50 protein-coding genes, 1 tRNA gene and 1 pseudogene (1 of these 52 cut by a window edge) are annotated in these 47,705 nt (G+C 65.3%); 28 read left to right on the top strand and 24 right to left on the bottom strand.

What is annotated here, in order from left to right; genetic code table 11:
* A protein-coding gene (locus AC1VNY_RS05890) for a GGDEF domain-containing protein (protein ID WP_482404488.1) crosses the window boundary here: on the top strand, window positions 1-333 show its end. The gene continues 384 nt to the left of window position 1, outside the view; the window shows 333 of its 717 coding nt (coding positions 385-717); the start codon falls outside the window, past its left edge; the stop codon is at window positions 331-333.
* Window positions 334-347: 14 nt separating this feature from the next.
* Here AC1VNY_RS05890 and AC1VNY_RS05895 read toward each other — a convergent pair whose 3' ends face one another.
* From AC1VNY_RS05895 to AC1VNY_RS05905, 3 genes are all read right to left on the bottom strand, one after another.
* The gene (locus tag AC1VNY_RS05895; RefSeq protein WP_482404489.1) at window positions 348-599 is read right to left on the bottom strand and encodes a hypothetical protein; all 252 of its coding nucleotides are present in this window, start codon (window positions 597-599) and stop codon (window positions 348-350) included.
* Window positions 600-644: 45 nt separating this feature from the next.
* On the bottom strand, window positions 645-854 hold the full coding sequence (locus AC1VNY_RS05900; RefSeq protein WP_028336001.1) for a hypothetical protein: 210 nt from the start codon (window positions 852-854) through the stop codon (window positions 645-647).
* Window positions 855-1,049: 195 nt separating this feature from the next.
* The gene (locus tag AC1VNY_RS05905; RefSeq protein WP_016847372.1) at window positions 1,050-1,256 is read right to left on the bottom strand and encodes a YdcH family protein; all 207 of its coding nucleotides are present in this window, start codon (window positions 1,254-1,256) and stop codon (window positions 1,050-1,052) included.
* Between the two features lie 240 nt (window positions 1,257-1,496).
* Between AC1VNY_RS05905 and AC1VNY_RS05910 the strand changes: the two genes are divergently transcribed.
* Window positions 1,497-1,682 carry a YdcH family protein gene (locus AC1VNY_RS05910; RefSeq protein WP_016847370.1) on the top strand — a complete coding sequence of 62 codons (186 nt, stop codon included), beginning with the start codon at window positions 1,497-1,499 and terminating at the stop codon, window positions 1,680-1,682.
* Between the two features lie 96 nt (window positions 1,683-1,778).
* On the opposite strand, the gene AC1VNY_RS05915 is transcribed toward AC1VNY_RS05910, so the two are convergent.
* The gene (locus AC1VNY_RS05915; protein WP_482404513.1) at window positions 1,779-2,894 is read right to left on the bottom strand and encodes an NAD(P)/FAD-dependent oxidoreductase; all 1,116 of its coding nucleotides are present in this window, start codon (window positions 2,892-2,894) and stop codon (window positions 1,779-1,781) included.
* 262 nt (window positions 2,895-3,156) lie between these two features.
* Between AC1VNY_RS05915 and AC1VNY_RS05920 the strand changes: the two genes are divergently transcribed.
* The 3 genes from AC1VNY_RS05920 (at window position 3,157) to AC1VNY_RS05930 (ending at window position 9,253) form a co-directional block, all read left to right on the top strand.
* Window positions 3,157-5,844 (top strand): sensor domain-containing protein, encoded by a 2,688-nt coding sequence (locus AC1VNY_RS05920; RefSeq protein ID WP_482404490.1) that lies wholly within the window; start codon window positions 3,157-3,159, stop codon window positions 5,842-5,844.
* A 354-nt stretch (window positions 5,845-6,198) separates the two neighbouring features.
* Window positions 6,199-7,722, top strand: a complete 1,524-nt coding sequence (locus AC1VNY_RS05925) for an ABC-F family ATP-binding cassette domain-containing protein (protein WP_482404491.1) — start codon at window positions 6,199-6,201, stop codon at window positions 7,720-7,722.
* A 64-nt stretch (window positions 7,723-7,786) separates the two neighbouring features.
* A complete protein-coding gene (locus AC1VNY_RS05930) occupies window positions 7,787-9,253 on the top strand; it encodes a glycerol-3-phosphate dehydrogenase (protein WP_482404492.1) in 1,467 nt (488 codons plus the stop codon).
* A gap of 248 nt (window positions 9,254-9,501) precedes the next feature.
* Here the strand turns inward: AC1VNY_RS05930 and AC1VNY_RS05935 are convergent, their stop codons facing one another.
* Window positions 9,502-10,731, bottom strand: coding sequence for a tetratricopeptide repeat protein (locus AC1VNY_RS05935; protein ID WP_482404514.1), 1,230 nt, complete (start codon window positions 10,729-10,731; stop codon window positions 9,502-9,504).
* 223 nt (window positions 10,732-10,954) lie between these two features.
* Between AC1VNY_RS05935 and AC1VNY_RS05940 the strand changes: the two genes are divergently transcribed.
* From AC1VNY_RS05940 to AC1VNY_RS05950, 3 genes are read left to right on the top strand one after another with little or no spacing between them, the layout of a single operon-like run.
* A complete protein-coding gene (locus AC1VNY_RS05940) occupies window positions 10,955-12,127 on the top strand; it encodes an ABC transporter ATP-binding protein (protein ID WP_482404515.1) in 1,173 nt (390 codons plus the stop codon).
* Window positions 12,124-13,038, top strand: coding sequence for an ABC transporter permease (locus AC1VNY_RS05945; RefSeq protein WP_482404493.1), 915 nt, complete (start codon window positions 12,124-12,126; stop codon window positions 13,036-13,038). Before AC1VNY_RS05940 ends, AC1VNY_RS05945 begins: the two co-directional genes overlap by 4 nt.
* Window positions 13,038-13,853 carry an ABC transporter permease gene (locus AC1VNY_RS05950; RefSeq protein WP_482404494.1) on the top strand — a complete coding sequence of 272 codons (816 nt, stop codon included), beginning with the start codon at window positions 13,038-13,040 and terminating at the stop codon, window positions 13,851-13,853. Before AC1VNY_RS05945 ends, AC1VNY_RS05950 begins: the two co-directional genes overlap by 1 nt.
* 105 nt (window positions 13,854-13,958) lie before the next feature.
* On the opposite strand, the gene AC1VNY_RS05955 is transcribed toward AC1VNY_RS05950, so the two are convergent.
* The 4 genes from AC1VNY_RS05955 to AC1VNY_RS05970 form a co-directional block, all read right to left on the bottom strand.
* Window positions 13,959-14,810, bottom strand: a complete 852-nt coding sequence (locus AC1VNY_RS05955) for a carbohydrate ABC transporter permease (protein ID WP_482404495.1) — start codon at window positions 14,808-14,810, stop codon at window positions 13,959-13,961.
* The gene (locus tag AC1VNY_RS05960) at window positions 14,807-15,676 is read right to left on the bottom strand and encodes a carbohydrate ABC transporter permease (RefSeq protein WP_026191797.1); all 870 of its coding nucleotides are present in this window, start codon (window positions 15,674-15,676) and stop codon (window positions 14,807-14,809) included. Before AC1VNY_RS05960 ends, AC1VNY_RS05955 begins: the two co-directional genes overlap by 4 nt.
* A 185-nt stretch (window positions 15,677-15,861) precedes the next feature.
* Entirely contained in the window at window positions 15,862-17,247 is a 1,386-nt protein-coding gene (locus AC1VNY_RS05965; protein ID WP_028340607.1) for an ABC transporter substrate-binding protein, read from the bottom strand.
* Window positions 17,248-17,407: 160 nt separating this feature from the next.
* Window positions 17,408-19,372: an AsmA family protein gene (locus AC1VNY_RS05970; protein ID WP_069280107.1), complete on the bottom strand. Its 1,965-nt coding sequence runs from the start codon at window positions 19,370-19,372 to the stop codon at window positions 17,408-17,410.
* Window positions 19,373-19,617: 245 nt separating this feature from the next.
* Between AC1VNY_RS05970 and AC1VNY_RS05975 the strand changes: the two genes are divergently transcribed.
* The 6 genes from AC1VNY_RS05975 (at window position 19,618) to AC1VNY_RS06000 (ending at window position 24,627) form a co-directional block, all read left to right on the top strand.
* Window positions 19,618-20,325, top strand: a complete 708-nt coding sequence (locus AC1VNY_RS05975; RefSeq protein ID WP_028336014.1) for a CoA transferase subunit A — start codon at window positions 19,618-19,620, stop codon at window positions 20,323-20,325.
* Between the two features lie 24 nt (window positions 20,326-20,349).
* Window positions 20,350-21,000 (top strand): 3-oxoacid CoA-transferase subunit B, encoded by a 651-nt coding sequence (locus AC1VNY_RS05980; RefSeq protein WP_018268725.1) that lies wholly within the window; start codon window positions 20,350-20,352, stop codon window positions 20,998-21,000.
* A gap of 1 nt (window position 21,001) precedes the next feature.
* The gene (locus tag AC1VNY_RS05985) at window positions 21,002-21,646 is read left to right on the top strand and encodes an N-acetyltransferase (RefSeq protein ID WP_482404496.1); all 645 of its coding nucleotides are present in this window, start codon (window positions 21,002-21,004) and stop codon (window positions 21,644-21,646) included.
* Between the two features lie 347 nt (window positions 21,647-21,993).
* A complete protein-coding gene (locus tag AC1VNY_RS05990; RefSeq protein WP_482404497.1) occupies window positions 21,994-23,001 on the top strand; it encodes a GlxA family transcriptional regulator in 1,008 nt (335 codons plus the stop codon).
* 101 nt (window positions 23,002-23,102) lie between these two features.
* On the top strand, window positions 23,103-23,630 hold the full coding sequence (locus AC1VNY_RS05995) for a tautomerase family protein (protein WP_456792967.1): 528 nt from the start codon (window positions 23,103-23,105) through the stop codon (window positions 23,628-23,630).
* Window positions 23,631-23,643: 13 nt separating this feature from the next.
* A complete protein-coding gene (locus AC1VNY_RS06000; protein WP_482404498.1) occupies window positions 23,644-24,627 on the top strand; it encodes a carbon-nitrogen hydrolase family protein in 984 nt (327 codons plus the stop codon).
* 63 nt (window positions 24,628-24,690) lie between these two features.
* On the opposite strand, the gene AC1VNY_RS06005 is transcribed toward AC1VNY_RS06000, so the two are convergent.
* The 3 genes from AC1VNY_RS06005 to AC1VNY_RS06015 form a co-directional block, all read right to left on the bottom strand.
* On the bottom strand, window positions 24,691-26,058 hold the full coding sequence (locus AC1VNY_RS06005; protein ID WP_482404499.1) for an MFS transporter: 1,368 nt from the start codon (window positions 26,056-26,058) through the stop codon (window positions 24,691-24,693).
* A 74-nt stretch (window positions 26,059-26,132) separates the two neighbouring features.
* Entirely contained in the window at window positions 26,133-27,662 is a 1,530-nt protein-coding gene (locus tag AC1VNY_RS06010) for an aldehyde dehydrogenase (protein WP_016842317.1), read from the bottom strand.
* Entirely contained in the window at window positions 27,659-28,312 is a 654-nt protein-coding gene (locus tag AC1VNY_RS06015) for a GntR family transcriptional regulator (RefSeq protein ID WP_482404500.1), read from the bottom strand. Before AC1VNY_RS06015 ends, AC1VNY_RS06010 begins: the two co-directional genes overlap by 4 nt.
* Window positions 28,313-28,467: 155 nt before the next feature.
* Here AC1VNY_RS06015 and AC1VNY_RS06020 point away from each other — a divergent pair, with 155 nt between their 5' ends.
* Together AC1VNY_RS06020 and AC1VNY_RS06025 are read left to right on the top strand one after the other, a co-directional pair.
* Entirely contained in the window at window positions 28,468-29,262 is a 795-nt protein-coding gene (locus AC1VNY_RS06020) for an alpha/beta fold hydrolase (protein ID WP_482404501.1), read from the top strand.
* A gap of 123 nt (window positions 29,263-29,385) precedes the next feature.
* On the top strand, window positions 29,386-29,871 hold the full coding sequence (locus AC1VNY_RS06025) for a Crp/Fnr family transcriptional regulator (RefSeq protein WP_016842321.1): 486 nt from the start codon (window positions 29,386-29,388) through the stop codon (window positions 29,869-29,871).
* Here the strand turns inward: AC1VNY_RS06025 and AC1VNY_RS06030 are convergent.
* Window positions 29,810-30,637 carry a metallophosphoesterase family protein gene (locus AC1VNY_RS06030; protein ID WP_482404502.1) on the bottom strand — a complete coding sequence of 276 codons (828 nt, stop codon included), beginning with the start codon at window positions 30,635-30,637 and terminating at the stop codon, window positions 29,810-29,812. The genes AC1VNY_RS06025 and AC1VNY_RS06030 overlap by 62 nt on opposite strands.
* A 450-nt stretch (window positions 30,638-31,087) precedes the next feature.
* Entirely contained in the window at window positions 31,088-35,104 is a 4,017-nt protein-coding gene (locus AC1VNY_RS06035) for a PAS domain-containing protein (protein ID WP_482404503.1), read from the bottom strand.
* A gap of 355 nt (window positions 35,105-35,459) precedes the next feature.
* On the opposite strand from AC1VNY_RS06035, the gene AC1VNY_RS06040 reads away from it, so the two are divergent.
* The 5 genes from AC1VNY_RS06040 to AC1VNY_RS06060 all read left to right on the top strand — a co-directional run bounded on the left by AC1VNY_RS06040 (window position 35,460) and on the right by AC1VNY_RS06060 (window position 37,875).
* A complete protein-coding gene (locus tag AC1VNY_RS06040) occupies window positions 35,460-35,858 on the top strand; it encodes a phasin family protein (RefSeq protein ID WP_016846989.1) in 399 nt (132 codons plus the stop codon).
* Between the two features lie 271 nt (window positions 35,859-36,129).
* Window positions 36,130-36,564: a phasin gene (locus AC1VNY_RS06045; RefSeq protein ID WP_028336028.1), complete on the top strand. Its 435-nt coding sequence runs from the start codon at window positions 36,130-36,132 to the stop codon at window positions 36,562-36,564.
* A gap of 189 nt (window positions 36,565-36,753) precedes the next feature.
* Window positions 36,754-36,830, top strand: a tRNA-His gene (locus AC1VNY_RS06050).
* A 165-nt stretch (window positions 36,831-36,995) separates the two neighbouring features.
* Window positions 36,996-37,331, top strand: a complete 336-nt coding sequence (locus AC1VNY_RS06055; RefSeq protein WP_482404504.1) for a hypothetical protein — start codon at window positions 36,996-36,998, stop codon at window positions 37,329-37,331.
* Window positions 37,332-37,548: 217 nt separating this feature from the next.
* Window positions 37,549-37,875 (top strand): hypothetical protein, encoded by a 327-nt coding sequence (locus AC1VNY_RS06060; protein ID WP_018273595.1) that lies wholly within the window; start codon window positions 37,549-37,551, stop codon window positions 37,873-37,875.
* Between the two features lie 13 nt (window positions 37,876-37,888).
* Here AC1VNY_RS06060 and AC1VNY_RS06065 read toward each other — a convergent pair whose 3' ends face one another.
* A complete protein-coding gene (locus AC1VNY_RS06065; RefSeq protein ID WP_482404505.1) occupies window positions 37,889-38,023 on the bottom strand; it encodes a hypothetical protein in 135 nt (44 codons plus the stop codon).
* Window positions 38,024-38,057: 34 nt separating this feature from the next.
* On the opposite strand from AC1VNY_RS06065, the gene AC1VNY_RS06070 reads away from it, so the two are divergent.
* Window positions 38,058-38,738: a ParA family protein gene (locus tag AC1VNY_RS06070; RefSeq protein ID WP_028336032.1), complete on the top strand. Its 681-nt coding sequence runs from the start codon at window positions 38,058-38,060 to the stop codon at window positions 38,736-38,738.
* A gap of 119 nt (window positions 38,739-38,857) precedes the next feature.
* Here the strand turns inward: AC1VNY_RS06070 and AC1VNY_RS06075 are convergent, their stop codons facing one another.
* Both AC1VNY_RS06075 and AC1VNY_RS06080 read right to left on the bottom strand, forming a co-directional pair.
* On the bottom strand, window positions 38,858-39,004 hold the full coding sequence (locus AC1VNY_RS06075) for a hypothetical protein (RefSeq protein WP_016841361.1): 147 nt from the start codon (window positions 39,002-39,004) through the stop codon (window positions 38,858-38,860).
* Window positions 39,005-39,155: 151 nt separating this feature from the next.
* The gene (locus AC1VNY_RS06080; RefSeq protein ID WP_028340592.1) at window positions 39,156-39,452 is read right to left on the bottom strand and encodes a DUF4282 domain-containing protein; all 297 of its coding nucleotides are present in this window, start codon (window positions 39,450-39,452) and stop codon (window positions 39,156-39,158) included.
* Window positions 39,453-39,773: 321 nt separating this feature from the next.
* On the opposite strand from AC1VNY_RS06080, the gene AC1VNY_RS06085 reads away from it, so the two are divergent.
* The 3 genes from AC1VNY_RS06085 to AC1VNY_RS06095 all read left to right on the top strand — a co-directional run bounded on the left by AC1VNY_RS06085 (window position 39,774) and on the right by AC1VNY_RS06095 (window position 41,039).
* Window positions 39,774-40,232: a MaoC family dehydratase gene (locus AC1VNY_RS06085; RefSeq protein WP_028340591.1), complete on the top strand. Its 459-nt coding sequence runs from the start codon at window positions 39,774-39,776 to the stop codon at window positions 40,230-40,232.
* Window positions 40,233-40,240: 8 nt separating this feature from the next.
* Window positions 40,241-40,723, top strand: coding sequence for a MaoC family dehydratase (locus AC1VNY_RS06090; RefSeq protein WP_482404506.1), 483 nt, complete (start codon window positions 40,241-40,243; stop codon window positions 40,721-40,723).
* Window positions 40,724-40,895: 172 nt separating this feature from the next.
* Window positions 40,896-41,039 carry a hypothetical protein gene (locus AC1VNY_RS06095; protein ID WP_016841369.1) on the top strand — a complete coding sequence of 48 codons (144 nt, stop codon included), beginning with the start codon at window positions 40,896-40,898 and terminating at the stop codon, window positions 41,037-41,039.
* Between the two features lie 107 nt (window positions 41,040-41,146).
* Here AC1VNY_RS06095 and AC1VNY_RS06100 read toward each other — a convergent pair whose 3' ends face one another.
* The 6 genes from AC1VNY_RS06100 to AC1VNY_RS06125 form a co-directional block, all read right to left on the bottom strand.
* Entirely contained in the window at window positions 41,147-41,287 is a 141-nt protein-coding gene (locus tag AC1VNY_RS06100; protein ID WP_167350365.1) for a hypothetical protein, read from the bottom strand.
* A gap of 228 nt (window positions 41,288-41,515) precedes the next feature.
* Window positions 41,516-41,938 (bottom strand): hypothetical protein, encoded by a 423-nt coding sequence (locus AC1VNY_RS06105; protein ID WP_028340589.1) that lies wholly within the window; start codon window positions 41,936-41,938, stop codon window positions 41,516-41,518.
* Window positions 41,939-42,093: 155 nt separating this feature from the next.
* Complete coding sequence (locus tag AC1VNY_RS06110; protein WP_482404507.1) at window positions 42,094-43,035, bottom strand: hypothetical protein; 942 nt, start codon at window positions 43,033-43,035, stop codon at window positions 42,094-42,096.
* Between the two features lie 226 nt (window positions 43,036-43,261).
* On the bottom strand, window positions 43,262-43,696 hold the full coding sequence (locus tag AC1VNY_RS06115) for a nuclear transport factor 2 family protein (protein WP_482404508.1): 435 nt from the start codon (window positions 43,694-43,696) through the stop codon (window positions 43,262-43,264).
* Between the two features lie 295 nt (window positions 43,697-43,991).
* Window positions 43,992-44,252, bottom strand: a complete 261-nt coding sequence (locus AC1VNY_RS06120; protein ID WP_137479000.1) for a hypothetical protein — start codon at window positions 44,250-44,252, stop codon at window positions 43,992-43,994.
* A gap of 60 nt (window positions 44,253-44,312) precedes the next feature.
* Window positions 44,313-44,783 (bottom strand): nuclear transport factor 2 family protein, encoded by a 471-nt coding sequence (locus AC1VNY_RS06125; protein ID WP_482404516.1) that lies wholly within the window; start codon window positions 44,781-44,783, stop codon window positions 44,313-44,315.
* Between the two features lie 303 nt (window positions 44,784-45,086).
* Between AC1VNY_RS06125 and AC1VNY_RS06130 the strand changes: the two genes are divergently transcribed.
* The 3 genes from AC1VNY_RS06130 to AC1VNY_RS06140 all read left to right on the top strand — a co-directional run bounded on the left by AC1VNY_RS06130 (window position 45,087) and on the right by AC1VNY_RS06140 (window position 47,191).
* Window positions 45,087-46,205, top strand: coding sequence for an alpha/beta fold hydrolase (locus AC1VNY_RS06130; RefSeq protein ID WP_482404509.1), 1,119 nt, complete (start codon window positions 45,087-45,089; stop codon window positions 46,203-46,205).
* A gap of 416 nt (window positions 46,206-46,621) precedes the next feature.
* Window positions 46,622-46,861, top strand: a complete 240-nt coding sequence (locus AC1VNY_RS06135; RefSeq protein WP_028340585.1) for a hypothetical protein — start codon at window positions 46,622-46,624, stop codon at window positions 46,859-46,861.
* A 138-nt stretch (window positions 46,862-46,999) separates the two neighbouring features.
* Entirely contained in the window at window positions 47,000-47,191 is a 192-nt protein-coding gene (locus tag AC1VNY_RS06140; protein ID WP_229159122.1) for a hypothetical protein, read from the top strand.
* A gap of 308 nt (window positions 47,192-47,499) precedes the next feature.
* Here AC1VNY_RS06140 and AC1VNY_RS06145 read toward each other — a convergent pair.
* Window positions 47,500-47,705: pseudogene (locus tag AC1VNY_RS06145) on the bottom strand (IS110 family transposase); the annotation flags it as partial.

The following is a 47,705-nucleotide window of genomic DNA, read 5'->3' on the forward strand; positions in this document are numbered from 1 at the left end:
GCCTTCGGCCACGCGGCGGGTGACGAGGTGCTGAAGGCGATCGTTGCCGCGATATCGGATCAGGTGCGCGCTTCCGATGTGATCGGCCGTCTCGGCGGTGACGAGTTCGCCGTGCTGCTGTGGAATCTCAGCGAGATCGATGCCCGCGCCAAGGCGGCTGCACTGGAAGAGGCGATCGATCGGTTGACCTTCATGTTCCGTGACAGTCAGGTCACCGCGGGTGCCTCCGCGGGCGTTGCGATCCTCACCGCTCATTCGGACATCGATCGCGTTCTCGATGAGGCCGACCGTGCGATGTATGTGCGCAAGGCGCAGCGGCGCCACGAATCCTAGAGGATCCGGGCGGGTCAGAGCGCGCTCAGATCCTCCGGCACATTGCCGTAGGCCCGCAACAGCTTGGCATCGCCGAATTCGCCGATCGCGGGATCGCCGGTGCGGCTGAACGCGACGGCGCCGATGCTGCCGGGCATCCGCGACATGGTCTCCGCGCGGCGCAGCGCGACCGCCGAGCTCTGGCATTCCTCGGCATTGCCCGCGACCGGCGTGTCGTCATCATCCTGCATGAAGGGCAGTGCCACGTAATAGGTTACATCGGCCATCGCTGTGCTCCCTGAAGATCAGGCCAAGGATCAGGCCAAGAAGGATCAGGCGGCATCGCTCGCCGCCCGGGTCTGCGCCGGCACGCAACCGGCGGTGATCGCGGCCTGCAATTCCTCAAGCTCGGCTTCCAGGTATTCGTTGGCCATGATCAGCGCCTTGATGGTGCTGCGCAGGTTGCCGTCGCACATCGCGATCGCCTGATCGCAGGCCTTCTCGTAGCGGCTGTTGTCGGGCAGGGAAGGCGGTGCGGACATGGCGAAACTCCCTCTGATGGCTGGCGGCTGGATCGATATGTTCTCTTTTTGTTCATGTGGAGTCAAGCGCCGGGAAACCGCCTCGCGTCCGTTGCCGCGAACGTGAAGCCGGTGCGGCGCTGTGGATGACGGGGAAAACGGCTGCCCGATCTGAACCGGAAGCGCAAACCTGCGAAGGCCGCGCCGCGACGCGCGTCAGGCGATGATGTCGGGCGTGATCTGGTCTTCGATGAAGGCGATGCGATCGCGCAGTTGCAGCTTCCGCTTCTTCAAGCGTTGCAGCATCAAGAGATCCGGCGCCGGCGACTGGTGCAGCGCGTCGATCGCGGCATCGAGGTCGCGGTGCTCTTGTTGCAGACGCGCGAGCTCGGCGATTAGTTCGCGCTCATCCTGATCGTTCATGGTTGTATATTAACTGATAAGCAAGATGAGGTTGTTGCGGCGGAAGTCGCCGCTCGCCGGAATATCCTCCTTGCGCGCGCGCCGCGCAAGCCGGACCGGTTCCATAGTCACGATTGGTTACAGATAAACCGAAATGAGTGCGTGCGGCATTTCGCGTTCCCCATCGACAGCGCCGTCCACTTGTGTACACTCGGCGGTCCGGATCGAACCTGAGGTTTAACGCACCGAGGAGTGTTCGCAATGGCAATACAGGCCCATCTCATTGAGCTGGAGCGTAAACACAAAATACTCGAGAACGAACTGCACGAAGCGCTCGTTCACCCCTCTGTAGACGACCTGCATATTTGCGAGCTGAAGCGCCGCAAGTTGATGGTCAAGGATCAAATCGAGCGGTTGAGACTGTCCGCCGACGACACGGTCCACTAGACCGCCCCCCTGCAAATTAGCAAATAGCCTGGCCTTTCACCGAGGGATGAACGCACAAGTGCGCGCGCATCCCCCGGAGGGCCATACTGTATTTGCTCAGAGTTCCGCCAACTCGCCGACATGGTCGGCGACCGCGAGCGATGACGTCAGTCCGGGCGATTCGATCCCGAACAGATTGATCAGGCCCGCGACGCCGTGATCGGCCGGCCCCTGGATCAGGAAGTCCTGCGTCGCCACCGCCGGCGGCACGATCTTGGGGCGGATGCCCGAGTAGCTCGGCATCAGCGCGCCGTCCGGCAGGGCCGGCCAGTATTTCCGGATCGCCGGATAGAACCGCTCGGCCCGATCAGGGTCGACGGCGTAATCGATGTGATCGATCCATTGGACGTCGGGCCCGAACCTTGCCTGTCCGGCCATGTCGAGCGTCAGGTGCACGCCGAGCCCGCCGGGTTCCGGCACCGGGTAGATCAGCCGCGAGAATGGCGCCTTGGCGCTGCAGCTGAAATAATTACCCTTGGCCAAATAGGCCGTTGGAATCAATTCGATCGGCATGCCCTCGACGTTGCGCGCGACCGCCGTCGCGCCGAGTCCGGCGGCATTGACCAGGAGATCGCAGGCCAGCGTCATGGGCGCCGCGCCGCCGGCCTCGATCTCGAACCCGTCGGCGGTGGCCCTGGCGTGGAGCAGCGGCGTATGGAAGGCGAACGCCGCCCCGGCCTCCTCGGCGTCACCGCGCAGCGCCAGCATGTAGGCATGGCTGTCGATGATCCCGGTCGAGGGCGACAGCAGCGCTGCGTCGCAATTCAGCGCCGGCTCGAGGGCGCGCGCCGCCTCGCCCGACAACAGCTGCATGTCGTCGACGCCATTGGCTTTCGCATGCGCGCGGATCGACTGCAGCTTCTCGGTCTCCGCAGGCGTGGTGGCCACGATCAGCTTGCCGCAATTCTTGTGCGGGACGCCGTGCTCGGCGCAGTAGCGGTAGAGCGCCCGCTTGCCGCTGACGCACATCCGCGCCATCAGGCTGCCGGCACGATAGTAGATGCCGGCGTGGATCACCTCGCTGTTCCGCGACGAGGTTACCGTGCCGATCCCCTCGGCCTCCTCGATCACAATCACCTCGCGGCCGGCCTGTGCCAGCCGCCGCGCCACCGCGAGGCCGATCACCCCCGCACCGACGATCACGCAATCAACCCTGTCCATCTCGTCCTTCAGGTCCGAAAATTTCCGCCCGGCCGCGCCCTGGCCGCTGCCGCCAACATCGTTCAGCCGATCCGGTCGCTTTGGGCAAGTGCTTATTAGGCAAGTGCTTGGGCCATCTCAAATAGTTGGGAAGCCATGCCCTGTTAGTGGAGCATTAATCATGTCAGGGCAATTGCCATAAATTAAGTCAGCATTTTCCGGTTGCATCAATACGCGTTTACCCGATCCAAACCGCCGGAGCCGGACACTCGCCCCGGAAATCCGCGGGTGATCGATGGCTGGCAGGAAGGTGCAGGCGGGCGGGAAGAATTCGATTCCGGCAAGGGCCGTGCTCTGCCTGATCGCCGCCGTCGCGCCGTGCGCTGCAGCCCGGGCCGGCACCGGTGCGTTCGCGCCGTCGAGCTATCTCGGCAGCCTCGATCCCGGCGTGGTCTGGGAGCTCCTGATCGGCAGCGTGGTGGTTGCGTCCTTTTTTGGCGCGGTCGGGCTGTGGATCCTCTCGGCGCTGCGCAAGGCGAAGCGCGCGCAATTGCGGCGCAACGCCTTCGTCTCGTCGGCACTCAACCATTTGAATCAGGGCGTGGTGATGACCGATGCGCAGGAGCGCATCGTGTTCTGCAACGACCGCTATCTCGACATCTACGGCCTGTCGCGCGCCGACATCCGGCGCAACATGACCGGCGTCGAGCTGCTGGAGCTGCGCCGCGACCGCGGCGTGCTCGACCTCAGCGCCGAGGATTTCTTCGCCAGGGCCGCGGCGCCCGAGGGATTGGTCACCGAGCTGCCCGGCGGCAGGTCGGTGCTGGTGAAGTATTTTCCGCTGCCGAACGGCGGCTCGGTCGCGACCCATCTCGATTGCACCGACCAGCGCAAGCTGTCGCGCAAGCTCGCCTCGACCACGCAATTCCTGGAATCGGTGCTCGACAACGTTCCGGTCTGCGTCGCGGCCAAGAACATCGAGGACGGCCGCTACATCTTCGCCAACCGCGCCTTCGAGCGCTTCTCGCGCTTCTCGCGCGATCACATCGTGGGCAGGCGCGCCGACGAGATCTTCCGCCCCGAGACCGCCGCCAGCATCGACACCGCCGACCGCGCGGCGCTGAATGCGGCGGAAGGCTATCATCGCAGCGAATTCTTCGTCGAACGCGGTTCGGACAAGCGGATCCTCGCCTCCAACCGCGTGATCGCCCGCAACGAGGCCGGCGAACCGGAATTCCTGATCGCGCTGTTCGAGGACGTCACCGACCGCCGCTCGCTGTCGCGCGAGCTCGAGAACAACAAGAAATTCCTCGAGCTCGTGGTCGACAACATCCCGGTGTCGCTGATCGTGCAGCGGGTCAGCGACGGCCGCTACCTCCTGGCCAACCGCAGCGCCGAGACGATCCTCAATCGCCGCCGCGAGGACGCCGCCGGCCTGACCGCGTCCGACATCTTCAATGCGCGTGAAGCCAAGCTGATCATCGCCCGCGACGAGGCCGCGATCAGGAAGCGCAGCATGATCGCCGAGGAGCATCCGATCTCGACCAAGGACGGCCTGCGGTTGTTCCTGACCCGCCGCATGACCGTGCTCGACGATGTCGGCGAGCCGCAATATCTGATCAAGACCCATGAGGACGTCACCGACCGGCGCCAGACCGAGTCGCGCATGGCGCACATGGCCTATCATGACGGCCTGACCGACCTGCCGAACCGCGCCGCCTTCCTGCAGGCGCTGACCCAGATGATCGAGGCCTGCGACGGCACCGACGAGGAGTTCGCCGTGCTCTGCGTCGATCTCGACGGGCTGAAGGAGATCAACGACGTCTACGGCCACGCGATGGGCGACAAGGTGCTGATCGAGGTCGCGCAGCGTCTGCAGACCGTGGCGCGCGGCGGCGTGGTGGCGCGGTTGTCCGGCGACGAGTTCGGCCTCATCATCGACGGCAAGCAGCCGGTGGCCGGCATCGCCCTGGCCGAGCAGGCCGCCGAGGCGCTCGGGCAGGATTTCCTGATCGACGGCAAGTCGGTGCGGACCGGCCTCACCACAGGGATCGCGGTGTTCCCGGACAACGGATCCGACGCGGCCTCGCTGCTGGCCAATTCCGGCGCGGCGCTGTTTCGCGCCAAGGCGAAGTCGCGCGGCACGATCTCGATCTTCGAACCGGAGATGGACCAGCAGATCCGCGATCGCCGCGTGCTGCACCAGGAGCTGTCGGTCGCGATCAAGAATGGCGAATTGTCGCTTTACTACCAGCCGCAGGCCGCCGCGGGCGGCAGCGTGGCGGCCAGCCAGATCATCGGCTTCGAGGCGCTGGCGCGCTGGCACCATCCGGTGCGCGGCTTCGTGCCGCCCGGCGATTTCATTCCGCTCGCGGAAGAAAGCGGCCTGATCGTCGAGATGGGTGAATGGATCCTGCGCGAAGCCTGCCGGGAGGCGGCCTCCTGGGCGATCCCGCTGCAGGTCGCGGTGAACCTGTCGCCGGCGCAATTCACCCATGGCGACCTCGTCGGCCTCGTCCATTCGATCCTGCTCGAGACCGGGCTGACGCCCGACCGGCTCGAGCTCGAAATCACCGAGGGCGTGCTGATCGAGGATTTCGACCGCGGCCTGTCGCTGCTGCGGCGGCTGAAGGCGCTCGGCGTGCGCATCTCGATGGACGATTTCGGCAGCGGCTATTCCTCGCTGAGCTACCTGCAGGCGTTTCCGTTCGACAAGATCAAGATCGACCGCGCCTTCGTCATCAATCTCGGCCGCAACCCGCAATCGGCCGCGATCGTGCGCGCGGTGATCGATCTCGGCCACGGCCTTGAAATGTCGATCGTCGCCGAAGGCGTCGAGACCGAGGCGCAGCTCGGCTTCCTCGCCGAAGAGGGCTGCGACGCGGTGCAGGGCTATCTGATCGGCAGGCCGGCCCCGATCGGTCAATTCGCCGCGCTGGTCGGCGGCGACCAGCTTGCCGAGACCGTGCGCAGAGCCGGGTAATTTGGCCTGAACGGTCGGGCCGGCCCGGCCGGCTGTGCTTGCCATCCGTTGCACGCCCGGCTACATCTCGACCCACCACATCATTTCAGCCGAGAAAGGAGGGCCGCGTCGTGGCGAGATACACCGATCCCCACCTCAAGCGTGGCCCCGTCAACGCCCTGCAGATGCGTTTGCAGGGCTGACCGGAAACTCGCGCAACATCCCTTCCTGGTCTGCCCTTCGTGGCCGTGCGGCGTCGAACGTTTGAGCGTTCTCGCCTGCACATGAATCCCTCGCCGCGCTTCGACACGCACATCCGATGATGGCTGGACGCCTCGGGATGTCGCGATCGCCGGCTAGACCAGAGAATTGATCGTGACCCTCATCAATGTGCGCAATCTCGGCGTGACGCTGAACGCGCCGCTGTTTTCCGAACTGAATTTTGTCGTCAATGCCGGCGACCGCATCGGGCTGGTGGCCGCCAATGGCCGCGGCAAGTCCACGCTGTTGCGCTGTATCGCAGATGCGATGGAGCCCAACGAAGGCGATATCACCCGTGCGCGCGGACTGACCGTCGGCCATGTCGAGCAGGATGCGCCGCCGAAACTGCTGGATACGCCGTTCCATGCCGCCGTGCTCGAGGCGCTTCCCGGCGAGCAGCGCGCCAGCGAGGCCTGGCGGGTCGACGTCGCCCTGCAATCGCTCGAAGTTCCGGAGGAGCTGTGGACGAGACCGCTGAAGCAGCTGAGCGGCGGCTGGCTGCGGCTTGCGGTGCTCGCCCGCGTGCTGGTGACCGAGCCCGATGTGCTGCTGCTCGACGAGCCGACCAACCATCTCGATCTCGCCAAGGTCGGCCGGCTCGAGGCCTGGCTGAACGCGCTGCCACGCGAGATGCCGGTGGTGATCGCAAGCCACGATCGCGCCTTTCTCGATGCAACGACCAACCGGACGCTGTTCCTGCGCCCGGAGCGGTCGCAGCTGTTCTCGCTGCCCTATACCGCGGCGCGCGCGGCGATCGAAGAATTCGATGCCTCGGACGAGCGGCGCTATCAGCGCGACATGAAGGCCGTGCGGCAGCTCCGGCAGCAGGCCGCGAAGCTCAACAACCTCGGCATCAATTCCGGCAGCGACCTTTTGCTGTCGAAGACCAGGCAATTGAAGCAACGCGCCGAGAGACTGGAGGAGACGGCGAAGCCCGCGCATCTGGAACGCTCGGCCGGAACGATCCGGCTCGCCAACCGCGACACCCATGCCAAGGTTCTGATCAGGCTGAACAACGCCGGGATCGCCACGCCCGATGGCAGGCTGTTGTTCAGGACCGGCCAGCAGTTCATCTGCAAGGGCGACCGGATTGCGCTGCTCGGGCCGAATGGCGCCGGCAAGACGCGGTTCGTCGCGGCGCTGCGGCTGGCGATCGAGAATGCCGGAGCGGCACCGGCCGAGATCCGGGCCACCGAGTCATTGGTGCTTGGCTATTGCGACCAGGCACTGGCCGATCTCGTCGATAGCGACACGCCGATGCGCATGCTGACGCGGCGCTTCGAGGTCGGCGATCAGCGGGCGCGCGGCCTGCTCGCCGGTGCCGGGCTCTCGATCGAGATGCAGGGCCGTCCGATCGGGCGGCTGTCGGGCGGGCAGAAGGCTCGTCTCGGCATGCTGGTGCTGCGGCTCACCCAGCCGAACTTCTATCTGCTCGACGAGCCGACCAACCACCTCGACATCGAGGGGCAGGAGGCGCTGGAGGACGAATTGATGGAACAGCAGGCCAGCTGCCTCCTGGTGTCGCACGACCGCCAGTTCGTGCGGACCGTGGCCAACCGGTTCTGGGTGATCGAAGGCAGGAAGCTGATCGAGGTCGACGGGCCGGAACAGTTCTTCGCCTCCGTCGGAGCAGGCTGACGTCCAATGCATTTTCTCTGCGACCGCGTATTCCGTTCGCATTGAAATGCGATAGGCCTTGCGCATGGCGGACTATGACGTCGCGATCATCGGCGGTGGCCTGAACGGCACGAGCATTGCTCGTGATGCCGCGGGCCGCGGCCTGCGCGTGATCCTGCTGGAGCAGGGCGATCTTGGTTCCGGCGCATCGCAGGCTTCGCCGCGGCTGGTCCATGGCGATCTGGCCGGGCTGGAACGGCGGGAGTTCTTCCGCGTCCGCAGGGCGCTGAGGGAACGCGACGTGTTATTGCGCAACGCGCCGCATCTGGTGCGGCCGGTGCGCTTCGTGATCCCGGCGCATGCCGAGGAGCGGCCGCCGTGGCAGTTGCGGTCGTTGCTGCTGCTCTACGAACGGCTGACTTCGCGCAGCGGTCTGCCGCGTTCGGCGACGCTCGATGTCACCCACCATCCGGTCGGCAATGCGCTGAAGCGCCCGTTCGGAACCGCGTTCGAATATTCCGACTGCGTCGTCGACGATTCCCGGCTCGTCGTGCTCACCGCCGTCGATGCCGCGGCGCGCGGCGCCGATATCCGCACCGGCACGCGCGTGACCCGGGGCGAGCGCGGCGAGACCTGGCGGCTGGTTGCGATCGACCGCGGCTATCGGCGGGTGATCACCGCGCGGGCGCTGGTCAACGCGACCGGTGCGTGGACCGCCTCGGTCGCCGACATCGTGCTGCGCGTGCCGGCACCGCAGCTTGCGACGGTGCAGATCAGCCAGATCGTGGTGCGCCGCCTGTTCGACTGTGACAACGTCTATGTGTTTCAGAACCCTGACGGCCGGCTGATCTTCGCCAGTCCCTACGAGCGCGACTTCACCCTGATCGGCAGCGTCAGTCATCCCTTCAAGGGTGATCCGGCGGTTGTCACGATTGACGTGCGTGAGGTCGCCTATCTCTGCGACGCGGCCAATCGCTACTTTCGCGAGCAGATCGCTCCAGTCGATGTGCTGCGAACCGTCTCCGGCGCCAATTCCGTGGTCGCGCCCGCGCGCCGGCGCATGAGCGATGGCGCAGCATTGCTCGATGTCAGCCGCGGCAAGGCGCCGCTGCTCACGATCTTCGGCGGCGACGTCACCACCGCGCGGCGCCGCGCCGAGCGGGCGGTGTCGGAGTTCACGCGGTTCTATCCGATGACGCCGCGCTGGACTGCAACGGCGCCGCTGCCGGGCGGCGAATTCGCCTGGCAGCGCTTTGAAACCGAGGTCGAGATCGCCCGCGACCGCTGGCGCTTCCTCGGCGAAGCGCAGGCGCGGCGGCTGGTGGCCGCCTATGGGCTGAACGTCGGGGATGTTCTGGGCGACGCCAGGGAGAAGGCCGATCTCGGCCCGGCCTTCGGTCCCGAACTGACCGGCGCCGAGGTGCGCTACCTCATGCGCAGGGAATGGGCGCGCTTTCCCGACGATATCTTGTGGCGCCGCTCCAAGCTCGGACTGACCATGCCGCAAGCCGATTGCGACGCGCTCGCGACATTCATGGCCAAGGCCGATTGAGCCGATGGTCAAACCTCCCCTTGCAAAGGGGAGGTCGCTTTGCTCGCCAGAGCAAAGCGGGTGGGGATTCGGAGTTCCCACAAACTCGTCATGCCCGGGCTTGTCCCGGGCATCCACGTCTCCGTTTCCACGCGAAGAAAAGACGTGGATGGCCGGGACAAGCCCGGCCATGACGGCGCGGAAGAATCGGTTCATTCCAAATGCGATTACCCTGTTTTGAGGGGGAAGGAGAAGAGCTCCAGCAGCGGCTATTGCCGGGCCGCCTCCTGCGACCAGGCGAGGTCGCGCCGGGACGGACGGCGATGCAGCCGCTCCGAGATCAGGCTCGTTGCCTGCCGGCCCTGGCCGGCGCGCAGGCATGCGACGATGAAGGTGTCCTCCCACAATTCGCGTTGCGCATGGCTGCCGCCGATCCGCACCAGTTCACGCATCAGCGGCGCAAGGATGCGCACGGCGTCGTCGTGATCGCCGGCGGCGAAGGCCGAGATCCCGCGGCCGAGCCCGATCGCCGCAGGGCCCGGCGCCAGCCTGCCGTCGGCGTCGCGCGCCGCCATCTCGACCAGCCGCGCTTCGAGCGCGTCGTTGTTCGTCGTCGCTGCGACCAGCGCGTGGTGCACGTCGGCGAAATGCGCGCCGGCCTTCGGGAAATAGCCGTCGCCATAGGCGGCGACCTCCTTCCAGTGCTGCTCGAGGCCGGTCTTGCCGGCGACCGACAGCCGCCACAGCAGCGAGGCCGTGTCGGTGAAGATATTGAGCGGCGGATAGGGCCGGCCCGCCGGCTTGATGTGCTGCTCGTAAATGTCGAGCGCGCTGTCGGCGTCGCCTTCCTCGATCGCGATCAAGGCGAGGTGCCAGGCGAGATGGCCCTGCAGGAAGCTGGTGCGATCATTCGCCGGCAGCCAGGCGGAGAGGAAGCTGCGGCCTTCCGCCGCGTCGCCCTGCTCGAACAGCGCATGCGCGACGGCGTGCGCGGCACCGGCGTTCTCCGGCTTCAGCGCATAGCCGCGCTCGGTGATGACGCGGCCGGACACGACATCGCCGGCCTCGGTCTTCGACCAGCCGAGATAGGTGAGGAACCACCAATCGTTGCCATAGTCGCCGGCGTAACGCTCGCAGACGGTAAGCCGCGCGGCGTCATGGTCGGGCCGGCCGGAGAACGCATAGAGGCCGAAGGCGCCGAGCAACAGCGACAGCACCTGCGCATCGCGCGGATATTCGGTGAGATGCCGTTCGGCTTCCGTCACCGCCTTCTTGGGCTGGCTCTCGATCACGGACGCCATGATCTCGATGTGCTGGCGCTCGCGCGGGCTGGCGGCCGCGGCCAGCTGCCGTGCATCGGCCGCCTCGGCGCGGGCCTTGGCGCCTTCCATGTTGAGCTGGTGCACGCGGGCGCGGCCGATATGGGCCAACGCGAAATCGCGGTCCTCGGCGATCGCCGCCTCGAACGCCGCATCGGCGCCGTGCAGCGCCGCCAGCATGCGATCGACGCCGTCGACATAATAGGCGGCGGCGCGGTCCGAGCTCGTCGTCAGTGGCAGGCCGTAGCGGTCGTGAATCATCGGTTGCCCCTCGAATTTGGCTGCAAAGTCTAGCAGAGGCGCGGACGCCGACAATATTGCGGGAGATGTCCGTGAGGCGGTTGAGCCGGTGGCGATCCACCGCTAGCTTGCCGCCAGAATCGGACCTTACGGGGAATCGGGGCTGACGGACGTGACATCGGGCGAAGCGAGTGCGGAGGCGGCAAGGCCGTTGGCTGAACCGGCCGTCTCGGACATGCCGCTGCTGCGGATCGAGGGTGTCGCCAAGTCGTTCGGCAATTTCCGCGCGGTCGACAAGCTCTCGCTCGATATCCGCGCCGGCGAATTCTTCGCGCTGCTCGGCCCGAGCGGCTGCGGCAAGACCACGCTGCTGCGCATGCTCGCCGGCTTCGAGACGCCGGAGGAGGGCCGCATCCTGCTCGGCGGCAGCGACATCGCCCAGGTGCTGCCGCATGAGCGGCCCGTCAACATGATGTTCCAGAACTACGCGCTGTTCCCGCATCTGTCGGTGCGCGACAACATTGCCTTCGGGCTGAAGCGTGCCGGCATGGCGCGCGGCGATATCGCTGCGCGCGTCGCAGAGATGGTGGCCCTGGTCAAGCTCGAGGGGATGGAGAAGCGCAAGCCCGACCAACTCTCCGGCGGACAGCGGCAGCGCGTCGCGCTGGCGCGCTCGCTGGCGCGGCGCCCGCAGGTGCTGCTGCTCGACGAGCCGCTCGCCGCGCTTGACAAGAAGCTGCGCGAGAGCACGCAGGCCGAATTGATGGACCTGCAGCGCCGTCTCGGCATGACCTTCATCATCGTCACCCACGATCAGGAGGAGGCGATGACGATGGCGGGCCGGATCGGCGTGATGGATGCCGGCCGTCTGGTTCAGGTCGCAACCCCGCGCAATCTCTACGAGGCGCCGGCCTCGCGCTGGATCGCCGAGTTCGTCGGCGACATCAATCTGTTCAACGGCGAGGTCACTTCCCGCGAGAATGGGCGCCTGACGGTCGCGACGGCTGATGCAGGCGCGCTCGCGGTCAGCGAGCTGTGGCCGCCGGTGACCAGGCAGGTCGTTGCCGTCGCAATCCGCCCCGAGAAGGTGAAGCTGTCGCGCCGGGCGCCGGCAACGGACGGAGGCGCGTCGCAGGCGATCAACCGGCTGGAGGGTGTCGTCACCGACGTCAACTATCTCGGCGGCGTGACCAGCTATCGGGTGAAGCTGGAGACGGGCGCGGTGGTGCGCTCGTCGATGGCCAACACCGCGCGGCTCGATGTCGATGCCTACCTCGCCGGTCAGCGCGTGGTGGCATGGTTCACCGCCGACGATTGCCTGGTGCTCGAGCAATGAGCGCGCGCCGCATCTTCGCCCGGCCGGCGCGGCTCGCCGCGATCGCGCCCTATCTGTGGATGGTGCTGTTCTTCCTGGTGCCGTTCGGCTTCGTGCTGAAGATCAGCCTGTCGCAGACCGCGATCGCGCAGCCGCCCTATACGCCGGTGTTCGATTTCACCGAGGGCCGCGCGGCGCTGGCCGCGGCGTTCGCGCAATTGTCGTTCGACAATTTCCGCCTGCTGATCTCGGACAATCTCTACATCCTGTCCTATCTGCGCAGCCTCGTCGTCGCGGTGAGCTCGACGCTGATCCTGCTCCTGATCGGCTATCCCATCGCCTACGGCATGGCGCGGTTGCCGCAGCGTTGGCAGGGTGTGGCGATGATGCTGGTCATCGTGCCGTTCTGGACCTCGTTTCTGATCCGCATCTATGCCTGGATCAACATCCTGCAGCATGACGGCCTGCTCAACCAGGTGCTGCTGGCGCTGCATATCGTGTCCGCGCCGGTGGTCTGGCTGTCGACCGACAGCGCGATGTATCTCGGCATCGTGTATTCCTATCTGCCGTTCATGATCCTGCCGCTCTATGCGACGCTCTCCAGGATGGACGCGTCGCTGCTGGAGGCTGCGGGCGATCTCGGCGCCTCGCCGCTACAGGCGTTCTGGCTGGTGACGTTCCCGCTGTCGCTGCCCGGCGTCGGCGCCGGCGCGCTGCTCTGCTTCATCCCTGTTGTCGGCGAGTTCGTGATCCCCGACCTGCTCGCGGGTTCCAACTCGCTGATGATCGGGCAGACGCTGTGGCTCGAATTCTTCACCAACAAGGACTGGCCGGTCGCATCGGCTGCCGCGGTCGCCTTGTTGCTGCTGCTGGTGCCGCCGCTCGTGCTCTACGACCGCCTGCAACGGCGTCAACTGGAGGCGGGCCGCTGATGGCGCGCACCGTCGCCAGGCTCACCCGCTTCAACATGACGTCGCTCGCGCTCGGGCTGGCGTTCCTCTATCTGCCGATCGTCATCCTCGTGATCTACTCGTTCAACGCCTCGCGGCTGGTGACGGTGTGGGGCGGCTGGTCGCTGCGCTGGTATCGCGAATTCTTTGGCGATCGCGCCATGCTGGAGGCGGCGTGGATGAGCCTGTCGGTCGCCGCGGTGTCGGCGACGCTGGCGACGCTGCTAGGCACACTGGCGGCGGTCGGGCTGGCACGCGGCGAGCGGTTCCGGGGGCGGGCGCTGTTCTCCGGCATGCTGTACTCGCCGCTGGTCATGCCGGAGGTGATCTCCGGCCTGTCGCTGCTGCTCTTGTTCGTGGCGCTCAACGCCGAGCGCGGGTTCTGGACGGTGACGATCGCCCACACCACGCTGACGATGTGCTTCGTCACCGTCGTGGTGCAGTCGCGCCTCTCCACGCTCGACCGCAGCCTGGAGGAGGCTGCGATGGACCTCGGCTGCGATCCGGTGCGGGCGTTCCTCCTGGTGACGCTGCCGCTGATCGTGCCGGCGATCGCCGCCGGCTGGATGCTGGCCTTCACGCTGTCGCTCGACGATGTCGTGATCGCGAGCTTCACCACCGGCCCGGGCTCGGCGACGCTGCCGATCCGGATCTATTCCGAGGTCCGGCTTGGCGTGAAGCCCGAGATCAACGCGATCTGCACGCTGGTGATCGCGCTGATCGCCGTGATCATCGTGATCGCCTCGTTCGCCTCGAAACTGTCGAGCGCGCGCGGCGAGAGCGCCGCGCCGCTCTAGAGCACCGGTTCTGATTGGGTTAGAACCGGTGCTCTAGATTCTTGTTTTGACGCGTTTTCTTCACGCGAACCGGTGCCCACTTCGCTCGAAAACGCTTTGGAGCCGTCACGACTTGACGGCGCCTGCCGTCAGCCCGCCAACCATGTAGCGCTTGAAGGCGTAATAGACCGCAGCCGGCGGCAATGCGTAGATGAAACCGGTGGTCATGAGCAGCTCCCACGGCGAGTCGTCCGCGGCGAGGAAGTTGCCGAGCGCGACCGGCAGCGTGATGTCGGTGTCCTTCGACAGCAGCAGGAACGCGTAGAGATATTCGTTCCACGCGAGCAGGATTGCATAGGTGCCGACCGCGACCAGCGAGGGCATCATCAGCGGCACATAGACCAGGCGGAACAGCTGAAGCGTGGTTGCGCCGTCCATCGTCGCGGCCTCGTCGAGCTCGACCGGCAGCTTGTCGGAGGCCTGCTTCAGGACCCAGATCGCGTAGGGCGCGGCGATCGTCACCATCGCGAGGATCAGTGACCAGTGATTGTTGAGCAGGCCGTAATTACCCATGGTGCGGTACATCGGCACGGCGAGGAACGCGGCCGGGATGAAATAGGTGAACAGCGCCATGTTCATCACGGCGCGGCCGCCCGGCACGCGCAGCCGCGAGATCGAGAACGCGGCGGCGGTGGCGACGAACAGCGTCAGCACGCCGACCGCGAGCGCGATCACGGTCGAATTCCAGAACTGGATCCAGAAGTCGCGCAGGAAGTAGTGCTGCTGGTAGAACACGATCTCGAAATTATGCAGCGTCGGATGCGTCGGCCACACCTTGCCAGAGAACGCGTCCTCCTTCGGAGAGATCGCGAACACGAACATGTGGTAGATCGGGATCATGGTCCAGATGAAGACCGGGATGCCGATCAGGAGCAGCTTGGCTTCGGTGCCGACTTCGCGGAGGGTGGGCAGCTTCATCGCGACAACCGTTTCATCATGAAATAGACCAGCGGCAGCACGAACGGCATCGCACAGACGATCGAGGCCATCGCGAGCGAGAGCTGGTCGAGGCGCAGATAGCGGATGCCGAGGGTCGACAGCACGTGGGTGAGGTCGGCGGGCCCGCCGCCGGTGAGCAAATAGACGCTGTTGAAGTCGCCGAGCGTCCAGATCATCGAGAGCAGCGTGCAGGTGACGTAGAGCGTCTGCATCGACGGCCAGGTGATGTAGCGGAATTTCTGCCACCAATTGGCGCCGTCGACGTCGGAGGCCTCGTACAGATCGTGCGAGATCGCGAGCCGTCCGGTCAGCAGGATCAGCGTCCAGAACGGCAGCGACTTCCAGATGTGTACGCCGATCGCCATCGCCAATGCGACCGAAGGATCGTTCAGCCAGTTCGGGCCGTCGTCGCCGGTGAACTTGAAGATCAGCTGGTTGACCACGCCCCATTCCGGATTGAGCATGAAGCGCACCGACAGGATGGTCGGGATCGAGGGCACCGCCCAGGGCAGGATGAAGATGACCGACAGCCACCTGATCCAGGGCCGCTGCTGGGCGAAGAAGCCGGACAGGAACAGCGCGATCAGCATCTTGATGTTGATGCCGATGACCAGGAAGATCAGCGTGTTGATCGCCGCGCGGGCGAAGATCGGGTCGTGATAGAGCGCGACATAGCTTGCCGGATGGCGCGCCAACCACAAGCCGTAGCCGACCGGATAGACCACGAAGGCGAGGAAGACGAGCAGATAGGGCGCGAGCAGCACGATGCCCCAGACCTGCGGCGGCGACAGCCGCGCCGACAACGGCGGCGAGGGGACATCGGATGCGGAGAGTGTGATCGCCATTCGGTTACTCTAAGATGTCGCTACGTCGTCGTCCCGGCGAAGGCCGGGACCCAAAACCACAGGGCCCGGCCGTTGCCCGAAAGCCGTCGACCGGCCTGCTCCCCAATTACTGCCGCGGCGTATGGGTCCCGGCTTTCGCCGGGACGACGCGGAGCAAGTGTCGGCAGTGCCGGTCATCGGTTGCGTTACCCCGCGACCTGCTTGATGCGGGCGATCAGTTCGTCGACGGCCTTGTCCACCGGCACCTTCTCGCTGACGACGCGGTTCATGGCCTTGGCCCAGACGTTCTCGTTGTTCAGGATGGTGAACTTCCAGTTCTTGGTAAAGTCGAACGGCGCGGTGCCGCCGGTGAACTGATTGTAGACCGCCTTGCGATGCCGGTCAGCCTGCCAGAACGGGCTCGCCTGGCTTGCCTTGGTCACCGGGAACCAGCGGCCGAGCGCGCCCTCGACATAGGGGCGCAAATTGTCTTCCTGCATCAGGAAGGCAATGAACTGCTTGCCTTCCGCCTTGTTCTTGGCGTTGGCGAAGATCAGCCCGGTCTTGACGTCGGAGCGGTAGCGGATCGTCGATCCGTCCGGCGCCTTTGGGAAGGACGCGGTGATGATGTCCTGCTCATAGGCCTGCTTGCCGGCGGCGCGCTGCGCGTCGGTCAGCGCCGGGTTGGTGGAATCCTCGAACCACTTCGCCGCGATCGAGATCGTGAAGTTGTGGGTCATCACGATCGTCTTGTTGTGGAAGGCGACGTTGTTGTCCGGATCCTTCCAGGTCGTGGAGGAGGGCGGCGAGCAGCCCTTGATGTAGGTGTCGGTGTAGTCCTTCAGCGCATGAATCAACCCGTCGCGCACCTTGGGATCGTCGACCAAGAGCTTACCGTCGTCGTCGACCAGCTTGACGTGATAGGCGTCCATGAAGGTGTAGAACGACTGGAACGAGTCGGTGGATTCCACGCCCATCGGCTGGCCGACGCCGTAGATGCGCTGGCCGGTCGCCTTGCGGATTGCCGGCTGCACCTTGTCGCACCAGAACGACCAGTAATCCTCCCACTTGGTCGGGATGTCGGCGGCCTTGAAGCCGGCCTTCTCGAGCATGTCGCCCCAGATCTGGACGTGCATGCTCTGCTGCTTCAGCGGGAAGCCGTAATAGGCCTTCTTCTTGGCGACGTCATTGTAGAGCAGCGCCGTCTCCAGCGTGTTCGGCGCGAACGCATCCTTCATCGGCAGCAGGATGTCGGAGAGATCTTCGAGCTTGCCCTCATAGGCCCATTTGCCCTGCGCCTGCACGTCGTAGGAGTCGGAATAGGCGACGTCGGGCACGGTGCCGGAATCGAGCGCGGCGACCGTCTTCGGAATCATGTCCTGGATCGCGTATTGCGACAGTTCGACCTTGATGCCGGTCTTGGCTTCGAATTTCTTGATCGTCTCGAGCAGCGCGTCGTCTTCGGATTTGTAAAATCCCTTGCCCCACCAGACGGTGATCGTCTTGCCCTGGGCGAGAGCAGGTGCAGTTGCGGCAAACAGGCCGACCGCGGCGACCGCAATTGATAGCGCACCGATAACCTTGGATCTCACGTTGTTCTCCCTCATGAGGCCGGCTTTTTAACCGGTTGGAGAAAACACTAGCGCATGCCCGTGACCCGATAAAGATGTCGCGCCGCCGACTTCTGTAGGGGTTTGCGGCGAGCGCGTGGATCGGTCCCGGTGCATCGATGCGCAAAGTGAATGGATTCGATCAGTTCGACTTCGCATTCTCGGCCGACGCCGCTGGTGCGCTGCCGGGCGCGCCTGCCGCAGCATCGGGCGCCGCCGCGGGCCGTGCGGCGCCGCCGGTGAAGCGCTCGATCACCGAGCGCACCGCGTCGCGGGTCTTGCGATCCTTCACCGCATCGAGCAGCGGGGCGGAGGCCGGCGAGCGGCGGATCAGGCTTTCCGGATCGGGGAAGATCAGCGGATCATCCCACGGCCCCTGGATCACGAAGGGCAGATCGAAACCGTTGCCGCCGGCCGATGCCGAGGTCAGGCTGGCGACGCCCTTGAGATCGTATTCGCGCGACGGCACCGAGGCCGTGCCGGTCAGCGTGATCTTCGCCGTGGGGCTTTCGACATGGATGTCGTCAGCGGTCGCGACGCCGTCGGCGAATTTCACCGAGATGCTGAGATTGTCGTAGGGCGTCGAGCCGGAGCGGAAATTGCCGCCGCCGGACAGCGGCCGCTTCTCCAGCCGCTTCAACAGCTGCTCGACATTGAAGCCCGCGATCGCACCGTCATGCCCGTTCAGCGTCGCGGTGCCGTCGAGCGACGACGCGAGTCCGAACGGGCTCGAGCCCGAGGCGGTCAGCGAGACGTTGAGGTTGCCGCGCCCCGACAGCTTGTTGATGCCGAACAATTCGCTGGCGCAGGCCTGCAGATCGACATCAGTAAACTGGAATTGCGCCCTGACGTCGGCGACCGCATCCGAGCGCGCGATCGCGAACGAGCCCTTGGCGATGCCGCCATACATCTGCGCCTCGCCGACGCTGAGCGCCAGTGCGCCGCCGCGCAGATTGGCGCCGAACGCGGTGCGGCCGAGCTTGGACGGGCCGACCGTCACCTTGGCCGCCGACAGGCGCATGTCGAGATCGGTCGACGACAGCGAGGACAGGTCGAACAGCTGCCTGTTCCAGTCGCGCTGGCCGCTGGCCAGCAGGCGGAACGTCGAGATATAAGGCGTGAAATCGAGATTGCCGGCGGCAAGCGTCGCCTGCAGCGTCTGCCGGCCGTTATTGGCGTAGGTCATCACGCCCTCGGCGACGTTGCCGTCGAGCTCGACATTGACATTGGTGAGCGCGACCGAGCCGCCGACCACATTGGCGCGGGCCTTCAGCGCGAAGCGGCCGAAGCCGCCACCGCCGCCGGGCGGGGCCTGTCCCATCCAGCGCAACGCGTTGCGCAGCGACGGGCTGTCCATGGTGGCGACGCCTTCCATCATCAGGCTGGTGCGGTTGGCGACGGTTCCGTCGAAAGCAACCTTCAGCGGCGCGCTGGCGAGCCGTGCCTTCAGGCCCGAGCGGTCGCCCGACAACAGCGCGACGAAGTCGCTGGCGCTGATCGAGCCGTCGACGCGTTCGCCGCGCCAGTCGAACTGGCCGGTTGCGGCAAAGGAACGCGAGATCGAGGGCCAGGCCAGCGACAGGTCGATATCGCCGAGCTGCTCGGAGATGTTGTTGGTGCCGTCCTGGTAGTTCAGCTCGCCGTCCTGGATCCGGATCTCGGAGAACGACACCTGGTTCTCGGCGCCGGGCGTCATCGCCTTGGCGATGGTCTCGACGAACGGCGTCCAGTTGCTCTCGCCGGCGCCGTCGCGGACCACATGGATATGCGGACGCAGCATCATGACGTCGGCAATCTCGAACCGCCGCAGCAACAGCGGCAGCAGGCGCAGATTGGCGGTCAGCACGTCGACCTGGAGGGCGGGACCGATGGTATCGGCGCCCTTCAGCCCGACATTATGAAAGGAGACGTAGCTGCCGGGAAAAACCGAGACGTCGATCGGGCCGTTGACGACGAGTTCGAGCCCGGTCACGGCGCGGATCTGCGCTTCCACCGCGCGCTGCAGCGCGTCCCGGTTGAGGAACCACGACGTTCCGACCAGCCCGACCAGCGCCAGGCCGAAAAGCGCCGCGATCGGCATCCCCAGGCGCTTAATTCCTTGGGCCATCGTCAATGACATATCCGGGTCGGGTTGAGTTTTGTCGGGTCGTCGTCGAACACAGCGGGCTCTCGCCGGAGGCCCCTGCCAACCCACGCAACTTGAAGGGTTTTCTTGTCGCTTTCAAGGCCATGTTGATTGCCGCAGGCCGCCGCCCCTCGCCGCACCCGGCCGTGATTGACGCACTGCGAAGATTTCGCCTAATAATCCGCTTTGCCACAGCCGTTCCGCGCCCTCCATCAGGTATTCGCTGCATGAACAAAGTTTATCCCGACGCCAAATCGGCACTCGATGGTCTCCTCAAGGACGGCATGATGATCATGTCGGGCGGCTTCGGCCTCTGCGGCATCGCCGAGACCCTGTCGGACGCAATCCGCGAGTCCGGCGTCAAGGGCCTCACGGTCGTCTCCAACAATGCCGGCGTCGACGGCATCGGCCTCAGCCGGCTGCTGGAGACGCGCCAGATCAAGAAGATGATCTCGTCCTATGTCGGCGAGAACAAGCTGTTCGCCCAGCAATATCTCGCAGGCGAGCTCGAGCTCGAGTTCAACCCGCAGGGCACGCTGGCCGAGCGCATCCGCGCCGGCGGCGCCGGAATCCCGGCCTTCTACACCAAGACCGGCGTCGGCACGCTGATCGCCGAGGGCAAGGAAGTGAAGGAATTCGACGGCGAGAAGTACATCATGGAGCGCGGCCTGTTCGCCGACGTCGCCATCGTCCATGCCTGGAAGGGCGACACCGCCGGCAACCTCGTCTACCGCAAGACCGCGCGCAACTTTAACCCGATGATGGCCACCGCGGCGAAGGTCACCGTCGCCGAGGTCGAGCACCTGGTGCCGGCCGGCGAGATCGACCCGGACCACATCCACACCCCCGGCATCTTCGTCAAGCGCATCATCGAGGTCGGGACCGGCAAGAAGCGGATCGAGTTCCGCAACACCCGTCCGCGGCCCGCCGCTTAAAACATTACTCTTTAGGAGAGCCTCATGGCCTGGACCCGTGAACAGATGGCCGCCCGCGCCGCCAAGGAGTTGCGCGACGGCTATTACGTCAATCTCGGCATCGGCATTCCGACGCTGGTCTCGAACTACATTCCCGACGGCATCGACGTCAGCCTGCAGAGCGAGAACGGCATGCTCGGCATGGGCCCGTTCCCCTATGAGGACGAGGTGGACGCCGACCTCATCAACGCCGGCAAGCAGACGGTGAGCGAGTTGCCCTCGACCAGCTATTTCTCGTCGGCCGATTCCTTCGGCATGGTGCGCGGCGGCCATATCGATCTGTCGATCCTCGGCGCCATGCAGGTGGCGCAGAACGGCGACCTCGCCAACTGGATGATCCCAGGCAAGATGGTGAAGGGCATGGGCGGCGCCATGGACCTCGTCGCCGGCGTCAAGCGCGTCGTGGTCGTGATGGAGCATTCCGCCAAGGACGGCCCCAAGCTGCTCAAACAGTGCAACCTGCCGCTGACCGGCGAGCGCGTGGTCGACATGGTCGTCACCGACCTTGCGGTGTTCACCATCGACAAGCACGGCAAGGACGGCATGGCGCTGATCGAGCTTGCCGACGGCGTCACGCTCGACGAGGTCAAGGCCAAGACCGAGGCCGAATTCCGCGTCGCGCTGAAGAACACCTGAGATGATTGGCGCGGGACGATCCTCGATCCGTCCCGCACGATCCGACGACGCCGGCTTCATCGCCCGCGTCGTGCTGGCCGCACAGCGCGGCCCGTTGCCGCGCGGCTGGTTCGACATCGCGCTCGACCGGGACGAGGCGGAATGCCTGGCGTTCATGACACGGCTCGCCGTGGCGCGGGTGCGATCATGGTATCACGTCGCCCATTTCCTGATCGCTGAAGTCGATAGCGTGCCGGCCGCCGCGCTGTGCGCGATGCCGGCATCCGGAACCGTCGTCGCCGCACGTGCGGCGATCGAGGAGGTCGCAGCGGAGACCGGCATGGATGCCGATGCCATCGTCGCGCGCGGCGGCTATGCCCGTAACTGCTGGGTGCAAGGCGGCGAGGGCGACTGGCTGATCGAGCATGTCGCCCGACAAGCGTCCCATCGCAGCGGCGGTCTGGTGCAGGACTTGATCCGCCGCGCGCTCGCCGACGGCAAGGCGGCCGGTTACGCGCAGGCATCGATCTCGTTCCTGATCGGCAACGACGCGGCCGAACGCTGCTATGCCAAGGCCGGCTTCGCCTTCGCCGAAGAGAAGCGCGACGCCGCCTTCGAAGCACTGACCGGCGCGCCGGGCTTTCGCAGATTTGTGCGGGCGATGTGAATAGGGCGCACGGCGATCACATACACCGCTGTCGTCCCTGCGAAAGCAGGGACCCATACGCCGCAGCTTGTGTTGTGAACGGGACTCGTCGTTCCATCGTCGCGCAATGATCAGCATTGGTGGTTATGGGTCCCGGCCTTCGCCGGGACGACATTGAGTGTGTGGTGCGGTTTGTGAGTCATACGCCCGCATTCTCGCGACATGGTTTGTCCGAGTTGACAGGTCTTTGCTGAGTTGCCCGTCCGGCAGCCACACAGCGCGTCAGACTCGGCGCCCGCCGCCGCCGGCTTGTCCGGCCATCCATGCGATGGCAGAATTGTACCATATTGTGCAAGATCGGACACGCCATGCCACTCATCCGGATCTGGGTCTATGACGGCATCCTCGCTTCGGGTGTGGCGGGGATTGTCGACGTGTTCACCGCCGCCAATTCGGTGACGGCGCGGCGGCCGCGACGTCACAACGGCAAGCCGTCACAGCTGCGGTGGCGCGTCGAGTCCTTGAGTGGCCGGCCGGTCCAGACGGCGTCCGGCCAGGTCATCGGCGTCGACGGACCGATCGGCGCACGGTCTTCGGCGGACGCGGTGGTGATCCCGGGACCATTCGTCGGCGATATCGAACGGTTCTTCGCGCGGCTCGATACCGTCGAGCCGCTGCTCGCGGCGCTGCGGCGGCAGCATGAGCGCGGCACTTTGCTCGCCTCCTATTGCACCGGCAGCTTCATCCTCGCCGAGGCCGGCCTGCTCGACGGCAGGGTTGCTACCACCCATTGGGCCAAGGGGCGGACATTCGCGATGCGCTATCCGGCGGTGGATCTGCGCGTTGCCGAGATCCTCACCGAGCAGAACCGCATTGTCTGCTCGGGCGCGGTGACCACCTCGCTCAATCTCGCGCTTCGGCTGGTCGAGAAGTTCGCCGGTGCCGATGTCGCCGCCGAGACCGGCAAGCTGATGCTGATCGACAGCAATCGCGTCTCGCAGGCACCCTATGCCAGCCGCGCGCGCGACACGCAGCACTCCGACGCGCTGGTGGCGCGGGCGCAGAGCATGATGGAGAAGTCGCTGCAACAGGGCTTCAGTCTGGCCAGGCTGGCCCGCGACCTTGCGGTCAGCGAGCGCACCCTGAACCGCCGCTTCAAGCTGGCGGTCGGCGAGCCACCCCTGCAATATCTGCAAGCGTTGCGTGTCGATGTGGCCAAGCGCCTGATCGAAACCACGCGGCTGAAGCTCGACGCGGTCAGCGCGCGCGTCGGCTACGACGATCTGTCGACCTTCCGTCGTCTGTTCAAGCGCGAAACCGGGCTCTCGCCACGCGAATACCAGCGCCGGTTCGTGCGCAGGGCCGCCGCGAGCTGAGAACGCCGTGTCCGAATTTGCCCTGAGAATGGCGATACTGCCACTGTTGCCGGGAGCACGCCGCGCATAGACCTCGTGCTGTAACAACAGGAGGTCTCTCAATGCCGATGATCGACGTGACAATTCCCGAAGGAGCCCTGAAGCCGGAAGCGGAAGCGCGGCTCATCAAGGAGCTCGGCGATATCCTGATCGGTCACGAAGGGTTCGATCCGGCGAACAAGGTTGCGCAAGGCGTCACTGTCGTCTTCCTGCATCGGCCGGCCGCCGTTTATGTCGCGGGCCAGCCATCGCCGTCGCCACGATTTCGCATCGTCCCGACGGTCCCCGAGGGGCAGTACACCGAGGCCTCGCGCGCGGCGCTGGTGAAAGACGTGACCGATGCAGTGGTACGCGCCGCCGGCGGTTCGTTCGAGGATGTGGCGCCGCAGGTCTGGGTGTTTCCGACCGAGATCCCCGACGGCCAGTGGGGTAGCCGTGGCGTCATTCGTCCGCTGCCGGACATCCAGGCCTTCATCGCCGGCGAGCACGAGCGCAAGGTCGGCGAGGCGCGTCTGGCGCGACGGCGGCGCGTCAAGGCGCTGGAGTTGCTTGCGGGCGCGCTCGACGCCGCCCGCAAGGGCGTCGACTGACGCGGGCAAAGCCATGACATCGGACACGCATTTCAGGCTCGCGGCGGTCCAGGCCGCGGCGGTGCCATTCGATCGCGACGCCTCGCTGGAGAAGGCCTGCCGCCTGATCGGCGAGGCCGGCGCCATGGGGGCGACGATCGCCGCCTTCGGCGAGACCTGGCTGCCCGGCTATCCTTTCTTCTGTCACGCGCCGACCGGGCCGAGCACGTTTCGCGCGATGGCCGAATATCTCGACAACGCGGTCGAGATTCCCTCGCCCGCGACCGACCGGCTCTGCGCCGCCGCCGAGGCGGCGGGACTGGATGTCGTGATCGGCGTCGCCGAACGCGATGCCGTGACCAGGGGCACGGTCTACTGCACGCTGTTGTTCATCGGCCGCGAGGGACGGCTGCTCGGCCGCCATCGCAAGCTGAAGCCCACCTTCAACGAGCGCTCGGTGTGGGCCGACGGCGACGCGACGGGGCTGCGCGTGCATGAGCGGCCCTATGGCCGGATCAGCGGCCTCAATTGCTGGGAGCACAACACGATGCTGCCCGGCTACGCGCTGGCCGCGCAGGGAACGCAGATCCACGTCGCGGCGTGGCCGGGGCGGGAGCCTGCGGTGGCGCCACCGTCGCCGACGCCGCTCTGGCCGCGGCAGTTGTTGCTGTCGCGAGCGTTCGCCTCGCAGGCGGCCTGCTACGTCATCGCCGTCGGTGGCATGCGCTCGCACGAAGCGACGCCGGAACGCTACCGCGAGCTCTCGACGATCGAGTACAGCGGTGACAGCGTCATCATCGATCCGCGCGGCGAGGTCATCGCAGGTCCGGCGCAGGGCGAGACCATCCTGATTGCGGATGGATCGCGGGAGGCCGTGCTCGCCGCCAAGGCGCTGTGCGATATCGGCGGCCACTATTCGCGCCCCGATCTGCTGCGGCTGATCGTCGATCGCAATCCGCAGGAGCGGGTCATCGACTGCGGCTTCGCCGGGCGTGTCACGCCGGAGATGTGGGAGTGACGCGAACGGCGCGGGTATCCCGCGCCGTCAAAGCTGCTTGTAGCGAAGAAGGTTCGCTGCGTGTCACGAAGCTTCCTGCGGGATTGCGGATGGTGATTCCTCGCCCTTGAGCTCTTCGAGGCTGCGGTGCCGCGGCTCGATGCCGAGCGCCCATACGGTGATGATCTGCACGATGAGCAGTCCGATCATCAGGGCCATCACGCCGGCGACGCCGCGCGCTTCGAACAGCATCACGACCAGGAATGGTGTCACGATGGTGGCACCTCGACCGAGCGTATTGACTATGCCGGATGCCCGCAGCCGTACCTCGGTCGGGAACAGTTCGGGAATGTAGATGCCGAACAACAGCGCGACCAGGACATAGATCGGCACGGTCAGCGCGAAGCCGACGGCCGGCAGCAGGAACGGATCCGAGATCATCGGATAGATGACGCCGAGGATGATCGAGATCATCGACGCGCCGATGATCGTGGGCTTGCGGCCCCAGCGGTCGGCGGTCAGGGCGCCGATCGCCGAGCCGATCGGCGCGCCAAGCGCCATCAGCAGCGAGTAGCCGAACGAGGTCGCGACGGACAGGCCCTGCTTGATGAAGAACACCGGCAGCCAGGTCACGAAGCCGTAGAGCAGCGTATTGATGGTAATCAGGCATACCGCGCCGACGATCATGCGGGACAGCAGCGGCGCAGTGAACAGCGTGCCGAGATCGGGCGAAACCGGTGCCGGCGTTGCAGCCGCGGGCGCCGGCAAGGGCTGCCCCTGGGAAGCTTCCTTCTCGATCGCCTGCATCAGTGCCTCGGCCTCGGCGGTGCGTCCCACCACCTCCAGCCAGCGCGGCGACTCCGGCAGCGACTTGCGCAGGTACCAGACGATCAAGGCGCCGACGCCGCCCAGCACGAACATCGCGCGCCAACCGAATTGCGGGACGACGACCGATGCGACCAGCAGCGCGATGGGCAGGCCGGTCACGACGCAGACGGCGGTGAAGCCGAGCCACTTGCCGCGGCTCCGGGCCGGCACGAACTCGGTCATCGTGGAATAGCCGACGACATTTTCGGCGCCGAGACCGACGCCCATCACGAAACGGCAGGCGATCAGAAAGGCCATGTTTGGCGCAAAGGCCGCCGCCAGGGACGCGATACCGAACAGCAGCAAATTGAACTGGTAGGTGAAACGTCGTCCGTAACGGTCGCCGAGGAAGCCGGTGCCGAACGATCCGAGCATCATGCCGACGAAGGTTGCGGAGATGAACGCGGCGTTTTGGGCGAGCGTCGAGAACCCGGTTTTCAGCGTCACGCCGAGCACTGTGCCGGCGATATAGATGTCGAAACCGTCGAAGAACATTCCGATCCCGATCAGGATCATGATCCGGCGATGGAATGGTCCGATCGGTAGCCGATCGAGGCGGCTCCCGGCATTGACCGATGTCGACATATACGCTCTCCCCTTGACTGTTTCCTCGGTGATGCGGCCCGCCATCTGTGGGCGGTTTGCCGCTTTGCTTGCGGCTAGTTCAACCGGCGCTGGCTGGCCGTGTCGCGGTACCAATCGAACGGCTGTTCGTGGGTCGCGACCATCACGCTCTTGGTGTTGAAATGGTCGTCGAAGCTCTCGGTGCCGCATTCGCGGCCGATGCCGGAATCGTCAACGCCGCCCCAGGGCGAGGCCGGATCGAGCCGGTGGTGATCGTTGATCCAGACGATCCCGGCCTTGACCGCGGCGGCCACGCGATGCGCGCGTGCGACGTCGCGGGTGCGAATGGCGGCGGCGAGGCCAAACGGCGAGTCGTTGGCGAGCCGGAGCGCGTCGGCCTCGTCCTTGAATGGGGTCACCGAGGTGAAGGGACCGAATACCTCCTCCTGGAAGATCCGCATGTCGGATTTGACGTCGGCGAACACGGTCGGTTCGACGAAATAACCGTTGTCGTGGCCCGCGACCTTTGCGGCGACGCCGCCGGTGAGCAGCCGCGCGCCGTCTTCATGACCGTAGCGCGCATAGCTGAGAACGCGGTCGCGCTGGCGCGCCGAGATCACCGGCCCAAGCTGTGTGTTCGGATCGAACGGATCGCCAATGCGGATGGTGCGGGTCTTGGCCTGCAGCTTTTCGACGAACTCGTCGTAGATCGAGGCCTGCACGATATGGCGCGACGCGCAAACGCAGGTTTGGCCGGCGCCGATGAAGGCGCCGAACGCGGCATAGTTGACGGCGCGGTCGACGTCGAAATCGTCGAATATCATCACCGGCGTCTTGCCACCGAGCTCCATGGTCTGGTGCGCGAACACCTTCGCCGCGGCGCTGCCCGCGATGCGGCCCGCTTCGGTCCCGCCGGTCAGCACAAGCTTGTTGATGTCGCCATGCTCGGCGAGCATCTTGCCGGCGCTCTGGCCGAGGCCAAGCACGATGTTGAAGACGCCGGGAGGCAGTCCGGCCTCGCTGAAGATCTGGGCGAGCTTCAGTGTCGTCAGCGGCGTGTATTCCGATGGCTTGACCACGGTGACGCACCCGGTCGCCAGCACGACGGCAAGCGACTTGCACAAGATCATAAGCGGGTGATTGAAGGGCGTGCAGTTGGCGACGATTCCGATCGGCGTGCGCAGGGTGTAGTTCAGATACGCGCCTTCGACCGGAATGACGGAATCACGGCGTGACAGCGCGAGGCCGGCGAAGTAGCGGAAGAAATCGGGCAGGCGCGACAGCTGCGCGCGGGTTTCGTTGACGGGACGGCCGTTGTTCAACGTCTCCAGCCGGTACAGCGTGTCGAGATTGGCCTCGAACGCGTCGGCGAGCCTGTTGACGAGCCGGGCGCGCGCCCTCGTGTCCATCCCGCCCCATGCCTTGCCTTCGAATGCAGCGCGAGCGCTCTTCATCGCACGGTCGATATCCGCGGCGGTCGAATTCGGAATCCGGGCGATGACGTCGCCGGTCGCGGGATTGCGCACGTCGAGCATCTCGCCGTCTCCGGCCTCGACCTCGCGTCCATCGATGAAGTTGCCGTGGATCTCGACGTCGATCGTCGCGGGTTTCGACGGAATGTTCATGATGACCTCTCTTCGACGATGACGGCGTTGCGCTTGAGTGCCGGCAGCACGCGCTTTTCGGTCGCCGCGATGTGAGCCTTGATGATGCGGGCCGCGGTGCGCGCCTCGCGCTGCTGCATGGCGTCGATCAATGCGACATGCTCGGCGACGAGCTTTGCCGGGTCGTGGCCCTTCAGATTGGAGACGCTGACGCGCACCAGCCGATCGGCCTGGCCGATCAGGTCGCAGAGCGTGGTCGCCATGCGGCGGTTGCCCGATGCATGCGCCAGCGCCGAGTGGAAGCCCCGATTGTAGGTGATGAAGTCCTCATGGCTGCCGGAGAAGCGGCGGAATTCATCGAGTGATTTCAGGGTGCTGTCGGGCGCGCTCTCGATTGCTTCGGCGACGCAGGCCGGCTCGAGCGCAAGGCGGAAGCGCAGCAGATCGCGCGCGTCGGACAGCGAGATCGGATTGACCCGGTAACCCTGGCGGGGCTGCACCGTCACGAGGTGCTCGCGCTCGAGCCGGAGCAGGGCGTCCCGGACCGGCTGGCGGCTGACGGCGTAACGCTCCGCCAGATCCTGCTCTCGTATTTCATCACCAGGAGCGAACTGACACGATAAAATATCAGACCGAAGGTTTTCGTAGATATTTTCGCGGAGAAGTATCATTTCATTTGGTCTCCTGGCCACTAAAATGCAGTTTGTGAAATATCACGTCAAGCTGAAATCCTTGAAATCCGGATGATTTGATTTATCAATCGTCCGCAGGGGCGCTTCGGAGCCCAAATGCGCGAATTTCGGGCGCGATTTGAAAGAGAGCGACGATGGACAGGCTTTTGGCCAACCGCACAGTCAACGCAGCCCAGTCGGGCGAGGGGCCGCCGTTGGTCCTGTTTCACTCGCTGCTGTCGGATCGCGCGAGCTTCGATGCGATCGTGCCGGAGCTTGCCCGGTCGTTTCGGACCATCGTGCCGGAACTACCGGGATTCGGCCGGTCGAGCGCGGTCGAGGGGGGCCTTGCCGCGATTGCCGACCGGATGGCGGATGCGGTGCATGATGCGGCTGATGGCACGCCGGCCATCGTGCTCGGCAATGGTTATGGCGGGTTCGTCGCGCTGCAGATGGCGATGCGCCACCCGGCGATCGCGAGCCGGCTGATCCTCGCCGACAGCGGTGCGGCGTTCTCCGAGCCGGGCCGCGAGGCGTTTCGCAACATGGCCAGGGTTTCACGCGAGAAGGGGCTCGCCGCGATCACCGACATTGCAATGCGCCGGCTGTTCGCACCGGATTTCCAGGCGCAGCATCCCGCGCTGATGCAGGATCGCCGCGATGCATTCCTGCGCACCGATCTCAACGTGTTCTGCGCGGCCTGCGATGCGCTGGCGAGCCTCGATCTTCGTGCCGAACTACGCAGCGTGACCATGCCGACGCTCGTCGTGGTCGGCGAATATGACGAGGCAACGCCGCCGCCGATGTCATACGAATTGGCAGGCGGTCTGCCGAGAGCCAAGCTCAGGGTCATTCCGGGATGTGCGCATGTCCCGCAACTGCAATCGCCAAAACTGTTCCTCGATACGATCGGCGATTTTCTGGCAGTCAAGCATAACGCGCCTGCCTGAGGCACGGCTGGATCGCGCCGCGGGTCATGCGGTGGCGTGCCGACAATTTGGGCAGAACGCCCAGCTAATGCCGTTTGACGCGACAGCATCTCTGCCTAGTCTGACCGGAGACGGAGATGAAACATGCGAGCGATCCTTGATCACTGCACCGGCGGTCGCAGGCGCAGCCTGCCGGCCGGCACGGATTTCATCGAGGAGGGCGGCAAGACCGGACACCTGTTCGTGCTGCTCGAGGGCAAGGTCGAAGTCGTCAAGGGCGACAGCCTGGTGGCGGTCATCGACGAGCCCGGCGCGGTGTTCGGCGAAATGAGTGTACTGCTCGACCGGGCGCACAGCGCCAAGGTGCGCACGGCGTCCGATTGCGTCCTCTACGAGTTCGACGATGCGGCGTCGTTCCTGCGCCAGCAGCCGGCGGTGGCGCTGCTGATCGCGCAGCTGCTGGCGCAACGGCTTCATGTCGCCACGACCTATCTCGCCGACCTGATGCATCAATATGCCGATCACGGCACCCATCTGGCGATGGTCGGCGAGGTGCTGCAGAGCATGATCAACCTGCCGCCGATGCAGGTCGCGCCAGGCTCGGATCGGCAATCCGATCCAAGGATATGAGCCAGTCCGGCGCATCGCGCAGCGGCGCCGCCGGCCGCGACAACGGCGCCTTGAGATCGATCATCTGCGCATCGCCGGCGGCGAGCCAGAACGCCTTGTCCTGCGCGAGCTCGAGCACGATGTAGACCGGGGGACGGCCGGGCTGCAGGCCGGTGTTGAACACCCAGGTCGCTCCGATCCGGTCGAACCACGAGCCGCTCTGGATGAACGGCGATTGATGTACATGGCCCGAGATCACCAGCGCCGGATGGTGGCGCTCGATCCAGCCGAGCAGCTCGGCGTCGCCGAAGAAGCGCTTGCCGCCCCAACTGGTCGGCGAATCCGCCGGCGGGGCGTGATGGACCCAGACCCAGCGCTTGTGCGGCACTGCGGCTGCGGCGCGAAGCTGCTCGTCGATCCGCGCCTTGACCAGCGGGCCGTCCCACCACGGGCACACCGTGAACAGCGTGTCGCCGATAGCCAGATTGTCGCCGTCGCAGGCGACGCCGAACTCCCTGATGCCCGCGACCCAGCGCGCGATCTTCTCGCCCTCCGGGTTGCGCTCGTCGAGGTCGTGATTGCCCGAGCAGAAGATCACCCGCGTGAGATCGGCGAGCCGTGACAGGTATTTCGTGACGACGACGATCTGGGCGCGGAAATCGACCGCCGAGCCGAGGTTGAGCGCATCGCCGGCGAAGATCACGAGATCGAACTGCGGTGCCGCCGCCAGCAGCCAGTCGAACTGCGGCAGTGAGTAATGCAGGTCGGCGACGACGAGACAGCGCATCGGTGAAAATCCGAATGCCCGGAAAACGGGCGGGGCCGCACGGCAATGAATTCAAACAAGCCAAATCGCAGCAAGATCTATGCCGCGCCGCGCGGGTCCGACGCGACAGATGTTCGCAGTGTCCGGCGAGTAGTTGGTCCTGCTGGCGCGGCGGTGGAGCGCGAATTTCGAAGCGACTTGAATTTTGCGCGGTTGTGCGCCGCTCAGGCAAGTGAGGTGAGCACGCCTGTCAGGCTCCCTCTCCCCCTGCGGGAGAGGGTGGGGAGAGGGGTGGCCCCGGGCGAGATTTTTGCGATGAGTGTCGGTCTCACAGTCTCGGCCGCGCCGTTCTGCAAATGGAGAGAGCACGTCGTGTGGTACCCCTCTCCCCAACCCTCCTCCGCAAGGGGGGGAGGGAGCCCCTCCGCCGGTGCGTCCCTTACGCCTGAACGCGAACCCTTCAAGTCCCGCTCACGCCCGCGCCGCGGCGTGGACGAAAGTCACCTCGATCAGCGTGCCGGTGCGGCCGCCGGTCCTGATCTGGAATTTGGCGCGATTGGCTTCGACCAGCGCCTTGGTCAGTGACAGGCTGACGCCGCCGGAGCCGGCCTGATCTGATGGCGTCGGGGCGCGGAACGGCTCGAGCGCCGCGGCGACCTCGTTGTCGTTGAGGCTCTGCCCGGTGTCGCGCACGCGCAGCATCACCTCGCCGAAATCCGACAGCGCGGTCGAGACGATCACCTGGCCGCCGGCATTGGCGAGATGGATCGAGTTGCCGATCAGGTTCAGCGTGATCTGGCGCAGCGCGCGGGCGTCGGCGACCACAGGCGGCAGCGTGTGGGCGAGCGAGGTGCGGATGATGATGCGCTCGCGGTTGGCCTGCGGCTGCATCACAGCGACGCAGCTCTCCACCATCTCGTTGAGATTCTGGCTGGCGAAGGCGAGGTCGATCTTGCCGGTCTCGATCCGCGAGAGGTCGAGCAAATCGTTGACGATCGCGATCACCCGCTCGCCGGAGGCGCGGATGTCCTTCATGTATTCGACGTAGCGCTCGTTGCCGAGCGCGCCGAAGCGCTCGCCGATCATCACCTCGGCAAAGCCGATGATGGCGTTGAGCGGCGTGCGCAACTCGTGGCTGATCCGCGCCAGCATGTCGGACTTGGCGTTGGCGGCGCGTTCGGCGAGCCGGCGCGCCTCGCGCAATTCGCCCTCGCTCTTCCTGGTCTGCGACAGATCGCGGAACACCGCGAAGAAGTTCGGCCCGTCGGCGCGGGTGCGGCCCATCGTCACCGACAGCGGGATGATGCCGCCCTGGCGGACGCGCCCGAGCGTCTCGCGGCCATGGTCGAGCAGGCTGGCGACGCCGGCGGATTTCAGGCTGGTGAGATAATCGAAGATGCCGTGCTGGCTTTCCGGCGCGAACAGGTCGGCGAGCTTGCGGGTGACGAACTCGTCGCCGTCATAGCCGAACAGCGCCTCGGCGCTGCGGTTGCAGGAATGGATGTTGCCCTCGGCATCGAACATGATGATGCCTTCGGCCGCGGTGTCGAGGATCGCGCCGAGCTCCTCGGCGTCGGCCTGGCCGGCCTGCGGCTCAGCCGGCGCAAGCAGCGGCTCCGCGGTAGCAGCAGGCTCCGGCTCGGGTTCGGAGAGCGCGGTGGCGATCGCGGCATCCTCGTCCAGCGTGCGCGAGAAGATCAGCGCCAGCGCGGAGTCGCCGTCCCAGGTGATGGTGTGCAGCCGCGCCTCCGCGGTCACCGACTGCGCGCCGTGCTCGGTGCTCTGGTTCGCCGAAATCGTCACCGGCGTGCCGGTGCCCGACGTGCTGCTCGCCTGCGAGACGCCGGGCTCGACATAGAGCGCGTCGAGGCCGCCGGCGGCTTCCAGCGCGTGCAGGCTGTCATGGCCCATGCGTGCGAGGAAGGCGTGGTTGGCATAGAGCAGGCGGTCGAGCCGGTAGATCAAGACGCCGACCGGCAACAGATCGAGCAGCGCGCGGTCGCGCCGGGAGTCGGCGCGCGGCGCCGGTTCCGCCGCAGCGAGCCAGCTGGCCTTTGGCGGATCGGCCGGTGTCTCCAGCGGCGCGACCGTCTCCTGCGGTGCCGCTGCTTCCTGCGTCGGTTCGCCTGCGGGCGGCGCTTCGGCGACCGGCTCGGCCGGCACGCTTTCGTTCGTGGTTGTGGCGAGGCCGGCCTCGTTCTCGAGCCGCGCCGACAATTGACGGGCGAGCTCGTTGAAGGCGTTGTTCTCGACCGGCGTCAGCGACGGCGGCCGGGTGTCGCCGGCGGGACGGAACGGCACCACATTCGGTGGCGGGTCGTGACGCACTTCGTGCGTTTCCTCGTGCGTTTCCACGGCGTGATCCGGATCGGCTCGGTGTGAAGTCTCTGCTGCTGTCGGCTCGGTCAATTCCTCGGGTGGTGCTGCTGCGGTCGTGTCGGGCGGCGGCTCGGCGTGCGGCGGAGGATTGTCCGGCGGCGCGGCGGGCCCGGGCGGCGCATCGCTGCGCGGCGCCGGCGCGACATCGGCCGACAGCGATTGCGGCGCGACCGTGCCGCTGAAGAACTCATAGCGGCGCAATGCGGCGAGTCGCGCAAGCCCGTCGAGGTCGCGACACACACCAAAGCCGCGATAGCCGGCGAAATTCCTGGCACGATCGAACACCGGCAGACCGGACAGTTCGACCGGCAGCCGGCCGCCGCCGTCGACCGGCCAGTGCAGCGTGATGCCGCTCCAGGTGTCGTGGCTGGCGAACGCCTGCATCAAGCGGCCTTCGGGATCGAGGCCAAAACTCTCGGCGATATCGCTCCACAGCCGGCCGAAGCCCGCCGCGGTGTGCAGGCCGATCAGCCGGGTGAATTCATCGGAGCCGAGCGAGAAGCGGGCCTCGTGGTCCATCTGCCACATGAAGCGCAGCGGATGCCGCCGCACCGGCAAGGGCTCGTCGAGCCAGGACGGCGGTGGCACCGGCGCCAATGTCGCGGGCTCCGGTCCGGCGGCAGGCGGCGGCGCGGGCGCATCCGCGATCGCATGAGGCGTGGGGGCGGGATCGACCGGCGGCGCCGATGTTTCCGGCGCGTTTGCCGTCTCTTCGAGATCAGGTGCGGGCTCCGGCGCAGGCTGTTCGACCCGCGCCTCAGCGGGCGCCTCGATCAGCGCTTCCGACAGTGGCTCCTCGACGGCGGGAGTTTCGTCGGGCGTGGTGCCGAGAGGGGCTTTCTCTGCGCGCGCCTGGTCTGTTGACGCGAGAGATGGAGCAACGTCTGCAGGCTCTTCGACCCGCACTTCCATAGCGGCCTCGATCAGCGCTTCCGACAGCGGCTCCTCGACGACGGAAGTTTCGCCGGGCGTGGTGTCGAGAGGCGCTGTCTCTGCGTGCGCCTGTTCTGCTGACGCGTGAGATGGAGCAACGTCTGCAGGCTCTTCGACCCACGCTTCCATAGCGGTCTCGATCAGCGCTTCCGACAGCGGCTCCTCGACGGCGGGGGTTTCGTCGGGCGTGGTGTCGAATGCTGCGGTCTCGATGGGCGCGGCTTCTACTGGTGCGGGAGATGAAGCTGCATCCGCAGATTCGGGTTCAGTCACGCTGATGATCGGCTCGGCCGCTTCTTCCGGCGTCGGATCGAGCGCATCGAACAGCGTGAAGGTGGCCGGCGCCTCGTTGGCCTGCACCGGGGCTTCGTGATGCGCGGTTTGTTGTTCGACGGCGACCCGTGCTGGCGGCGGCTCGGTTGCCGCGGCCTCTGGCGGCGTCACTGCTGGGAATACAGGAGCTTCGGACGCTGCCTGCGCGACTGGCTCAGGCACGATCGGCGCCGCCGGCTTTGCGGCGAGATGCGGCGCCGGCTTGATCAGCGCGACCAGCGCGCGATCTGCGCCGTGGCCGATCCGCTGCAGCACCACGCGGCCGATCGCAACGCTCGCCGCCGCGCGGCCCTGCGCCAGCGCCTCGCCGCGCGAGGCATCGAGACCGGCTTCGGTGAGATCGTGCAGGCCGGGCAGCGCACGCGCCGCCTCGTTGGTTGCGACCAGTAGTCCGTCGCTGGTGAAGGCGGCGGCTGGGCGCGGCAAGCCCTGCACCAGCCGCAGCAGGCGTTCCGCGAGCGGCATGCCGCGGCTGGTCGCGTTGAGCGCGGTCATCAGGATGCCATGGCTGCCGTCCGGCAGGTCGATCCGGGTGCAGCCGCAGGTCGCGAGCATGCCGGGCGCCGCGCCGAAGCCGCGCAGCCGCTCCAGCCGGACCGCGCCATTGGCGTTCAGGCTGTGGCGGAGCCGCGCGACCTGGCGGCGGTGCGGATCGGCCGGGCCGAAGCTGCGCTTTGCCAGTTCGGCGCCGTTGGCGGCACCGAATACCTGCGCGCCGACCGGATTGGCCCAGAGAATCCGTGCGCCGTCGGCCGCCCACAGCCATGCCGGCAGGGCGCCCGTCGCATGATCCGCCAGCCTGACATCGCCGAGCGCCTGGATCTGGAATTCCGCGTCACTCATCACGCAAGATTTGACCGCATGGGTTTGGCTTTCTTCCTTAAGCTCAGCCGAAGGCCCGGCAGCCGCAGGACGACAGCCTTAACAGAAGGTTAGTATCGCAACTGGTGGGCGGCAGGTCCATGTCCGCAAGCGAAACTGCCCTCGCCAAAGCCGGGATAACGTTAACTTCGCTGAACGATCCACAGCCGTTCGGCGTTGTCGGGCAAAGAGAGGTTGCTGCGAGCCGCGCGATGCGGAACCAGGCGGCGCCGCGTCACACCTGCGATTGCAGTGCCACGATATATTCTGCCGTCTATCTTGCCCTGGGCCCGCAGGGCCAAGCGGCGGGCCGATCAGCAAGCGAGGGAGAGCGACCATGAGCGACAACGGGCGTGACCATTTCGAGATTCCCAAGTTCGAGATTCCCAAGGATATGCGGTCGATGGCGGAGGCGAGCTTCGATCAGGCGCGCAAGGCGTTCGAGCAATTCGTGACCAACGCCAAGGACACCGCCGGCAAGATCGAGGAGCGCAACGCCACGATGCGCGCCGGCGCCAAGGACCTTTCGGCCAAGGCGCTGTCCTATGCCGAAAAGAATGTGCAGTCGTCGCTGGACTACGCCGAGGCGCTGCTCAAGGCCAAGGACCTCAGCGACGTCATGCGGCTGCACAGCGAATATGTGCAGGGCCAGATGCGCTCGCTCGCCGAGCAGGCCAGCGAAATGGGCCAGGCCGTCAGCCGCGCCGCGATGGACGCGGTCAAGCCGAAGAACTGATCGAGGCGCATTGGCCGCGGCCGACCCGGCGCGTTCAGCCTCGGTCGGCCGCGGTAACCTTATATTCCGCCACATAAAAAATATGGCGTCGCACGCGATCTTACATTGCGTTGCACAAAATTGACATGATATGGGTGTTTATTAGGCGCGCCCGACGAAGGGCACTCCCGTGAATCAAGGCAGCGTGATCCATTTCAGCGCTCCCGGCCTGATGGGCTCCGGGACGTCCGCAATGGTCACATCTACTCACCCGTTGCGAAGGATTACACGTATGACCAACCCGTCCGATCCGTTTTCCGCCTCGATCATTCCGTTTGAAGTTCCCGAGCAGATGCGCGCGTTCGCCGAGAAGGGCGTTCTGCAGGCCCGCGACAGCTACGCCAAGTTCAAGGATGCTGCCGAGACCCACAACTCGACGGTCGAGGCCGTGTTCACCTCGGTGAGCAAGGGCGCCAGCGAGTATTCGGCCAAGCTGATCGAGTTCTTCAAGGCCAACACCACCTCCTCGCTCGACTTCGCCCAGGAGCTGTTCAGCGTGAAGTCGCCGACCGAAGCGGTCGAGCTGTGGACGTCGCACGCCCGCAAGCAGTTCGAGACCTACACCGCGCAGGCCAAGGAACTGGCCGAGCTCGGCCAGAAGGTCGCCAGCGAGACCGCCGAGCCGATCAAGGCCAGCGCCTCGAAGTTCTACAAGCCGGCCGCCTGATCGCTGCCCTTTGAGTAACCAGCGAAAGGCCCGGGCCGAAGCGGTCCGGGCCTTTTTGCTGACCAAGGGCCCGTCAAGCGGCCCGACATAACAGCGGAAATCGGCGCGTTACGGCCTTGCCAAAGCGCGGCGTTGCACCTAGTTTCCGCCGAAATCGACGCCCCGCTCGAGCGGGCCGCGCGTCAGGATGCAGTTGTAGCTCAGTTGGTTAGAGCGCCTGTCTGTGGAACAGGAGGTCGGTGGTTCGAGCCCACCCAACTGTACCATCCGCAAGATCACTCAGCGCGACGTCGCAAGATCAGACCATCGCAAGGTCGCTCGCCCTTATCGCCCGGCGTGTCATCGCGTCCGCTTGCACTTCTCTGTCCCGTCACCCACACTCCCCGAAACGACGCCTTAACGACGCCTTGGTGACACCTTTGGGGGGATGCATGGGGACCGCCGGTTCAAGGAGTTTTTCGTTTGCGTTGATATCGGCCGTCACTCTTGCGGCGCTGCTGCTGCCGGGCCGGAGCGAGGCCTACACGCCCGATCAGCAGCAGGCCTGTACGCCGGATGCGTTCAGGCTTTGCAGCCCCGAGATTCCCGACGTCGATCGCATCACGGCCTGCATGATCAGGAACAAGGCGCAGCTCTCGCCGGCCTGCCGCGTGTTCTTCCGCGCAGATCCGGAGCCGCGTAGGGCGAGCGAACGCGTCGAGCGGCGGCCGGTCGCTGCGAAGCGGAAGGTCTCCAAATCGCACAAGACGAAGAAGCCGGCCCACTGAACAGGCTCCCATCGCGCGCATGCCAGCGTCGCCAGCCTGACGCGTTGTTACCACGCGAACCGGTATGCGCCTCGCGCGATAGCGGGCGTTGGATCGCCAGGCCGCGATTTCAAGGCTGCGATGCGCGACAGACTGACGCCTTGTGACGCTGTCACGCAGCATCATCTGTGGGACTTGTGTGGTTAGCCAAATCTGTTCCGCTCGTGGAACGGATGGAGTGGGACGCGTGAGCGAATACTACAAGCAAGAGATCGATCGGCACTTCGCCTGGTTTGAAGCCAAGCTCCCGGAAAAGCCGGCGCGCTTCGTCGCGTGGCTGCGCAAGCCATCGTCGCGCTATGTGCGGATTCCGCTCGCGATCCTCCTGATCATCGGCGGCATCTTCAGCTTCCTGCCGGTGCTCGGACTCTGGATGCTGCCGCTCGGACTCCTTTTGTTCGCGCAGGACGTCCCGTTCCTGCAGAAACCGACAGCGCAATTGCTCGGTTGGATCGAGCGCAAATGGATCGAGCGCGAGCGCGCGAAAGCTGCCGGAAAACGCTAGGCCCTGAGTCAAATCAAACGCTTAGCGCTTCCATTTGCGGTTGCGTCATAAGTTCGGTGTGACTCAAAAAGCAAAACGTACCGGTAATCTTGGCCACTTTGCGGATTGCAAGAAATTTTTTCTTTCGCGAATCAGCGTGCTGATTCATTTTCGCCTCCTGGGGTCAATCTGGAGGCCAACGTATGAACGTGATTGTTTTCGCTTCGCGTAAGGGGGGCTCGGGAAAAAGTACCCTGGCTGCTCACCTCGCCGCGCAAGTGCACAAGGCAACGAAGCCCTGTCTGCTGATCGATGCCGATCCGCAGGGCTCGCTGACTCTCTGGCACAAGCTGCGCGGCACCAACGAGCCGGCGATCAAGACGGCGGTGAACTCGGTCAGCGGGATCATTGCCCAGGCCAAGCGTGACGGCATCGAGTGGGTGTTCATCGACACGCCGCCGAACCTCTCGGCCGTGGTCGACGACTCCATCAAGAACGCCACGATGGTGATCATTCCGGCGCGGCCCGGCGTGTTCGACGTCAACGCCGTGCAGGAAACCATCCAGACCTGCCGCTCGATGCGCAAGCCCTATGCCGTCGTGATCAACGGCGCGCCCGCGCAGCGTGACGGCGCCGAAAGCCGCATCGTCGCGATCGCGCGCGAGGCGCTGGCGAAATTCCGCGCGCCGGTGTGGAGCGGCCAGATCACCAACCGCGCCGATCTTCTGATGGCGCTCGGCCAGGGCGAAGGCGCCCGCGAATATTATGCGGAAGGCCGCGCCGCCGCCGAGATCAATCGGCTGTGGGCCGCGATCGAACGCTCGATCAAGGCGATCCGCGGCACGGCGTCGGCGTCCGGTACGATGCACAAGCAAGCGGCGTAACAACGCCGCTTGCGTTCGAAATGGAAGAACGCGCGGCACTCGCGCGTTTTTTGTGTGCTGAAGCGACCAGGCAATCGCAGATTGCCTGGCTGACACTTGCAATGACACGATGGTTGGCTTCAAGCCACCATCAGTAGATAGAACGCAATCACCGGCACCAGGGTCAGGATCACCGACCAGATGCCGACAGCCCATAAAATATCCTCGGTCGTAAAGCCCGGCTCGGCACCCGGCCTCACGGCAACAAAGCCATTCCTCGAATTCACGACGCCCCCGCGCTGGTCTTGGCAATGCAGAGGCTGATACGCGAGCGGATTTAAGATCCCGGTCGGAATTTCGCGGGCATTTGCGCGGGGGTGCTACTTCGGATTAACCACGGCATGGCGGCGGGCCGCGTTCGGCTGGGTGCCGTCCGCGTCAGTGCATTGCTCCGTCCCGGTCGCGGATCGCGCCGAGATGCTCGTTGATCCGGAATACGATCAGGATGAACTCGGCGGCAATGCGCGAGAACACGATGCCGACGAAGACGCTGGCGATCGAGGCCAGCAACTGGATGAAGCCGACGAACGGGCTGATCGCCATCGCGGTGAGGCTCCACAGGATGCCGGAGATCCCGAACAGCACGATGACCGCGATCACCAGCCAGTAGAACGTCTTGATGATCGTGGGCGTGATGAAGCGGTCCCACTGAAACAGATCCTGGAAATCGAACATCATGGTTCTCCCGGCCAGCCGAAATATGATTCGCGTCTCGTTCATCCTACTGCGTCACCGCCGGCGCGATCACTTCATCCCGGAAACCTGCGCCGCAGGCGTCCATCGGGACGAGGCTATTCGCCGGGCCAATGGTTTGGGACGACGCCAAAGCGCCTCCGCGACCAGAGGGATCGATACCGCAGAAGCCCAATCGGTCTCGCCAAAGGCGAGCCCCGGACCGGGCGCCGACGGTCCAGGGGCGAGCTATGCGAGTGGGCCGGTTGTGATTGCTGCAAATAACGGCCACAATCGGGCTTCCCTCCGGCATATCCTCACCCAATGACCACGCTGACCTTCGAAGACTTCAAGCCCGGCCGCTTCGGCACGTTCGGCCCGCGCCATGTTTCACGCGAGGAAATCCTCGCCTTTGCCGCCGAATTCGACCCGCAGCCGATGCATCTCGACGAGGAGGCCGCGAAGAAATCCATGCTTCGAGGCCTGTCGGGCTCGGGCTGGCATCTCGGCTCGCTGATGATGCGGATGCTGTTCGACGGCTTCATCGGCCGCACCGCCTCGCTCGGCGCGCCCGGGGTCAACGAGATGCGCTGGGTGGCGCCGCTGCGTCCGGGCGACGATTTGACGCTGGATGTCGATGTCGTCGAAGCGCGCGTCTCGAAGAGCCGTCCCGAGACCGGCATCGTCACCTTCAAGAGCACGATCCGCAACGCGCGCGGCGAGATGCTGTGCGAGATGGAGGCGCCGATCATGATCAGCCGCCGCGACGCCGCGAGCGCATAGGAGAGGTCATGCGCTTTTTTGAAGATATCGAGATCGGCGCACGGCGCGAGTTCGGCTCCTTCACCTTCACGCCTGAGGACATCAAGCGCTTTGCCGCGCAGTTCGATCCGCAGCGCTTCCATCTCGACGAGGAGGAGGGGCGCAAGTCGCTGTTCGGCGGGCTCGCCGCATCGGGTTGGCATGTCGCCAGCGTCTGCATGAAGCTGCTCGTCGCCGACGGCAAGCGGCTCGCCGCGGAAGCCGCCGCGCGCGGCGAGGAGGTCGCAGTCTGGGGGCCGTCACCGGGCTTCCGCGAACTGCGCTGGATCCGCCCGGTGCTGGCAGGCGATACCATCAGCTTCACCAACCAGGTCGAGACCAAGCGCACGTCCGAGAAGCGGCCCGAATGGGGCATCCTCCAGGCCCGCAACATCGGCGTCAATCAGCGCAATGAGGTGGTGTTCTCGTTCCTCGCCACCGCTTTCGTGCCGCGGCGGAATCCCGGTTCCTGATGTTGCCCGCACGCCTCTGATGTTGCCCGGACGCCATGGTTAGCGGATGACTTCTGCGGCCGACGCAGTTGTGCGTTGCGTGGAACTCATTTTTTGCTAACGCATTCTGAACCTTTGTCCCTGCCTTATGGTTTGAGGGCACGGACATCTGGCAAGAATGACTGGGGATACCATGGCAGATCGCAGCGCGCTGAAACTCGTCGGCATTATCTTCGCGACGGTAACGGTTGTGGTGATGCTGGCCACCGGAATGGTCGTGAAGGGCTTTGCCGACGGCAATTATTCCTTCGAGACCACCGCGAGCATCGATCGCTGATTGACCGTCTGTAACTGCCGGCGCTCGAGGGAGCGCAGGTTGCGCGCAATTGCGCTTTTCAATGTGACCTGTCGGCAGGCTGCGTCACACATCTTCCAAGCTTCAGTCTAACGATTCCAGATCAGCACCATCACGACCGTCGCGGCTGCCAATATGCCAATGAAGCGGATCATGATCGTGCCGATGCCCTGCTGCGGCTGGCGCAGCGGAATCGGATCGGCGGCGTTATCCGGCCGGACGCTCTGCATGACTTCGTCTCCAAACGGATGCCCGGCAAGGCGCGGTCCGGACGCGAATTCCGGATTGGAGGCGGGCTTGGCATCCGAAGTTCAAATCGGCTTCTGCAAAAAATTGACGTCGCGGAGTTTACACCGCGCTGAATAACGAATCGTTCTGCGCTGAATCCCGGCCGCAAAGCGAAGCCGCCGCCCCCTGTCCAAGAGGCGGCGGCTGCCAACCCTAAAGGCGGATCCGGATCAGCTGTTGCGCAGGCCGTCGGCAGCGCGCTTCCACTGCGAGACGTTGTCGGCGATCATGCGCGTCGACTTCATCGCGGCCTGGCTGAGCTGGGCATAACCGGAGATCTCGCGCTGGACGCGCTGGCCCTCGGCATGCAGCAGGTCACGCAGGCTCTCGAGCTCGCCGATCAGCTTCTCGATCTCGGCGAGCGAGGTGCCGGCGACGCGCTGGATCAGCGAGTTGACGTTGCTGACGGTGGCATCGGTGTTGGTGTCGGTCGGCGCGGTCTCCGGGCTCGCCACCGGCCGGCGCAGATAGGCGATATCGTTGCGCACGAAGTCGCGGATGCCGGCTTCGACTTCCGAGACCGCAGCAAGGTTGGTGTCGACCTCGGACGTCGTTTCGGCTTCGGCTTCCTCGGTACGGTTGGTGGCGTTCATCGGCTTTCCCCTAGTTCGCAATAGCGAAGCGCGGCTTGTCCCCCGCACGACGAATTGATGAAGTTACGGACCTATCAGTGCCGCCGAATTTGACCGCATCTGGGCCAAGTTGCGGCAATGCCTGATCATTTAGCGCGATAGAGCTAACAGACCGTTCACCATGAGCGCTTGTAGCCGGCGCTGATGCTCTTGTTGGTCGCGCCCTGGGAGGTCTCGCCGACCGAGCCGGAGACGGTGACCCCGTCGAACAGCTTCTGCTCGGCGCCGATCCGGCGCAACCATCTGTCGTCAGAGGTCGACAGCGTCTGGCCTGCCGTGATGCTGGTGCCGGTGTCGTTAACGGACAGGCTCGCCGACTGATCGGTGTCGTAGCTGCGCGAGGGGTGGCTGACGATGCCGGGCACCGGGACCACGCCCTGCTGGATGAGGTTGTAGCCGTTCTGCAGCGTCAGCGAATATTGCTCCGACAGCGGCATCGACTTGCTCAGGGAGGTGCCGACCTTGCTCTGGTCGGCGGAGGGATCGACCCGCGCCTCGACCGAGGTCTTGTCCCAGATCGAGGCTACGCCGCCGGTCGAGATCGCGGCCCAGGCCGAGCCGCCGGACTGCGGCGGGCTTCCGCCATTGGCGAGCCGCTCCGACAATTGCTCCGACGTCGTCATCGTGCCTTGCCTCGCGACCGTCATGTCGGCGCCGATGCGGGTGTCGAGGAATGGCGAGATCGACTGCTTGACCGACACCGCCGACGAGCCGTTCGCGTTGTTGTTGGTTGACCAGGATGGATCGTTGCCGGCGACGCTGGCGGGCCTCGCCGCACGCTTCGGCGCCAGCGTCGGCAGGCTGGTGGAGTCGGTGTCGAGCTGGCTCCAGTCGAGCTTGCTCTCGTCGATGTCCTTCAGGATGTCGGCGTCATTGGCATTGGCCGCCGGCGGCTCCTCGTCGGCTGCAGCCTCGGCGCTATCGGCTGCGGTATCCTGGGCGGCGGGAGCGATCTGCCATGGCGGGGTTTGCGCGGCGGCCGACAGCGCTATCGCCAAGCTGAAGCCGGCCGCCAGCACCGGCAGCCTTGCCCAGCCAAATCGTAATGTGAAGGTCATTCCCAGCCCGCAAATTCCAGAGCCGCAGCATGCATTGCCGTGGCGCAAAATTGTGGCATCGGCGCTCTGAAAGCAAGTGATCAACGCGTGATCGTCATGTCCGGGACAAACGCGCCGCGCGTTCGCGCGGCGCGTCCCGAGCGCGGCCGTTCGGGGCTGGCAAAACAGGCCGCCGCTGCCGGGGCAGGGGCCCCGGACATGACGAAGGCGTGAAATCGAAAAGCCGTCAGACCGCGATGCGCGGCAGATGGATCGGGTAGCCGACGGTCTGCTCGACCAGGTCGAAACTGTCGACCAGCACGCGGAAGCTCGTCAGCTTGCCGGCCCTGAACTGCGCGAAATGCGCGATCCGGAGCGAGATCGGCTTGTTGGAGTCGAGTGCCGTCAGCGAATAGCGCAACATCGAGGCTGCGGAATCCACGCCGAGCATGATCTGTTCCCGGTCGAAGCGGTGAACCCTGAGGTTCTCACCGATCTGCCTGATCACCTCGAGCACCGCGGCCTTGCCGCGGCGCGCGCCGAAAAAAGAAAACAGCTCGATCGGCCCATAGATGGACCATTCGACCTCGTCGTCGAGCAGCGGCTCGATATCTGCAAGCTGGCGTTCGTTGATCGCGCGATGCAATGCGCGCGAAAAACGCCAGAGACTATGCTCTGTCATTTTGGCCTTGTCCTGAAACTGGATTTTCAAACGCAAACGGATGGCAGGGATCAGCGCCGACGTCTTGCCAGGTTGCTGCACATCGCTATTGCGGCCTGAAATAGTGCGGAACCGCAAAAACGCAAATGACTTTTTTGCAATGCACAATTGCGCGGAATTTTACCGGAATGTGACCGCCGCCCTCTGGAATCCTACTCCGACAGGATCGGAATGGGGTTCCAGATTCTGGTTCTGACGCGTTTTCTTGACGCGAACCGGCAGCCGTTTTGCTCGAAAACGCTTCGGTGACCGCATTTCAGCGGTCGCGCTGCCGCACCGGCTGCCGCTCGATCACGATCTCGGCGTCGCGGATCGCCACCACCGCGAACAGCAGCGCGCCGCCGATGCCGCCGATCGCGGCACCGAGCGGCATGAAGGTGAAAAACACCAGCGTTCCGCTGTCGATACCCGAGGTTCTGGCCAATCCGATCCAGCTAAGCCCGGCTCCGATGCCGAAGGCGGCGCCGCCAAGGGCGCCCAGCGCCAGGCCAAGCACAGCGAGCAATGCGACTTTCATGGTGATTCAGCCCCCGACCGCAACAAGCCCAGTCATAGGTCAGCGCCGGGCCGTCGAGGTTCAACGTTGGCGTTGCGAATTTGCGGGCACGATGTGGTCATGACCGGCCAGCGCCGCCGCGACGTCGCGCTCCAGCACCTGCTGGACGAGGTCGAAGGTGTCGATGATCTCGCGGATCTCGGTGATCTTGCCGTCGCGCAGCGTGTAGAACACCGCGACGTCGAACTGCACCACGCGGGCGTTATTGCGCTTGCGGAAGAACACGCGCAGCTGCGCGGCGACCCGGTCGCCCTGGGTCACCACGATCGGCGCCTCGTAGCGCATGTCGGAATAGCGCTCGTGGATCGTGGTCCACATCTGGCGCAGCGCCGCCTTGCCGCGGTGTTGGCCCATATGCGGAAGAATGTCGATCGGGGCGTTGGCGAGAAACGCGACGTCGTCGCTGCAGCGATCGAGCGCGCCCTCGATGCCGCCGGCATAGTAGACGTCGAGGAAGTTCAAGACGCGCTGCCGGTTCAAATCCTCGCCCATGATCGACTCCGCCGACTCGCTCTGGCCCGGCATTGTGAACCGGAGCATTCCACAATCAACAACATGTTTGACGCGCGAGACGCGATTAGGTTCGGCAACCAGCGCGTGCATTGTGGCACAAAATGCATGCGGCGCGCCGGTTCGCGCAATGCAACGACAGGCGGCCGTCGCGGTGCGGGCGGCGGTTTATTCCGCGCGTGCGCCGCTTAAATCTTCGCGCCCGCGCCTTGCCGCGGCACCGCCGGCCCGTATGCTTCGCAGCGGAAGGCGGCCGAACAGAGCCGCCCCGATGGGGAGAGACCAATGAAGCGCATCACCCACTTCGCCGCGATCCTGTCGCTGCTGGCATGCCCGGCGATCCCGCCCGCCTTCGCACACACGCCGCAGCAGCCTGCCCACCAGCTCTACAATGAAGGCGACCTCAAGCTGGAGAGCGGCGAGGCGATCAAGGATTTCTCGATCTCCTACGTCACCCACGGCACGCTGAACGCGAAGAAGTCGAACGCCATCCTGATGGTGACCGCGATCTCGGGCAATCATCACCGGCTCGATTTCATGATCGGCCCCGGCAAGGCGCTCGACCCCGACAAGTACTTCATCGTCTGCACCGATGCGATCGGCAACGGGCTGACCACGTCGCCGAGCAATTCGAAGGTGCAGCCGCGGATGCAGTTCCCGAAATTCGCGATCCGCGACATGGTGGAATCGCAGTACCGGCTGATGAAGGAGAAGCTCGGCATCGACCATGTCGTCGCCGTGGTCGGCCCCTCGATGGGCGGCATGCAGGCGCTGCAATGGGGCGTCAGTCATCCGGACTTCATGGACGCGCTGGTTGCGATGGTGCCGCTCGCGAAGACGCCGGCCTGGTCGGTCGCGGTGATGGAGGCCTCGCGCAAGGCGATCATGAACGATCCGGCGTGGAAGGACGGCAATTACGAGGCGCCGCCGGAGAAGGGCCTCAAGCTGTTTCGCGATATCGTTGCGCTGCTCGCGGCGCGCACGCCCGACATGTATGCGGCGCAGTTCAAGTCCGGCCCCGACGTGCTGCCCTGGATGGCCGAGCAGGAGACCGCGCTGTGGAAGCTGTTCGACGCCAACGACTGGATCTACCAGAGCTGGGCCTATGACCGGCACGATGTCGGCACCACGGCCGGGTTCGGCGGCGACACCGCGAAGGCGCTGGCTTCGATCAAGGCGAAGACGCTGATCCTCACCGGCACCAAGGACCTGCTGAATCCCGAATTCGAGCCGAACCAGATGGGCCACAACATCGGAGGCGTGACCATCAAGACGATCAGCCCGGGCACCGTGACCGGCCACGCCTCGGCCGGCGGTTTCTTCCCGGCGGATGTCGAGTTTCTCAACCGCGAAACCGGTTTGTTCCTCGACGGCGTCACCGGCGGCGGCAAGACATTGAACTGATCGGCGGCACTGATCGCGTCCTGCGGACGTGAAGCGGGCGCGGCGGCGCCTATCCGCGAGTTAATGAAACCTCCCGGCGCGCGCCCGGTTGGTTCGGCGTGGGCGACGCATCCGCGATCAGGAGTTCCGTATGAGAAGCACCATGCCGCTTGCCGTCGCCGCCCTGGTTGTCTCCAAATAGATCATGCGAGCGCGCACCGCGCGACGGTGAACCGGCGCCGACGCCGGCCATGAGGCCTTGAGCTCCTCCGGGGCCGGCCGGTGAGATCGCGCCGGCTCGCTGTCGCGGTGCGTTCGATAACAGCTAATCGGCGCCGCCTTGCCGGCGGCGAGGTCGATGGTGAACCGCTTCTTCTTCTCGGAACCGGCGGTGCCGCTTCACCGTTGATGGGGCAGCATTGCATTGGAGCCGCATCATGAAATCGATTGTTCTCGCGTCCGTCATTGCCGTCAGCGCGCTCGCCGCGGCGTCGCCTGCCGACGCCAAGGGTTGCATCAAGGGCGCGATCGTCGGCGGCGTCGCCGGTCATTATGCCGGCCATCACGGCATGCTCGGCGCCGCCGCCGGTTGCCTCTACGGCCGCCATCACGCCAAGGAGCAAGCACGGCAGCGCCAGCAGCAACAGGCGCAGCCGTCGCAGCAGGAGAAGCTGTAGGGTCGGCTGTGAAGCCATATCTCCTGGAACGTGACGCCACATCTCCAGGAACGTGAAGTCTCGTTCCGGGAACGACGTTTCGTTCCGGGAACGCCGTCCGCACCGGCTGCGTTGTCTCGATGCGTAACGGAGACGATGATGACGAAACCAAAGACAAAGACCATCCAGCCCGTTCCGGACGACAACAAGAGCCACAAGGGCCCCGGCAGCACCCCCAGCGTTCCCATCGACACCACCAAGGGCCATCGCGACGACGAGAAGCACAACATCCGCGAGCAGGCCGCGCACGGCAATCTGATCCAGAACACCAGCAACAAGCGATCGGGTTAGGGGCGGGGCGAAGCGGAGCCACATCCCTTGACGTCGTCCTGGCGAAAGCCAGGACCCATTACCCCAAATGCGAATTGTTGCGCGACACTGGGGCCACGATCCTTCCGACAACCAAAGCCGGTGGTAATAGGTCCTGGCTTTCGCCAGGACGACGGTGAGGATGGTTCTCGATTCAAGATGTCAAACAGCGCCGAGTCATCACCCGCGCATGCGCACATGCGAGCGATCCAGTATTCCAGAGACGTCCGTGCGTGAACCGAGAGGCCGCGGCGCCTTCCGGACGTCGTCCCTGCGAAAGCAGGCAACTGTTATGTTGGTTTGGTCTGCAGGTACGGCTTTCGGTCTCGCATCATGGCATTGAGGACCGTGAGCAGCTTCCTGGCGACGGCGATGAGGGCGAGTTTGGCTGGTTTTCCGGCCTGTCGCAGTCGTGCATAGAAGGCCTTGAACGGGTCAGCTCTGCGAACTGCGTTGAGGGCCGCCATATAAAGGGCGTCACGAACGCGCTTTCGGC

The organism is Bradyrhizobium ferriligni, from assembly GCF_056837965.1.

Bases quoted from the DNA above. Each gene is read 5' to 3' on its own strand.
- AC1VNY_RS05895 (WP_482404489.1), bottom strand. From the start codon at position 599: ATGGCCGATGTAACCTATTACGTGGCACTGCCCTTCATGCAGGATGAT.
- AC1VNY_RS05900 (WP_028336001.1), bottom strand. From the start codon at position 854: ATGTCCGCACCGCCTTCCCTGCCCGACAACAGCCGCTACGAGAAGGCC.
- AC1VNY_RS05905 (WP_016847372.1), bottom strand. From the start codon at position 1,256: ATGAACGATCAGGATGAGCGCGAACTAATCGCCGAGCTCGCGCGTCTG.
- AC1VNY_RS05910 (WP_016847370.1), top strand. From the start codon at position 1,497: ATGGCAATACAGGCCCATCTCATTGAGCTGGAGCGTAAACACAAAATA.
- AC1VNY_RS05920 (WP_482404490.1), top strand. From the start codon at position 3,157: ATGGCTGGCAGGAAGGTGCAGGCGGGCGGGAAGAATTCGATTCCGGCA.
- AC1VNY_RS05930 (WP_482404492.1), top strand. From the start codon at position 7,787: ATGGCGGACTATGACGTCGCGATCATCGGCGGTGGCCTGAACGGCACG.
- AC1VNY_RS05935 (WP_482404514.1), bottom strand. From the start codon at position 10,731: ATGCTGGCGGCGCTGCACGGCGCCGATGCGGCGTTCGAGGCGGCGATC.
- AC1VNY_RS05945 (WP_482404493.1), top strand. From the start codon at position 12,124: ATGAGCGCGCGCCGCATCTTCGCCCGGCCGGCGCGGCTCGCCGCGATC.
- AC1VNY_RS05950 (WP_482404494.1), top strand. From the start codon at position 13,038: ATGGCGCGCACCGTCGCCAGGCTCACCCGCTTCAACATGACGTCGCTC.
- AC1VNY_RS05955 (WP_482404495.1), bottom strand. From the start codon at position 14,810: ATGAAGCTGCCCACCCTCCGCGAAGTCGGCACCGAAGCCAAGCTGCTC.
- AC1VNY_RS05960 (WP_026191797.1), bottom strand. From the start codon at position 15,676: ATGGCGATCACACTCTCCGCATCCGATGTCCCCTCGCCGCCGTTGTCG.
- AC1VNY_RS05970 (WP_069280107.1), bottom strand. From the start codon at position 19,372: ATGGCCCAAGGAATTAAGCGCCTGGGGATGCCGATCGCGGCGCTTTTC.
- AC1VNY_RS05975 (WP_028336014.1), top strand. From the start codon at position 19,618: ATGAACAAAGTTTATCCCGACGCCAAATCGGCACTCGATGGTCTCCTC.
- AC1VNY_RS05980 (WP_018268725.1), top strand. From the start codon at position 20,350: ATGGCCTGGACCCGTGAACAGATGGCCGCCCGCGCCGCCAAGGAGTTG.
- AC1VNY_RS05985 (WP_482404496.1), top strand. From the start codon at position 21,002: ATGATTGGCGCGGGACGATCCTCGATCCGTCCCGCACGATCCGACGAC.
- AC1VNY_RS05990 (WP_482404497.1), top strand. From the start codon at position 21,994: ATGCCACTCATCCGGATCTGGGTCTATGACGGCATCCTCGCTTCGGGT.
- AC1VNY_RS05995 (WP_456792967.1), top strand. From the start codon at position 23,103: ATGCCGATGATCGACGTGACAATTCCCGAAGGAGCCCTGAAGCCGGAA.
- AC1VNY_RS06000 (WP_482404498.1), top strand. From the start codon at position 23,644: ATGACATCGGACACGCATTTCAGGCTCGCGGCGGTCCAGGCCGCGGCG.
- AC1VNY_RS06005 (WP_482404499.1), bottom strand. From the start codon at position 26,058: ATGTCGACATCGGTCAATGCCGGGAGCCGCCTCGATCGGCTACCGATC.
- AC1VNY_RS06010 (WP_016842317.1), bottom strand. From the start codon at position 27,662: ATGAACATTCCGTCGAAACCCGCGACGATCGACGTCGAGATCCACGGC.
- AC1VNY_RS06015 (WP_482404500.1), bottom strand. From the start codon at position 28,312: ATGATACTTCTCCGCGAAAATATCTACGAAAACCTTCGGTCTGATATT.
- AC1VNY_RS06020 (WP_482404501.1), top strand. From the start codon at position 28,468: ATGGACAGGCTTTTGGCCAACCGCACAGTCAACGCAGCCCAGTCGGGC.
- AC1VNY_RS06025 (WP_016842321.1), top strand. From the start codon at position 29,386: ATGCGAGCGATCCTTGATCACTGCACCGGCGGTCGCAGGCGCAGCCTG.
- AC1VNY_RS06030 (WP_482404502.1), bottom strand. From the start codon at position 30,637: ATGCGCTGTCTCGTCGTCGCCGACCTGCATTACTCACTGCCGCAGTTC.
- AC1VNY_RS06035 (WP_482404503.1), bottom strand. From the start codon at position 35,104: ATGAGTGACGCGGAATTCCAGATCCAGGCGCTCGGCGATGTCAGGCTG.
- AC1VNY_RS06040 (WP_016846989.1), top strand. From the start codon at position 35,460: ATGAGCGACAACGGGCGTGACCATTTCGAGATTCCCAAGTTCGAGATT.
- AC1VNY_RS06045 (WP_028336028.1), top strand. From the start codon at position 36,130: ATGACCAACCCGTCCGATCCGTTTTCCGCCTCGATCATTCCGTTTGAA.
- AC1VNY_RS06055 (WP_482404504.1), top strand. From the start codon at position 36,996: ATGGGGACCGCCGGTTCAAGGAGTTTTTCGTTTGCGTTGATATCGGCC.
- AC1VNY_RS06065 (WP_482404505.1), bottom strand. From the start codon at position 38,023: ATGAATCAGCACGCTGATTCGCGAAAGAAAAAATTTCTTGCAATCCGC.
- AC1VNY_RS06070 (WP_028336032.1), top strand. From the start codon at position 38,058: ATGAACGTGATTGTTTTCGCTTCGCGTAAGGGGGGCTCGGGAAAAAGT.
- AC1VNY_RS06080 (WP_028340592.1), bottom strand. From the start codon at position 39,452: ATGTTCGATTTCCAGGATCTGTTTCAGTGGGACCGCTTCATCACGCCC.
- AC1VNY_RS06085 (WP_028340591.1), top strand. From the start codon at position 39,774: ATGACCACGCTGACCTTCGAAGACTTCAAGCCCGGCCGCTTCGGCACG.
- AC1VNY_RS06090 (WP_482404506.1), top strand. From the start codon at position 40,241: ATGCGCTTTTTTGAAGATATCGAGATCGGCGCACGGCGCGAGTTCGGC.
- AC1VNY_RS06095 (WP_016841369.1), top strand. From the start codon at position 40,896: ATGGCAGATCGCAGCGCGCTGAAACTCGTCGGCATTATCTTCGCGACG.
- AC1VNY_RS06100 (WP_167350365.1), bottom strand. From the start codon at position 41,287: ATGCAGAGCGTCCGGCCGGATAACGCCGCCGATCCGATTCCGCTGCGC.
- AC1VNY_RS06105 (WP_028340589.1), bottom strand. From the start codon at position 41,938: ATGAACGCCACCAACCGTACCGAGGAAGCCGAAGCCGAAACGACGTCC.
- AC1VNY_RS06110 (WP_482404507.1), bottom strand. From the start codon at position 43,035: ATGACCTTCACATTACGATTTGGCTGGGCAAGGCTGCCGGTGCTGGCG.
- AC1VNY_RS06115 (WP_482404508.1), bottom strand. From the start codon at position 43,696: ATGACAGAGCATAGTCTCTGGCGTTTTTCGCGCGCATTGCATCGCGCG.
- AC1VNY_RS06120 (WP_137479000.1), bottom strand. From the start codon at position 44,252: ATGAAAGTCGCATTGCTCGCTGTGCTTGGCCTGGCGCTGGGCGCCCTT.
- AC1VNY_RS06125 (WP_482404516.1), bottom strand. From the start codon at position 44,783: ATGGGCGAGGATTTGAACCGGCAGCGCGTCTTGAACTTCCTCGACGTC.
- AC1VNY_RS06130 (WP_482404509.1), top strand. From the start codon at position 45,087: ATGAAGCGCATCACCCACTTCGCCGCGATCCTGTCGCTGCTGGCATGC.
- AC1VNY_RS06135 (WP_028340585.1), top strand. From the start codon at position 46,622: ATGAAATCGATTGTTCTCGCGTCCGTCATTGCCGTCAGCGCGCTCGCC.
- AC1VNY_RS06140 (WP_229159122.1), top strand. From the start codon at position 47,000: ATGACGAAACCAAAGACAAAGACCATCCAGCCCGTTCCGGACGACAAC.